Genomic DNA, 57671 nt, shown 5'->3' with positions numbered 1-57671 from the left:
CCTACATTAACAAATGCAGCATTTAACCCAGGAACTGTTTTTCTTATTTTGGCTATAAACACATCACCAACCGAAAAATTGTTCTCATCTTCATCCTTTTGTAATTCAATTAGTTTTCCATCTTTTAATAAGGCAAAATCAACAGTATCGGAACTAGATCGGATGATCAATTCTTTATCCATTTCGTTAATTTTTATCCATACACTTTTAGTGAAAAAGCTATAAGTAAAAAGTAAAATAGCTAAAAGTTTTAAAAACTAACAACTAAAAACTAACAACTAATAACTAAAAACTGCAGTTGTACAGATGGATTAAACAATATTTTTTTGATTATCAAAATATAAATTTAGATAATCATCACAGGATTTTTTACCCGTGGAGTTCTTAAAGAACTCATTTCAAAGAACGTTTAGTTTTTTAACCAAAAAAGTAGTTAACCTAACTACTTTTTCGATTTATTTTTTCTTTTTATGACGATTAGCGCGTCTACGTTTTTTACGCTTATGCGTCGCTACCTTATGTCTTTTGCGTTTTTTACCACTTGGCATAAATAGTGTCTTTTAAATTAATAATTTATTTTGTTTTTACTTTACTTCTACGTTAGTTTTAACTCCTTCAACAAAAACTTTCGCAGGCTTAAACGCAGGAATGTTGTGAGCAGGAATCTTAATTGTAGTATTTTTAGAAATGTTTCTTCCTGTTTTTTCAGCTCTGGTTTTGATAATGAAGCTTCCAAAACCTCTTAAATAAACATTATCACCACTTTCTAGTGAAGTTTTTACTTCTTCCATGAAAGATTCAACAGTTGCTTGAACATCTCCTTTTTCAATTCCTAATTTCTCAGAAATTTTTGCTACTAAATCAGCCTTCGTCATTTTAAATTGTTATTTTATAATTACTATATACTATTTTTAAGGGATGCAAATATAGGAATTAAATATTCAATATTTCAAACCTAATTCATTAAAATTTAAGATTATAAAGGTTTATTTTAGCGCTTTGTCTAAAAAGCACTCATGCAATTTTCAAAAACTTTAATTAACTGGTATTCAATTAATAAGAGAAGTCTTCCTTGGCGGGAAACTAAAGATCCATATTTTATTTGGCTTTCAGAAATCATTTTACAGCAAACACAGGTTAAACAAGGTTTACCTTATTATGAAGCTTTTTTAAGAGAATTCCCTTCTGTATTCCAATTAGCCAACGCCAATGAAAGTGACGTGTTAAAGTTGTGGCAGGGACTTGGTTATTATTCCAGAGCAAGACATCTGCATGCTACGGCTAAGTATGTTGTCAATGAATTGAATGGTGAATTCCCAAAATCCTTTAAAGAGCTCATAAAATTAAAAGGAATTGGCGATTATACAGCTAGTGCTATAGCCTCCATTTGTTTTAACGAACCTGCTGCTGTGGTTGATGGCAATGTATACCGCGTTTTATCTCGTTATTTTGGAATTGACACACCCATTAATTCAACCAAAGGAATTAAGGAATTTAAATTATTGGCTCAGGAACTAATTGATAAAAAAAAGCCTGCCGATTTTAATCAATCTATTATGGAGTTTGGTGCCATACAATGTAAACCTCAAAATCCTGATTGTTCAGTTTGTCCACTAAACATTTCCTGTGTGGCCTTAAAGCAAAATAGAATAGATCAATTACCAGTTAAGATTAAAGCAGTAAAAGCAAAAAAGAAATATTTTAACTTTTTAGTATTTATTTCTGAAGACGGAAAAACAATTTTAGAACAGAGAAAAACAAAGGGCATTTGGCAAAATCTCTATCAGTTTCCGTTGGTAGAAACAAAATCAGAAATGGACTTTAACACTTTTAAAAAGCATATAGATAATCATGAACTTCTTAAAAATAGTTCATTTGATTTGTCTTTTTATAATGAGACTAGTATCGTTCATAAATTATCTCACCAACATTTATATACAAAGTTTTGGATAATTAATGTTAAAAATCTAGAAACAAAAGGGGTTTCAATAAATAACATCAAGGACTATGCGGTTCCTATCTTAATTGGAAACTTTATAGAGTCATTCAGATTTTAGTACAAAATATTAGCTAATCATATTTTTTTATTAATTTTAAAAATGAGTTACAATTAAGTAATTTTGCAATCTATAATTAATTAAGATATGTCAGGAACATTAAATAAAGTAATGCTAATAGGGCATTTGGGAGATGAGGTTAAAATGCATTATTTTGAAGGTGGTGGTTGCGTTGGAAGATTTCCTTTGGCAACCAATGAAACTTATACAAACAGGCAAACAAATGAGCGTGTTACTAATACAGAATGGCATAACATAGTGGTTAGAAATAAAGGTGCCGAAATTTGTGAAAAATATTTAAGTAAAGGCGATAAGGTTTATATTGAAGGACGATTAAAAACCCGTAAGTGGCAAGATGATTCTGGTAACGAACGCTACAGCACTGAAATTCAATGTACAGATTTCACTTTTTTAACCACAAAAAAAGAAAGTGAGCAAAATGCTCAGGCGGCAGCAAGCCCAAAACAGCCTGAATCAAATAAGCAACAATCTGTTAGTGAGCCTACAGTTGAAGAAGAAAATGATGACCTTCCGTTTTAATATTGATGAGTCTGCTACTAGACTTTTGTTTAACTAAAACCAACGTATTTGGACCCCGACCCTTCCAGTTTTTTAAATTTATTTATTGCAATTGATTTTTCAATTGTTTCTGGTTTTGTACTACTGATTTTGCTCCTAGTCTGTTCTGCGCTTATTTCTGGTGCCGAAGTGGCTCTTTTTTCACTTACAAAAAATGATGTAGAAGCTGGCTTAGAAGAAAATTCTAAACGCATGCAAGTGGTTTCTCTGCTGGTTGAACGTCCTAAAAAGTTACTAGCAACCATTTTGGTAGCTAACAATTTCATAAACATTGCAACGGTAATTTTGTTTGCCTATCTGGGTGACTTTATTTTTGGAGACATTGCAAATCCCAAAGTAAAATTTGTTTTAGAAGTAATTGTGATTACCTTCCTTATTTTACTTTTTGGTGAAATTTTGCCTAAAATTTATGCCAGTAGGAATAACGTAAAATTCGCTTCTTTTATGGCGTATCCATTAAAAGTTTTAGATGTAATTCTTTCACCTGTAAGTTCACCAATGCAGAGTGTAACCTTAGCAATTCACAATAAATTAGGTAAACGTAAATCTAATTTAAGTGTAGATCAGCTGTCGCAAGCCTTAGAACTAACCAGTGATGAAGATACAACTAAAGAGGAACATAAGATTCTGCAAGGGATTGTGTCATTTGGAAATACCGATACCAAACAGGTAATGCGTCCGCGAATTGATATTTTTGCTTTAAATATTCAACAGAAATATGCTGAAATCATGCCGGAAATAATTACTAACGGTTATTCTAGAATTCCTGTTTATGAGGAGAATATTGATCAAATAAAAGGTATTCTTTATGTTAAAGATTTATTACCTCACATCAATAAAAAACAGTTTAATTGGGTTAGCTTAATAAAAGAACCTTTTTTTGTTCCTGAAAATAAAAAGTTAGATGATTTAATGGCGGAGTTCCAAGAGAAGAAAGTACATTTGGCTGTCGTTGTTGATGAATATGGTGGGACTTCTGGTTTAATTTCTTTGGAAGATATTATTGAGGAAATTGTAGGAGATATTAGTGATGAGTTTGATGACGAAGATTTACAATATTCAAAACTTGATAACAATAATTACGTATTTGAAGGAAAAACAGCTTTAAAAGATATTTATAAGATTACCAAAATTGAAGATGAATATCTTTTTGAAGAAAACAAAGGTGAAGCCGAAACTATTGCTGGGTTTGTATTGGAAATTTCTGGCAGCTTTCCTAAGCTTAATAGTAAAATAAATTTCAGAAATTACGTTTTTACTATTGAAGCTTTAGATAGAAAACGTATTAAACTTGTAAAATTCACAATTGCTTAATGAGCCGATATTTATTTCTTTTTTTAATTCTTATATGTGTTGCGTGTGGTGAAGATTACAAGCCAAAACCTAAAGCATTTTTAAGGTTAGAGTACCCTGAGGCTAAATATGTTACTTCTAATATTGAGGTTCCTTTTACTTTTGAAGCTAATTTGTTGGCTAAAAAAATTTCATTGAAAAAAATAGAGGCGCCAACTGAAAGTTATGGTGTTAATTTAGAATACCCATCACTCAAAGGTACCATATTTTTAACATACAAGGCAGTGGAAGCTAATGAAGAGAATTTGGAGAACTTTTTAAGAGATGCCCAAAAATTCACATTAGAGCATACAAAGAAAGCAGATGAAATCCCGGTAACACCATATGAAAACAGCTATCAAAAAGTATATGGGGCATTATCTGAGGTGAGAGGAAATGTGGCCTCTCCAGTTCAGTTCTATGTAACAGATAGTGTAAATCATTTTTTAACAGGGTCTTTATACTTTTACGCAAGGCCTAATTATGATTCCATTCTTCCGGCAGCCAACTATTTGCAAAAAGACATTATCCATATTATGGAAACAATTAATTGGAAATAAAAAAGCTTCTAAAAAGGAGAAGCTTTTTTATTATGAAAATGTCATTCAGAACCAAGTTCAGAATCATAGTATTTACGCCTTTTGAATACAACATGCTTTTTTACAATCTGTGGCACACGTCTTTTTATCAGCTTCAGTTTTATTGGAACAACAAGCTTCTTTACAATCAGCAGAGCATTTTTTTGTGGTAGAAAATATATCTACGGTTTTCATGTCACTTACTTTGTAAACATCAGCAACATTGGTAACAGTTTCTTCTAAAGATGTAGGTGTTACTTTAGCTTCATTATATTCTACCATAGCTAGTTTTTTATCAAAATCTACCTTAGCAGATTTTACGCCTTCCATGTTGGCAATTTTCTTTTCAATGGTTTTAGCACAACCAATTTCACAGGTCATTCCGTCTATAGTAAACTCCGCTTTGGCAAAGGTAGCATTAGGATCAATTGTTTTTTTAGCTTCAGAGGAAACTTCTACAGTTTTTACTTCTGCTTCAACCTTATTTTTACAGCTAAAAGCAAATAAAACTAGTATTACTAAAACTAAGGTGTTCTTTAATGTATTCATTAGTATTGTGTTTTAAAATTATAATCAATTTAGATAAAATAGAGTTAATACGAGATAACTTAAGTACAATTTAACAACTATTATTGTGCAAAATTACTAAATAAAGCTGTTTTATTAGGTTAAAAAGTTGAATTTTGTGCCTCAAACAAATCACCAATGAAAGCGTTGCACTCTAAGTGGATTTATTTATTTATACTTTCATTAATTTGGGGTAGTTCTTTCATGCTTATAAAAAAAGGGCTAGTGGGTTTAACTCCCATGCAACTTGGGGCGGTTAGGATTATTTTTACAGGAACATTTCTCTTTATTATTGGGTTTAGGAAAATTAAAGAAATAAAAAGTACCAAAGAATGGAAAGGTATTGTGCTTACGGGGCTTTTAGGTACTTTTTTTCCTTCTTTCCTTTTTGCTTTTGCAGAAACAGAGATTGATAGTGCTGTAGCTTCTATAATAAACTCCTTAGTGCCTATAAACACCATTTTGATAGGTCTTTTAGTTTTTAAAATAAAATCAACTAAACAACAGGTTCTAGGTGTTTTTATTGGTTTAATAGGAACATTAATTCTCATAATGAATGGCGTTTCATTAAACCCTACCCAAAACTACTTTTATGCCGTTTTGGTTGTAATAGCCACTATCATGTATGCTGCAAGCTCCAATATTATAAAGTACTATCTTCAGCATGTTAATGCACTAACAATTGCTGTAGGGAATTTTATGGTTATTATGATTCCCGCCATTATAGTTTTAATTTCAAGTGGTTTTTTTAAGGAAGAAACCCTAGCTAAAGAGCAATTAAAACCAGCGTTATTGTATATGTTACTCTTGTCTTTGTTTGGTACAGCCGTAGCTAAAGTGTTATTTAATAAATTGATACAAGTCTCAACGCCTGTTTTTGGTTCTTCTGTAGCTTATTTAATGCCAATTGTGGCAGTTTTTTGGGGAGTTTTAGATGGGGAACGCTTTAGTTTTTTACAAACTATTTCAACAGTAATTATTCTTATTGGTGTATACTTAGCACAAAAAAGAAAAAGGTAATTATCTCAAATATTTAGAGTTATATTATTAATTCTCAGATTTTTTTCCGAAATTTAAGAAAACACTAAATGTTAAAATCGATGAAAAAAGTATCGCTTCCCATAAGGTTTGGACTGGTTACAAGTGCGGTTTTAATAGCGTATTTTCTAGTTTTATCGTTGTTTAACAAACATATTAATCCTGCTTTTAGTTTTTTTAATGCCTTCATAACAGGTTTTGGTATTTATGAAGCGGTAAGGTTGTATAAGTTACAATTACCTAATTCTTTTTCTTATACAGAAGGATTTAAAACAGGTATTATTACTGGCTTTGTTGCTACATTAGTATTTACACTTTTCTTTTTGTTTTACACTACAGAGATAGATTCAAATTTCTTACCTCATTTAATGCAAACATTACATAGAAAATTTGATATTGATATTGGCATGGTAACCTTTATAGTAGCTGTTATGGGGTTGGCCACATCAGTAGTAGCTACCTTGTCTGTTATGCAGCTTTTTAAGAATAGCAGAAATATTCCTCAAAAACAATAAAACGTTTGTAGTTTAATTATTTAGCAGTATATTTGCACCCGCCTTAGAAGGCTCTGAGGTAATTTATATAATAGAATTAACTAATAAAAACGTTACGCTATGTACGCAATTGTAGAGATAGCAGGGCATCAATTTAAAGTTGAAAAAGACCAAAAAGTTTTTGTTAACCGTTTACAAACTGAAGAAGGAAAGCAAGTAGCTTTTGACAATGTTCTTTTAGTTGCAGACGGAGACAAAGTAACTGTAGGCGCCCCGGCTATAGACGGTGCTCAAGTAGGAGCAAAAGTCGTTAAGCACCTAAAAGGTGATAAAGTAATCGTCTTCAAAAAGAAAAGACGTAAAGGTTACCGTGTGAAAAATGGTCACCGTCAAGCTTTAACAGAAATAGTAATTGATAGTATTGTTGCTTCAGGAGCTAAAAAAGCTGCTCCAGCTAAAGAAGTTAAAAAAGAGACTCCTAAAGCTGAGGCACCAAAAGCGGAAAAGGCTGCGCCTAAGGCTGCTGCTAAAAAAGCAACTGGAAAAGCTGACGATTTAAAGAAAGTTGAAGGTATTGGACCTAAAATTGCTTCAACATTAGTAGAAGCAGGAATTTCAACTTTTGCAGAATTAGCAAAAACTGATGCTGCAAAAATATCTGAAATTATTTCAGGTGTTCGTGGTAATCATGTTACAGATACTTGGCCAGCACAAGCTAAATTAGCTGCTGAAGGTAAGTGGGATGAACTTAAAAAATGGCAAGACGAATTAGACGGTGGTAAAGCTTAATAGCTAACTGCTAACTTTAACAATATAAAATCGAAATAAAATGGCACATAAAAAAGGAGTCGGAAGTTCGAAAAACGGTAGAGAATCAGAATCGAAACGCTTAGGTGTTAAGATTTTTGGTGGTCAAGCTGCAATTGCAGGAAACATTATCGTAAGACAAAGAGGAAACACACACCACCCAGGTGAAAATGTGTATTCTTCAAAAGATCATACATTACATGCTAAAGTAGATGGTATTGTAAAATTCACAAAAAAGAAAGACAATAAATCTTACGTGTCTATAGAGCCTTTTGAAGCTTAAGACTAAGGATTTAATAAAGATTAAAACCCTTTCCAAATTTGGAAAGGGTTTTTTTATGCTTCTATTTTGAGTGTTTTCTAAATATTTTTGAAATGTTAAATTAATTTAAAATATGTGTTTTTTAATAAGTATTTATAACATTATGTTAAAATCTAATTAATAGGGTTGGTTAGATGATTTTGTTATTTCGCTGAAATAATTTATCACTAATTAATCATGAAAAAACAATACGTAATTTTATTTTTAGCCATGGTGTTTTCGTTAATTGGATTCTCTCAAAACGGAAATATTCAAGGTACCATTATTGACGAAAAAGGACTTGCAGTGCCCTTTGCAAGTGTTTTATTAGAATCACTGGATAAAGGAGTAATTTCTGATGCAGACGGAAAGTTTTTGTTTTTAAATATTCCATCTGGTAAGCAAACCATTAAAGTTGTTTATTTAGGGTATTCTGATACTGATGTAGAAGTAGAGGTGACAGAAGGAATAACTACCAATGTAACCGTAACCATTACTGCAAAAGCTTTAGAATTAGATGGTGTTGTAATTAACGGTTATAATAGCGGACAAGCAAAGGCATTGAATGCTCAAAAAAATAAGCAGAACATAACCAATGTAGTTTCAACAGATCAAATTGGTAAATTTCCAGATGCTAACATCGGTGATGCGGTAAAACGTATTCCTGGTATTACCATGCAGGTAGATCAAGGAGAGGCTCGTAATATTATCGTTCGTGGTTTAGCTCCTCAATTAAACTCAGTAACTTTAAATGGAAGCCGTATTCCTTCTGCCGAAGGTGATAACAGAAACATACAAATGGACCTTATTCCGGCAGATATGATTCAGTTAATAGAGGTAAACAAAGCTGTTACACCTGATATGGATGGTGATGCACTTGGTGGTTCTGTTAATTTAGTAACAAGAACGTCGCCTAACGGATTTAGAGTGGCTGCTACCGCTGGTTCTGGAGTAAACTTTATTACTAATAAGCGTATTGTTAATGGTTCTTTCTTAATAGGAGATAGAACTAACAACGGGAAGTTTGGTTATATGTTTTCTGCCTCAATTAATGATACCGATTTTGGTTCAGATAACGTAGAAGCTGAATGGGTAAACGAAGCAGAAAGTCCTTTATCTGGAGATGATATAGAAGTTGATCCTTTTGTTGAAGAATCAGATATTAGAACTTATTTGGTGCAGCGAGTGAGAAGAAGCTTTTCCGCTAATTTTGATTATGCTTTCAATCCAAATAATAAGTTGTACTTAAAAACCATGTACAACTGGAGAGACGATAGAGAAAACCGATACAGATTACGCTACCGCTCCATTGAACCTATTTTTGAAGATGGTACAGAAACTATCACTGGCTTTCAAGGTGAAATTAGAAGAGAAACAAAAGGTGGTATTGACAACGATAGAAACAAAAATGCACGTTTGGAAGACCAGCGTATGCAAAACTATACTTTTGGTGGTGAGCATTTAATAGGAAAAATTAAGTTAGATTGGATGGGGTCTTACGCTAGTGCTTCTGAAGAACGTTTAAACGAGCGATATATTGAGTATGAATTAGAGGAAACGGTTGATAGTGACCCGATACCTTTTAATGCAGATTTTTCTAACACTAGATTTCCTGTAATTGTACCAGCCAATTCTAGCGATGTGCTTTTAAGTAGATATAGTTTAAACGGAATTACTGAAGAAAATCAGTTTACTGAAGAGAAGGACTGGAATTTCTTTACAAATTTACAAATACCATTCTCCCTAGTAAAAGAGAAAGAAGGCTTTATTAAAGTTGGTGGCCGTTTACGTTTTAAAGAAAAAAACAGAGACAATAACTTCTTTGAGTTTTCACCAGAAACAAGCAATTTCGATAATTTAGCATTATTGCCCTTAGTAGATCAAACAGATGCAGATTTCTTAGCAGGAAGTCAATATGTTGCTGGTGCTTATGTAGATCCTGAGTACTTAGGAAGTTTAGATTTACAAAATTCAAACTTATTTGAAAGTGAATCAATTGTTGATGAGTTTTTATCAGGAAATTATCTTGTAAAAGAAGATGTATATGCTGGCTACGCTATGATTAACCAACAAGTATCAGATAAATTGTCTGTTTTAGCGGGTGTTCGTATTGAGAATACAGAAATTGAAACTAATGGAAACTTAGTGGTTTTTGATGAAGATGGTGATTTCGATCCGAACGCTTCTGGAGAAATTAAAGATGATAATTCTTATGTTAATATCCTACCAGGTGTACACTTTAAATATAATGTTGCCAATAATACAGTGTTACGTTTTGCATGGACAAATACTTTGGCAAGACCTAACTATATAGATTTAGTGCCATTTAGAAATGTAGTAAGAGAAGATGAAGAGGTAAGCATTGGTAACCCAGAATTAAGCGCTACAAAATCTATGAATTTTGATTTAATGGCAGAGCATTATTTTAAAAGTGTTGGATTAATATCAGCAGGAGTGTTTCATAAAAACATTCAAGATTTTATTTATACATCACAGTTCACAGATAGCGCTACAGGTTTTGATGCGTTTCAGCCTCAAAATGGTGACGATGCCTCAATTACTGGAGCAGAGGTGTCTTTCCAACGCCAGTTAGACTTCCTTCCTGGTTTTGCTAAAAATTTAAGCGTTTTCTTGAACTATACCTATTTATCATCAAGTGCCGATGGTATAAGAAACGAAGACGGTGACGAACGTACCGATTTAGATTTACCAGGAACTGCACCAAATATGTTTAACGGTTCGCTTTCTTATGGTGGTAAAAAATTAAACTTACGCTTATCATTAAACTTCTCTGATGCATACATTGATGAAATTGGAGGTAATGCGTTTGAAGACAGATATTATGACCAACAATTGTTTTTAGATTTTAATGCATCATATGCATTTAGTGATAATTTACGTTTGTATGTAGATTTGAACAATATTACAGATCAACCTTTAAGATATTTCCAAGGTGTGAAAAGTAGAACCATGCAAATGGAATACTATAGCCAGAGATTATCTGTAGGTTTAAAGTATGATTTATTCAAGAGAAAGAACTAAAAATACATGCAAAAAAATATAGTTTTTATAGTTGGAGTAATGATGGTGTCATGTGGGAAAACGTTGCCGGTTATTGCACCCGATGTAATAACCGAAAAGACATTACATGATACTGATGATCCTGCTATATGGATAAACCCAAACGATGCTTCTAAGAGCATCGTTTTTGGTACTGATAAAGAAACTGATGGTGCCATTTATGCTTTTGATTTAGATGGAAAAATCATTGAAAATAAAACCATTAGAGGGTTAAAGCGCCCAAACAATGTTGATTTGGAATATGGTTTTAAACTGAACGATTCTATCAAAGTTGATGTTATTGCATTTACAGAAAGAGAACGTCAACAAATTCGATTATTTTCTGTGCCAGATATGAAGCCTTTAGACAATGGAGGTTTTAAGGTATTTGAAGATGCTACATTACCTGAGTATAAGCTGCCAATGGGAATTGCAATTTACAAATCACCAAGGACGAAAAAAGTATATGCCATTGTTGGTAGAAAATCGGGACCTAAAAACGGGTATTTGTATCAGTATGAATTTGTTTCTGATAGTTTGGGTGTACACGCCAATTTAGTTAGGAAGTTTGGAGAATTTAGTGAAAAAAAGGAAATTGAAGCTATTGCCGTTGATGATAAAAATGGCATCGTTTATTATTCTGATGAAGGTCATGGTATTCGTAAGTACTATGCAGAACCATCCAAGGGAGATAAGCAGATTTACTGCTTTGGTGGAGAATTTTTTAAAGAGGATATTGAAGGTATTGCCATTGCACATTATCAAAATAATTCCTTTTTAATTGTATCCAACCAGCAAGCAGGAACTTTTAATGTTTTTGATTTAAAAACTAATGCTTTTATAAAAGAGATTAATTTAGGAACAACAGAAACCGATGGTTGTGATCTTACTACCGTTGCTCTAGGGGATAGTTTCCCAAATGGCTTATTTGTTAGTATGAATAATGATAAAACATTTTTTTATCATGATTTAAAAAAATTAGGTTTGCTTGAGTAAGATACATCATAACTTACCTTAGTATTCCTAAACCCCAGTAATAAAGCATATGTAAAATTTTATTATTCAAATTCCAGAGTGAAGAATAGTAGACCAATTGCTCTTAAATAAAACAATAGTTATTTAACTAATAGTTGTTATATTTACGCATTAAAATCTCATTAATTTGTTACTATGGATTACGCAAAAGAGTTTGAAAAATTCGCTACAAAAGATCAAGGTATAAGCAGTACTTATTACAACCAAATAATAAGTAGTATGTATCCCACTAATTTAACGCCAAACATTATTGAAGAACGTCAAATGAATATTGCTATTTTTGATGTATTCTCGCGTTTAATGATGGATAGAATTATTTTTATGGGAACGGCTATCAATGATCAGGTTGCTAATATCATTCAAGCGCAATTATTGTTTTTAGAAAGTACAGACTCTAGTAAAGACATTCAAATATATATTAACTCTCCTGGAGGTAGTGTTTATGCTGGTCTAGGTATTTATGATACCATGCAGTTTATAAAGCCAGATGTAGCTACTATTTGTACTGGTATGGCAGCCTCTATGGGAGCTGTTTTGTTATGTGCCGGAGAAAAAGGTAAACGAAGTGGATTACCTCATTCTAGGGTGATGATTCATCAGCCATTAGGTGGTGCACAAGGACAGGCTAGTGATATTGAAATTACGGCAAGAGAGATTTTAAAGTTAAAGGAAGAGTTATATCAAATTATTAGTAAGCATTCTGGACAGGATTACGACAAAGTTTACGAAGATAGTGATAGAGATTACTGGATGAAAGCTGATAAAGCCAAGGAGTATGGTATGATTGACGAGATTTTAACTAGAGTATAAATAAAAATTCGTAATTTTAATATATTGTTACAGAGGGATTTAATAATTTAAAGCTCTCTAAAATTGAATTAGATTAATGGCAAAGGAAGAATTAGAATGTTCATTTTGTGGTAGAAAAAAGCCAGAAACAAACTTATTAATAGCAGGTTTAGACGCTCATATATGTGACAGATGTATTGAACAGGCACATGGTATTGTACTTGAAGAATCAAAGCAAAATGATAGCAGTGATTTATCGGCGGAGTTAAAACTTCGTAAACCTCAACAAATTAAGGTATTTCTTGATGAGTACATCATTGGGCAAGACATGACCAAAAAGGTCATGTCTGTTGCTGTGTACAACCATTATAAACGTTTATTACAATCCTCTTCAAAAGATGATATTGATATTCAAAAGAGCAATATTATTATGGTTGGACAAACGGGAACAGGTAAAACTTTAATGGCAAAAACTATTGCCAGAATGTTAAATGTTCCGTTGGCAATTGTTGATGCCACTGTTTTAACCGAAGCAGGTTATGTTGGAGAAGATGTTGAAAGTATCTTAACTAGATTGTTACAAGCAGCAGATTATAATCTAGAGAAAGCCGAAAGAGGCATTGTATTCATTGATGAAATTGATAAAATTGCTAGAAAAAGTGATAACCCATCCATTACACGTGACGTTTCTGGAGAGGGTGTGCAGCAAGCGCTTTTAAAACTTTTAGAAGGTACTATTGTTAATGTGCCACCAAAAGGAGGTAGAAAACACCCTGATCAAAAATTTATTGAGGTTAACACCGAAAATATATTATTCATTGCAGGAGGTGCTTTTGATGGTATTGAACGTAATATTACCAAGCGTTTAAATATGCAAGCAGTTGGTTATAGCGCTTCAAAATCTGATGAGATAATTGATCAGGATAATTTATTACAGTATATCATACCTAAGGATTTAAAAGACTTTGGGTTGATTCCTGAAATTATTGGTCGTTTACCTGTATTAACATATATGGATCCTTTAGATTCAAAAACGCTAAGAGCCATTTTAACTGAACCCAAAAATGCTATCATTAAACAATATAAGAAGTTATTTGCGATGGATGATATTGATTTTACCATAACCGATGGAGCATTAGACTTTATAGTAAATAAAGCGATAGAGTACAAGTTAGGAGCAAGAGGGTTGCGTTCGCTTTGTGAAGAAATTTTAACTGATGCGATGTTTGAACTGCCAAGTTCTGATGAAAAGAAATTGAATGTAACTAAAAATTATGCAGAGGATAAATTGACTAAGAACACTTTAAAGAAATTAAAAGCTGTTTCTTAGATTAATTTACATCTAGGTAAAGATATAAAAAAACTAGGCTTTTAAGCCTAGTTTTTTTGTTTTTGGATTATTAATTAATACTGTATTTAAATTTTAATCAGTTTTTTAATTTGGAATAAAAATATACTTATTTAACAAGGCTTCAAAAGTTTTTTTTAATTTTTAGATTATTAGAAGAAATACTCGTTTAAGGACTTTTCGATTTGTATTTAGTCGGGAATATAGTAACTTTAAGAATTTAGCTTTAAAAGGTCATCCATATAATCTCTGGTATTAGAGAGCCTTGGTACCTTGTGTTGGCCACCCAACTTATTATTCTTTTTTAACCAATCTCTAAATAATTGATGACGCGCTATATTTATTTTGGGCTTTTTTAAAGTAATATTGTTGTAACGCTTAGCTTCATAATCAGAGTTTAAAGCCTTTAGAGCATTATCAAATAATTCACTAAAATAATGAATGTCTTTTGGTGGTGTTTTAAATTCAATGAGCCATTCATGTGCCCCCTTTTCTTTACCATCCATAAAAATTGGAGCAGCGGTAAAATCAACAATTTCAGCCTTTGTGCGTTTACATACTTTTTTAAGCGCTTCTTCTGCATTTTCAATGATCAACTCTTCACCAAATACATTAATATGATGTTTAGTTCGCCCTGAAATTTTTATTCGATAGGGATTTAAGGATGTAAAACGAATAGTGTCGCCAATCTTGTAACGCCATAAACCAGCATTAGTAGTAATGATGACTGCGTAATTTTGATGGAGTTTAACATCACTTAAAGGAATGGCTTTCTCATCGGGCGTTCCATAAATATTCATAGGAATAAATTCATAGAAAATACCATAGTCTAGCATTAACAGCAATTCACTAGAATTGTTTTGATCCTGAATTGCAAAAAAACCTTCCGAAGCATTATAAATTTCATAATATCTGAAGTTTTTTTTCGGCAGAATTCTTTTGTACTGATCTATATAGGGTGTGAAACTTACTCCACCATGAAAGTAAACTTCTAGATTTGGCCATACATCAAATAAGTGGACTTTGCCTGTAGTTTCTAAAACATTATTTAACAAAACCAACATCCATGATGGTACACCCGCTAAACTAGTTACATTTTCATTTATGGTTTCATCTACAATCGCCTGCATTTTATACTCCCAATCACTCATTAAGGATACTTTACTACTTGGTGTACTGCTAAACTCTGCCCAAAAAGGCATGTTATCAATTAATATAGCAGACAAATCTCCAAAAACAGTACCGTTTTCCTTATAAAGTTCTTTGCTTCCTCCTAACCTTAAACTTTTTCCTGTAAATAATTGTGAATCTTCATTGTTATTTAAATACATACACAATAAATCCTTACTTGCGGCGTAATGACAATCTTCTAAAGATTCTTCGCTCACAGGAATGAATTTACTTTTAGATCTGGTGGTGCCACTAGATTTAGCAAACCATTTAATAGGGGTTGGCCAAAAAATATTAGGCTCACCATGTCTGGAACGTGAAATATATTCTCGCCAACCATCGTAATTCATAATTGGAATGCGCTCAGCAAAAGTTTCATAATTTTTAATTGAGGCAAAGTCATATTTTTTACCCATTTCAGTGTCTTTTGCAAACCCTACAAGATTATGTAGTAATTCTAATTGTACTTCATTAGGGTATTTTAAAAACAATTCAATTTGATGAAAGCGCTTCTTTAGAAACCAAGATGCAATAGAATTTACTAAAGGAATTGGCATATTTATTCTATCTTTAAGATTTTAAAAATAATACTTTTTTTCCATGTTCTACCAAGGTGCTTTAACAAAAATGGAAACGGAATTTGCAAATCCCATCCAATATTATTTGGTGTTTGAAAACGATTTTATAAATCTGAATCAGCTGTTGAACAAAACCATAACTATGAAGTTTGTTAAATACCAATGTTTAAATTGTGGACAGGATAAACCTATTTATCGTCAAGGGTTTGATAAGCAGTGTTTTTATGAAGTGCCTCAGGCAGCAGATTGGGTGATGCGACCAGAATTGAGTAAAGCTCATTTGGGTATTGAAGACCGTGATTTAGAGTTTGAGAAAAAGACCCAATTACAGCCGCATATTGTGTATTTGGCAAATTCTAGTAATGTAAAGGTTGGGGTGACTAGAAAAAGTCAAGTACCAACACGTTGGATAGATCAAGGCGCTCATGAAGCTATTGAAATTGTAGAAGTGCCTAACAGGTATTTAGCAGGTATTACAGAGGTAGCTTTAAAGGATCATGTTAGTGATAAAACCAACTGGCGTACCATGTTGAAGAATGAAATTAAAGACGAAAATTTGGTAGAATGGAGAGAGCAATTAAGAACTTATATTCCAGAGGAAGCAAAAGACTATTTTATTCAGAGTAATTCTGAAACCAACCTAGAATTTCCTGTGTTTAAATATCCTGAGAAACCAAGGAGCTTAAATATAGTAAAAGAACAATCTTATACTGGTAAACTGGTAGGTTTGAAAGCACAATATTTGATTTTTGAAGACGAAACAGTGTTTAATGTTAGGGGTAATGAAGGGCTGGTGGTTCGCATTTCAATGCACTAACTTTTAACAAGATGCTAACGGTTTAACAATTGTTTATTTAGTATCTTGTAACAAAAAGTTATGAAAATTCCAGTAATGTTTTATGTGGGACTTACCACGTGTCTTTTATTGCTTTTAATATTTGTGGTTTCTATGAATATGGGCTTTACATGGGTGTTTTACACCATGTGCTTAGGGCAAGTTATGGTTGGTATAATGGTTTATAAAGTTTTAAAAGACCAATATACTACTGACAAAACTTTTGAAAATTTTTATGAAGATAGACCTTTTAATTATCATAAATAGACTTTAATAAAAGGCAATTATTTAGTAATACCGCTTGAAACCCAATAAGTAGATATGCTATTAACAAGATTACTTATTGGGATAGAATTTATTTAAATATCTTCAGTATCTCTCAGCTTTTGGATATAGGCTGCTTTTTGAATTTCCTGTCGGCGTTTAACGGAGGGTTTAGTGAAATATTGATTTTCTTTTAGGTTTTGCATGACCTTAACATTTCGGTGTTTTCGTTTGTACCGTTTTAAGGCACGCTCAATATTTTCGCCTTCTTTTACTATTATTTTTAACATATTTTTATTTTTTAGTTACCCTAAATACATTTTTAAAACTTTGTTTTTTGAAGAATGTCGCAATCTACGAATCCCCTTCTCTTTAATTTGTCTGACACGCTCTCTAGAGAATCCAATATTATCACCAATTTCTTCCAGACTCTTAGGGCGTTTTACACTAATACCATAAAAGTGTTTGATTACATGTGCTTCTTTTTCAGACAAAGTTTCTAAAACTCGATTCATTTCAATATTCAAGGACGATTTCATTAATGCAGCATCAGGCTGTGGTGCTTCTTCAGACTTTACTACATCATACAAATTAGAATGTTCACCTTCTTGAAATGGTGCGTCCATAGATAGATGTCCACCACTCACTCTCATAGATTGCTTTACATTATTTACACCTATGTCTAGGCTTTTGGCAATTTCATGGGCACTGGGTTCGCGCTCATGTGTTTGTTCTAAATGTGAATAGGCTTTTCTTATTTTATTAATGGAGCCAATTTTATTTAGTGGTAATCTTATTACACGTGCTTGATCTGCAATGGACTGTAAAATGGATTGTCTTATCCACCAAACAGCATAAGAAATAAACTTAAATCCTCTGGTTTCATCAAAGCGTTTTGCAGCTTTTACTAAACCAGCATTTCCCTCGTTAATCAAATCAGGTAGGGATAATCCTTGATTTTGATACTGTTTAGCAACCGAAACCACAAACCTTAAATTGGCTGTCACAAGTTTATCCAAGGCTTTTTGGTCACCATTTTTAATCCGTTGTGCTAGCTCTACCTCCTCATCTGCCGTAATCAATTCTAGTTTACTAATATCTTGTAGATATTTATCTAGTGATTTAGATGATCTGTTGGTAATTTGTTTTGTGATTTTTAATTGCCTCATAAAAGTTATTTAAATGTTTTAGTATTATACTTCTATGTAACCTATAATAAAAACTGTAAAATCCAAAAAATTAACCTTTTTTGTTAAAAAATGACCTAAAATTGATTAAAATGACACTTTTTAGATGCGTTTTAGCTGTTTTTGGTGATTTTTGGTTCTATTATCAATAGACCATTCACACCAAGCGTATTTAGTAAAGAATTCTACATTTACAATTCTAGTAGTTAACTTTTAACAAGGTAAAATAGTAAGCCGAAAACAAAGCTCCTAAACAGGAACGTACTAGAACTAACTAATTCACAGTATCTTTATCTTTTTTCTTGTTGCCTATTAAGCCTCCAAGTACATTTTTAATAATCTTTTTGGTAGCCTTTGTGCTGTCGGTAGCAGTAGAATCTTGCGGAGTTTTATTCTTAAGAATGTCATTCAAAACAGTTTCAACGGTATTGTTTTGTTGCTTTTTTATAGAATCTGTTTTTGTTTTGTTGCCTCCAATAACATCGCCTATAAGATCTTTTACCTTGTCTTTACCCTGGTTTAATAGCTTTTGCTTTTGAATTTCAATAAGCTGATTTGTTAGGTTTTTAACACCGCTGGTTAAATCGGTTTTTACAATGGGTTTGGTAAAAATGCCAGTAATATTTGCTGTAACAGGAATTGTAATATTGTTTACTTGTACATCATTAATTTGACTAATAAGTCGATTGACTTCACTGCCTAAATATTTTGCAGGCACATTAAATACGGCATTATAATCTAGAGATTTGTCAAAACCGTGGGCACCCCAAACTTCAATCTTTATGTCCTGATATTTAAAATTAAAAGGTTTTACAGCAACTTTTCCGTTAGCAAACTCTAACTTAGTTTTTACATTTTTTAAATCTAATTTTTCAAAATCTATAAAGTTAATTGAACTCCCTAATTTGCTCAAAATTCCATCTTCAATATTAATTTTTGTAGTTAATAATTCAGCTAAAGCATCACCAGAAACAGAACTTAACACTGGTGAGAATTCTTCATCTAAACTGCCTGAAAGATTTAAAGACGTATTTAATTTTCCTTGAAGTAACTTAGCAATGGGCGCTAAATTTTGAAATAACTCTAGGTTTTTAAAAGACTGGGAAATATCAAAATCACTAGCACCTATATTTAAATTGAATATAGGGGTCTTTTCTATTGTTGAAACGTCTCCGTTAATGGCTAGTTTGCCGTCAAAAATTGAAGATGTCATATTTTGGAGTGATGCTTTTTGATCTTTTATAAAGAGTGTTCCTGTAACGTTTTTCAAATTTAAATTATCGTATACTACTGTTTGTGCAGTAGTGCTTATAATACACTCTAAAAAGTCTGGAATTTTAAGTGATTCTTTATCTCCGCTAGTTTTATTATTCTCAGAAACTGTTTTGTCTTCATTCATAAAATCACTTACCTTAAATAAGTTAGAATTTACATTGAAGTTGCCTTTTAAAGTATTGTTACTTAACAAAAACCCAAGTAAATTATTAATGGTTCCAGTGGCACTTATATCGCTTTCACCAGCTTTAGCTTTAAAATTTTTAAGTGAAACGGTTCCAGGATTAAAGGTCATATTTGCTTGAGAAATATGAATTGGGTTTACAATATCTTCAGAAGAAAACACAAAATCAGTAATACTAACAGAGCCACTATTTTTAATGCGTTGATAGGTATTGGTTTCGATAGCATTCATGTCAAAAGACGTATGAATATTTCCTTTTAAAACGCCTGTTAAAGGGTTTTTTAGCTCCAAAGGATACACTTTAGTAATGTTTTCTAAATTTAAAACACCATCAATCTTGGCATTAACTAACATATTTTTGGTTAGATTCTTTAGAGTAGCTGAAGATTTAAATACGTCTTCATCTATCTTGAAATTTAAGGCATTAATGTTAATGTAAGTATCGTTAATATGCCCTGTTTCGTTTTTTAATTCAGTCTCAATAGAAATATTACTTACTCTTTTTGGTAAATCTGGATATTTAAACGAAGCGTTATTAGATGAAATCTTAATATCTAAATTAGGAATAGTTTCTTCAGAATTTAAACCCTTTATGCTACCTTTTACCTTAAACTCTCCTGAAGTTTGAACATCTTCAATGTTTTTTGAATAGGTTTTTGGAATAACAGCAAGGAAATTTTTAAAATCTGATTCTGGGTTTTCAAATGTAATATCAATCTGTTGGCCATTTTCTAATAGCTTTACAAATCCTTGAAATTCAATAGGTAAATCGTTAATGTAGCCTTTATTATCCTTGAAGCTATATTTTGAATTTTCTAAATCCAGATCAATTAATGCATCCAACTTTATAGGATTACTATTTAGGTAGTTTGTACTGTCTAAACTAATACTCAAATTAGCTTTACTTTGTGTATTTAATTCTGAAACTTCTGTTGAAAAGAAGCCATGACCTTCATGATTTAATTCTGTAATATGAATTAAAATATCGGATCCTTCATCAATGTAATAGAAAGCACTATTGTTTATTTTATAATCCTGAATATCAAAGGTAAAGTTGCCTTTACTCTCAGAGTTAGATTGATTTTCTTTCTCTTTGGTAATATCGTAATTGTTGTTCCCAAGTTTGTCGGTTTTCAAATTCAATAATGCCTCATCAATACTAATTGTGTTAATCACAATAGGGTCGTCACTAACTTTTTTAAATAATTCTTTAATAGATATGGTAAATGAAATATCCTTGGCAGTAGCAAAAGTTTCATCTTTAAATGGCTTAAAATTGGTAATTATCAAATCGTTTACACGTACTTGAGCTTGGGGGAAGTTTCTTATAAAGCTCAAACTTACATCACTAAACTCTACTTTAGCATTAAGATTTTGGTTGATAAAGCGTTTCACCATATCTTTAATTTTACCTTGAAAAGCAAAGGGAAGCATTATTAAAAGTGATGTGATTATAAGAATGGCAATTCCGGTTATTTTTAGGGCTTTTTTCACACGTTTAAATTTTAATAAATTTTGAAATTTATTAACACTCGTTTCATACAGAAAATTCTTTTAATAAATATACGGAAGACTAAGCGGTTTGGTTGAAAACCAATGAAAGTTTAATTTAAATTTAACTTGTTTTAAAGTAATTCTATTTCTTCATTGACTTTAAGTTTGAACCTTGTCCTGAAAATATAAACTCCCAAATACAAAAAGGGGGTGTCGCAAGCAGCAACCAAAACTTTAAAAATAAAACCGCTTAATAGAAGTCCCAAAAATTTATCCCAAGCTATGATATTAAACAAACATAAAAGGCCAACAACAGTGAATGTATCAACAAACTGCGAGAACCAAGTAGAAAAGTTGTTTCTTAGCCATAAGTGTTTGCCATGAGTCAATCTTTTCCAGAAATGATAAATTTGAATATCAACAAATTGAGCAAAAAGATAGGCCATCATACTGGCAAAAACCGCTAAAATAGTATTTCCAAAAACAGTGTTAAACATATCATTACTAACAGGAGACCATGGAGTAGCAGGAACTAAACTTGATGAATAAACAATTAAAAGCGAAAAAAAGGAGGCAAAAATGCCAGTAACAACTACTTGATTTGCACGCTTTTTACCATATATTTCACTAATTAAGTCGGTAATCAAAAAGGTAATAGGATAGGGTAAAATGCCAACCGAAATTTCGAATAGCTTACTTCCAAAAATTTCAACATCAACTGGATACCAATAAAAGAATTTTTGAAAAATCAGATTAGAGACTACCAACGATGTAATAAATAATGCACCTAAAAGCATATAAATACGTTGTGCAGCTAGTTTGTCTTTTTGAGTCATGCAAATTGTGAATAAATACCTTTTGTAAATATAAAGGAAACCATTTACTTTTTCTTATTTTGCCTATCTATGATGCAACCTACCACGTTTCATATAGCCCTAGGAAGCAATAAAGGCGATAAGTTTAAAAACCTGCAATTAGCGGTAGATGCCATTCATACTGAAATTGGAAACATCAAACTAATTTCTAAGGTCTACAAATCACCAGCTTTTGGTTTTGAAAGTGATGATTTTTTAAATGCATGCTTGGTGTTAGAAAGTAATTTAAAGCCTCAAAAGGTTTTAAAAGCATTGTTGAAGATTGAAAAATTACTAGGGCGCACTAGGAAAAAAGGTAAGGGCTACGAGGCACGCATTATAGATTTAGATATAGTCTTTGCTGGTGATGAAATAATCAATACAAAAACATTACAAGTGCCACACCCTGAAATGCAACAAAGGCGTTTTGTGCTCTTGCCATTAAATGATATTGCACCTAAATTCAAACATCCCAAGTTATCTAAAGAAGTATCTGTATTATTGAAGGAGTGTGGGGATGATTCCATTTTAGAACCTATCAATATTTGGCTAAAAAACCCAAGAAAAGCCTTTAACTTCTCTAAGTACAATTATATAGCAATTGAGGGAAACATAGGAGCTGGCAAGACCAGTTTAGCAACTATGATTTCTCAAGATTTCAATGCAAAACTTATTTTAGAAAGGTTTGCTGACAACCCGTTTTTGCCAAAGTTTTACAAAGATGCGGCGCGTTACGCTTTTTCACTGGAAATGTCATTTTTAGCAGATAGGTATCAACAAATTTCTGATGATTTATCTCAGCTAGATTTGTTTAAGGATTTTATTGTAAGTGATTATGATATATTTAAATCGCTTATTTTTTCAAAAATTACTTTGCAAGAAGACGAGTTTAAACTCTACAGAAAACTATTTAACTTAATGTATAAAGACATAGCAAAGCCCGATTTGTATGTATACCTTTATCAAAATACACCACGCTTACAAGAGAATATTAAAAAGCGAGGACGCAACTATGAGCAAAATATTCAAGATGACTACCTAGAAAAAATTAACACAGGCTATTTAGAATTTTTAAAAACCCAGTCCAGTTTTAGTGTGAAAATCATCGATATCTCAGATAAGGATTTTGTAAAAAACCGAAGTGATTATTTAAATTTATTAGGAGAAGTTTGTAAGGAATGATTTTTGCAACAGACTTCAATAGATTCTGTGTAAATTTCTATTTAAGTTGTTTTTTATAATGCTTCAATCGTTTGTTTTTCAGAAAAATAACTTAGATTTTTTTTTGATATTGAAATTATCCAACCATAATGGAGCAGGATAGTTTGTAGGCTTTTAAACATTATTTTTGGAAAAAATAATTGCGATTGATATGAAAAATTTAAAATTTAATTACACCCTAGCGCTTGCTGTGACTTTTTTGATTTTCGGAATATTTTTGTCTTGTCAAACTGAAGGTGAAACTTCCGAAGATGTAGAGGAAGTCATTGTAGAGAATCCAAATCCAAATCCAGACCCAGATCCAGATCCAGATCCAGACCCAGAAGTAATAGTTGATGAAGATACAGGTCCTTATACAACATGTAACCCAGATGGTGAAAATGCTACTAGAACATCAAACGATCTTCCAAACCCTGTTAATGTTGGGACTATTGATGATAGGAGTTGTTATGCCAATTACAAAGAAGTTGAAATTGATGGACTTACATGGGGAATATATAATATAACAGCCGGCTCTAATAATCAAGACGCTGCAAACACCTTACAACCAAGAATAGAACGTTCATTACCTGTAGCTGACTCTAATGTTGGATCATCTGTCAAATTTACAGGAGACTTTAGAATATTAGAAGTAGGAGATACAGGCTCTTTTGGTTCTAGTGGAAGTTATATAGCACAGGCTAAGGGCCAACATACTGGTGGTGGTGGTTCTCCAGATCCTGCTATTTGTTTATATAGAGCTCATCCTGTTTACGGTACAGGTAGTAACGCAGACAAGCAAGTTGCTTTCGATATTTATGCAGAGCGTATCTTAGAACGTGGTGGATCGGGCAGCGGTAGAGAAGTTGTTCTACTGAAAAGAGTAAATAAAAATGAAATAACTTCTTTTGTGTTAGAGGTAGGTTTTAAAGTTGACCCAAACGATTCTTCAAAAAAAATACACTATTGTAACGCCATAATTGGTGGTGAAGCATTTAATTGGAATATTCCAGACCCTGAAAGAGGAACACAATCGAAAATTAGATATGGAGCATACCGAGTTAGAGGTGGTAGAGCACAAATTAGATGGGCAAATACTACGCATGATAGAGTTCAAAACTAATTTGAATTTGAATTAGAAGTGTATACTGTTTATTTAGGAGGTACAAGTGAATATGAAAAGTTTTAGGGTAATTGATATAATATGTTGATAATTTGATTTTTAGTGGGTTTCTACTACATATATCGTTAGGTGTTTCGCATAATTATTTTTAAATTAAATTGGAGGTTTTAATAAATCAACGCAGCTATTTTGTTTTAGATGAATCCCTTGACCAGAGAAGATAATTTTTATTAGGAATGAAACGACTTACAGGAATATATTTGGTTAAAAGGTTTTCAAAAGATGTTAAAAAGTAAATAGCTGCCTTTATATAATGTTAAACTTTTTTCAGGTCGAGAGGAGTCAAACAAGATATAAAGACTAGCACATTGATGTTGTGCATTTCTTTTCGTGGGGTTTTTCGTTTATTCTAGTTGTAAAAAGAGCGTTCCACTTTATTGCTAATTGCTGGTATGGTTTGTAAATATTCAAAAATAGCACCAGCCTCTTTGTCTGTTAGCTGTGTATAGGGGGCCATGGGGTACCTCATGGCGTTTTCACCTTTTTTAATTCCGTATTTTACAGTGTTTATAAAGTCTTCTTTTGTCCAAGTTCCAATTCCAGTTTCTTTATCGGGTGTTAAGTTTTGCGTCAACATCACACGGCCCTCTTCATTCAAAGGCTTGTTGCCACCTCCAAAATAGCCTTCGCTTAAAGAAGGATCCATATAGTTATTTGTCTTAAAATCTGCCGAGTGGCAAGAAAAACAATCTAAGTTATGAGCTAAATATTTGCCCAGTTCAATATCATTGTTGGGGTCTGGCATTTCTATTGTTTTATTTGGCATTGAAAATGGCTTAAATGCTACGCGACATAGTAGTTTTGTTAAAAAAGAGGGTTTTGTTGGGGTATCAGGAATAGCACTAGAGACAACCATTGGGTCGTCTGATCTTAAAAATGCAATAATAGCATTAATATCTTCATCAGCCATCTTGGGTAATTTTGCCATGTATGGAGGACTATACTGTCCATTTTTTTTAATACCAGTTCTTAATAGGTACACTATTTCTCCATCTGTCCAATTTCCTATACCGTATTCCTTGTCTTGAGTAATATTTTGTGAATATATTTTGCCGAATTCAGGAGGAGCATCAAGCATTCTTTTACCTGTTAGTTTCCTTGTTTCGCTATTCATGTGGCAATTGGCGCATAACATCATTGTTAATTTCTTTCCTCTTTCAAGGGCTTGAGGTGTGCTTTTAGCATGAAAATCAATTTGTTCAACTTTGTATGATGGAATATCGGTTAAGCCAATGTAGAGTAGAAAAATGGCAATTAGGCCTAATATTGCGGCAATGCCAATACCTAAAATCTTTAAAATTTTTTTCATGTTTTTGGTTTTGTGGGTAAGCAGAACATGGAAAGATAGATAGGATTATAAATGTACATGATTTAAAAATTTTGTGCAAGCCAAAGATGTTGATCAATTTCTATGAGTAAAAAATAGTAGTTTAAATATTGATAAACGAATAAATGAATTGATTCTTTATTAAGGAACAGAGTTTTAAAAGGGTGTGTTTTTAATGAGGGTTACTGAGTTTTTTTCAGTTATTTTTGTATTCACATCTACTTTAAAAGATACGACTTCAAAAATTTGATTGGGGTAATAATAGGGTTTGATAATTTTTTGTGGTGTTTTGAAATCTAAAATATGGCTTTCTTTTAAATGGCATTTTGATATAATGTGGTTACAATCCGCCCTCTATTGTTTCTCATAATATGTTCAGTTAAAAATGTTTCTTTTTTAACTTTTAAATTAAAAGGCGGCAGTAAAATATTAACTCCACTGTTTTTTTTAGTTCTGTTGCCTTGTCCAGAAATGATATCTACATTGGGAATGAAATTACCCATAGGGATGTGCTCTGTTAGGATAATATATTTGTAATTAATTAGTTTTTTAATAATTTTTTCAATTTCAGAGTTGGATAAGTGCTGTAAAACTTGTCTTAAAATAATGCAATCTGCAAAGGGCAGTTCGTCTTTGGAGATATCTAGACAATGAAACTCTAAATGAGCCTCTTTAAATAGTCTTTTGTTTCGTTCAACAAGAGGTTTAACAATATCTATGGCAATGTATTTTTTAGTGTGTGGAGCTAAATGTTTTCCGATATTAAAATCGCCACAGCCTAAATCACAAACTAATAGTGGGGTTTCAAATGATTTTAAAAATGTAATTACAGTTTCTAGATAAGGATTTATAATATCTGGGTTATGCGAACCCACACCAGAGTAAAAATCAAATTCATTGCCACCCCAAAGATGCTTTTCATAGATTTGATTCATAACATCTTTTGTAGGCCAAGGTATTTTTCTTTTTTTAACCACTTGATTTTAGTTTGGGTTTAGCTTGCTAAAAAGATCCCAAACCACCACGCCACAACTCACTGAAATATTTAAAGAATGTTTGGTGCCGTATTGAGGGATTTCAATTACTGCATCACTGGCAGAAACTACATTTTGAGAGACACCTTTTACTTCATTGCCAAAAACAAGGGCATAGGTTGTTTGTGGTTTTGGTTTAAAATCGTTGAGCATAATAGCACTTTCAGCTTGTTCAATAGAACAAATATTTATATTGTCATTTTTTAGTTTTTCAACAACTTCAAGTGTGTCTTTAGCATATTCCCAATCAACAGATTCTGTACTTCCTAAGGCTGTTTTATGAATGTCTTTATGAGGGGGTGTTGCTGTGATACCGCAGAGGTAAATTTTTTTAACTAAAAAGGCATCACTCGTTCTAAACACCGAACCAATGTTGTTTAAACTCCTAATATTATCTAAAATTATAATAATTGGTGTCTTTTCAACGGTTTTAAAATCTTCAATACTAAGTCTGTCTAGTTCACTGTTTTTTAGTTTCCGCATGTTTCTATTGTTAAAATCTCGTTGTAATTGTAGATAACTTATGGTTTTTCAGCTTCAAAAAACATGAAATTAATAGTACATTGCATGCTTACATCCCGATAGTTATCGGGACAAAAGTAAGACTTAAAAACTATTTGACCATTGGCTAAAAAAGCAAAAAAAGAAACCCCCTTAATGAAACAGTACAATGCTATAAAAGCAAAGTATCCTGATGCATTATTATTGTTTCGTGTAGGTGATTTTTATGAGACTTTTGGTCAAGATGCGGTTAAAGCAGCAGGTATTTTAGGTATTATTTTAACCAAACGGGGAGCTGGGAGTGAAAGTGAAACAGAATTGGCTGGTTTTCCGCACCATTCATTAAATACTTATTTGCCTAAACTGGTAAAGGCTGGTGAGCGTGTAGCTATTTGCGACCAGCTTGAAGATCCTAAACTCACCAAAAAAATTGTGAAACGTGGTGTTACTGAATTGGTAACTCCAGGCGTAGCATTAAATGATGAAGTTTTGGTGTCTAAATCAAATAATTTCTTGTGTTCGGTTTATTTTGATGAAAAATATATTGGAGTGTCTTTTTTAGATATTTCAACAGGTGAGTTTTTAACCTCGCAAGGTAATGCTGAATACATTGATAAACTACTTCAAAACTTTAATCCTAGTGAAGTTCTGGTTTCAAAACAAAAAAGAAGTCTTTTTAAAGAAACTTTTGGTGAAGATTTTCATACGTTTTATATAGAAGATTGGGTGTATCAAACCGATTATGCTTATGAGACTTTAACGAAGCATTTCAATACTAAAACTCTAAAAGGTTTTGGTATTGAAGATTTATACGAAGGTATTATAGCATCAGGGTCTATCTTACATTATTTGGGTGAAACACAGCATCATAAATTACAGCATATTACTTCTATTTCCAGAATAGCTGAAGATGATTATGTCTGGATGGATAAGTTTACCATTAGAAATTTAGAGCTATATCATTCTACCAATAACAATGCGGTTACGTTGTTAAATATTATTGATAAAACTATTTCGCCTATGGGCGGACGTATGCTTAAGCGTTGGTTGGCATTGCCTTTAAAGAGTTTAGATAAGATTAAGCAACGTCACGAAGTTGTTGATTTTTTAACTAAACATGATGAGGTTCATCATAAGATTCAAGGATATATAAAGCATATTGGCGATTTGGAGCGATTAATATCGAAGATAGCTACTGCCAAGGTGAATCCGCGTGAGGTCATTCAGCTTAAAAATTCCCTAGAAGCCATAGTGCCTATAAAAAGTATTGCTTCCAATTCTAAAAATGAATCGTTACGAGTTATTGGAGACAACCTTCAAAGTTGTGAGGTACTCCGTGAAAAAATAAAAGAGACACTTAATGAAGAAGCACCGGTTAATATTTTAAAAGGTAATACCATTGCTCCTGGTTTTTCTTCAGAATTGGATGAATTAAGAGGTTTATCTAAATCAGGAAAGGATTATCTTGATAATATGTTGGAACGCGAAAGTGAACGTACTGGAATACCTTCTTTAAAAATAGCTTCCAACAACGTATTTGGGTATTATATTGAAGTGCGAAATACCCATAAAGATAAGGTGCCTCAGGATTGGATACGAAAGCAGACTTTAGTAAGCGCCGAGCGTTATATTACTGAAGAGTTAAAGGAATACGAAGCTAAAATTTTAGGGGCAGAAGATAGAATTCAAGTTATAGAACAAAAATTGTTTTCACAATTGGTAACATGGATGAACCAATATATAAATGTGGTTCAACAAAATGCTCATTTAATTGGGCAACTAGATTGTTTGTGTGGGTTCGGTCAGTTGGCCAAAGATAATAATTATATCTACCCCATGATTGATGAATCTTTTGATTTAGATATTAAAGATGGTCGCCATCCAGTTATTGAAAAGCAATTGCCTTTAGGAGAAGCATATATTGCAAATGATGTTTTTTTAAATAGGGTTGACCAACAAATCATTATGATTACAGGCCCTAATATGTCTGGTAAATCGGCTATTTTGCGTCAAACCGCTTTAATTGTGTTGTTGGCTCAAATTGGAAGTTTTGTACCGGCACAATCGGCAAGAATTGGTTTAGTTGATAAGATTTTTACTCGAGTTGGAGCCAGTGATAATATATCAATGGGCGAATCTACTTTTATGGTAGAGATGAATGAAACGGCTTCTATTTTAAATAATATTTCTGATAGAAGTTTAGTACTCTTGGATGAAATTGGACGAGGTACAAGTACTTATGATGGTATTTCCATTGCTTGGGCCATCAGTGAGTATTTGCATGAACACCCTGCAAAGCCTAAAACCCTATTTGCAACGCATTATCATGAACTTAATGAAATGTCTGAAACCTTTGAACGTATTAAAAATTTCAACGTATCTGTAAAAGAACTCAAAGACAATGTGTTGTTTTTAAGAAAGCTTATTGAAGGGGGGAGTGCGCATAGTTTTGGTATTCATGTGGCTAAAATGGCGGGAATGCCACAGCAGGTGTTGCATAGAGCTAACAAGATTTTAAAGAAATTAGAGCAATCTCACTCTAGTGAAGAACTTACCGATAAGGTGAAATCTATTCAAAATGATATGCAACTTAGCTTCTTCAATCTTGATGACCCGTTACTTGAAAACATAAAAGACGAAATTATACATACAGACATTGATACGCTTACACCTGTAGAAGCACTCATGAAGCTTAATGAAATAAAACGGATGTTGGTTAAGAAAAAACAGGCGTAAAATAAATTTTATTTATTTTGGTAAAAGGCTTTGCAATTACTGGAAATATTTTAAATTTGCATCCGCAATCGAGAGATTGTATGTTCATAAACAAAGACTGCGAAAGTAGCTCAGGGGTAGAGCATCACCTTGCCAAGGTGAGGGTCGCGGGTTCAAATCCCGTCTTTCGCTCTGATACTTTCTTAAGTTCAAAATATCAAGCGATGCTGAAGTGGTGGAATTGGTAGACACGTTGGACTTAAAATCCAATGGCCATTATGGCCGTGCGGGTTCAAGTCCCGCCTTCAGTACAAAGCCTTACTAATTTTAGTAAGGCTTTTTTGTTTCCATTAATCAGGTATTTGTATTTCGAAGCAAATTAATTTTTTTGAGATGAATTTCTTATTATCAATTCTACATCCAAAACTTTACTTTCTTTATTAGTAGTTTCGTTTTTAATTTGCTCAATAAGCATATTAGCTGCTATTTTTCCCATTTCAAAATCAGGTTGATTAATGGTGGTTAAGCCCGGTTCTATTACAGATGAAATAGGGTCATTGTTAAATCCAGCTACAGCAATATCTTCGGGTATTTTAACTCCCATGAATTTTAAATATTGCATGGCGCCTATAGCTGCGGTGTCGTTAGAGGAATAAACACCATCTATATTTTCCATTGATATAATTTTTTTGGCAAAGGCTACACCGTCTTCCTCTGCTAGTTTAGACTCAAAACAATAACTTTCTTTAAATTCTAATCCATTGTTAATTATGGCATCAACATACCCTTGTTTTCTGTTTTTGTACAAATCTATAATCTGAGGACCTGCAAAATGGACTATATTTTTGCACCCAGATTGTATTAAATGTTCTGTTACTGTGTAACTTGCTTTGTAATCATTAACACTTATACTAGAACAGTTTTCAAAACTACAGGGTCTGTCATAAAATACAATAGGACCACCATAATCTAAATAAGGTTTTAAATAATCAAAAGAAGTTGTTTGCATTGAAATTGAAATTAGAACGCCGTCTACTCTATTGGATAGTAGCGTATTCATTATTTTTTTTTCTCTTTCAAAACTCTCAAAAGACTGGCAAATAATTACATTGTAGCCACTATTTTGAGCAGTGTCTTCAATTCCAGAAATAACACTTGAAAAGAAACTTCTGGAGATTCTGGGAACTATAACACCAATGGTATTTGTTTTATTTGTACGTAAGTTAGATGCTAATATATTGCGCTGATAACCAAGTTCTTCGGCTTTATCAAGAATCTTTTGTTTGGTTTTTAACGAAACACGAGAACTGTCATTTAATGCTCTTGATACTGTTGAACTATCAATTTTGAGAGCCTTGGAAATATCATGTATCGTTATCTTTTGCTTTTTCAAATTTTGAAGTGGAAGTGAAATGTACCACAATAACAAATATAAAAATAAATCCCAATAATCCAATCGATTGGATTATTGGGATTTATTTATTACTTTTACGGTTGTTAAATTTAAACATTGATATGGTGAAAAATAGTGAAGTGCGTTATGCAGCTTCTCCTAGAGAAGTAAAAAGGATGGATACTCAAGAATTAAGAGATGAGTTTTTAATTGAAAATGTCATGACAGTTGATGGTATAAATTGGGTTTATTCGCATTATGATAGATTCATGACCGCTGGGGTTGTTCCTGTAAACGATGTAAAGCTGGAAACGGTAGACCAATTAAAATCAGAATACTTTTTAGAACGAAGAGAGCTAGGTATCATAAACATTGGAGGAAAAGGTTCTGTTACTGTTGATGGAACAACATACAGTTTAGATAATAAAGAGGCTCTGTATATTGGAAAAGAAAATAAAGAAGTTGTTTTCTCTAGTGAATCTCAAAGTAATCCTGCCAAGTTTTACTTAAACTCAACACCAGCACACAAAGCCTATCCTACAAAAAAAATAGGAACTAATGATGTAGAAGTTGTTGAACTAGGTGCACCAGAAACAGCTAATGCCAGAACGCTTAGAAAGTATATTGTAAATAGTGTTGTTGATGTTTGCCAATTGCAAATGGGAATGACTTCTTTAAAAACAGGTAGTGTTTGGAATACTATGCCAGCGCATGTTCATGACAGACGCATGGAAGTGTATTTTTATATTGATGTTCCAGAGGGACAATCTGTATGTCATTTTATGGGGCAAACAGACGAAACCAGACATATATGGATGCAGAATGAACAGGCAGTAATTTCGCCACCTTGGTCTATACACTCAGGGTCAGGAACTAGTAACTATACGTTTATATGGGGAATGGCAGGAGAGAATTTAGATTATGGTGATATGGATGTGGCTAATATTCCAGATTTAAGATAATATAGTTTTTAAGATGAAAGTTCTAAAATTATTGATACTGTTCTTATGTTTATCTTGCAGTCAAGAAAAAAACCAGATAGTCATTGAAATAACTAATAGCCTTGACATAGAAAGGAAATATGAAACTGTAGAGCTTTCTAAAGGCTTTTTAGAGTTAGAGAATCTTGAAGGTTTGGGGGTTAAGGATTTAGAGACTAATAAACTTTTAACATCTCAGTTAGTTGATAATGATGGTGATGGTGTAAATGACGTTTTGTTGTTTCAGCCAAATGTGCCGGCTGGAGCCACAAATAATTATCAGGTTACCAAGGTCGCTGTAGATACAGCTGAGGTAGTTTGCTATTCAAGATTTGTTCCTGAACGAACCGATGATTATGCTTGGGAAAACAATAAAGTAGCTTTTAGAACTTATGGGCCTAATGCACAATATAGATTTGAAAACAAACTTAAAGAAGGTACCTTATCCAGTGGAATAGACGCTTGGTTGAAACGAGTTGAATACTCCATAATTGATAAGTGGTATAAGAAATACACTGAAAAGACAGGTACTTATCATAAGGATACTGGCGAAGGATTGGATAATTTTCATGTAGGAAGTAGTAGAGGGGTTGGAGGCATTGCTTATAAAAAGGATAGTACGTTTTATATTTCAAAAAACTTTTTAAACTATAAAACTATAACTACTGGGCCGCTTAGAACCAGCTTTACTCTAGATTATGGTACTTGGGAAGCAGGAGATACGTTGATTAAAGAGTCTAAAAAAATAACCCTAGATTACGGTAACAACCTATCAAAGTTTGAAATTTCTATTGAAGGTGTTGATAGTATTTCAGCTGGTTTAACATTACATGAAAAAGATGGAGTGGTTACTTCTAATAAAGAAGAAACTTGGTTAAACTATTGGCAACCTCATGACGATGCAGAATTAGGGACAGCCATAGTTACTACCCCTGCCTATTTTTTGGGTACAGAAAAATACGAAACGGAACAAAAGGATTTGAGTAACGCTTTCATGCACTTAAAAGTGATAAGCAATAAAGTAGTTTATTACGCTGGTTTTACTTGGAGCAAAAGTAACCAGTTTAAGAATCAAAATGGTTGGGAACAGTATTTACATGATTTTGCTAAAAAATTAAATACCCCTTTGGAAGTTAAGTTGGTTAAATAACCAATAATAATTTGAGTTTTAGATATTAAAAAAGCAGCCTTTTGGCTGCTTTTCTATCTTCTTAAAAAGTTTAGAACAATTAGTGTCCTGTAGCTTCTTTTATTTTATCTTTTGCAGCTTCAGCAGCATTGTCCACAGCTTCACCAGTGGCCTCAGCAGCTTCTTCAACAACTTCTTGGGCAGCATCAACGGCATCGTTTGCAGCTTCTTCTATGGCGTCAGCAGCGTCGTTTGCAGTTTCCTCAACAGCTTCAGCAGCATCATTGACAGTTTCTTCAATAGCATCTTGAGTTTCTTCTGCCTTTTTAGTGTCTCTACAAGAGTTTAGAGATAAACTCATAGCTAATAAAATAGCAGTACTAAAAATTAGTTTTTTCATAATTTTTGTTTTAGTGTTAATTAAAGGGTTTTAAATATTTGATTACTAATGTAATAGGTTTTATCCAATATTTAAATGATTCTGTTAAATTATTTATAATTCAAAATCTATTTATATACGTAAATAATCGAGGATTTGGATGACGGCTCCTCTATTTTCCTCAATATATTCTCTGTTTTTTGACCCACTTTTTACACGAAAGTCACTGTCGTCGATTAGTTTATTTAGAATTAAAGTGAAATCTTTTTGATTTGAAACCGAAAACATACCGCCCTTATTAATCATAGCTTGCGCTTCAGGAAATTTATTATGATGATTTCCAATAATTATTGGAACCCCAAATACAGCAGGTTCTAAAGTATTATGTAACCCTGTATTGCCTAGAGCTCCTCCAACATAGGCAATACTGGCATAACTGTAAATTTTAGAAAGGATACCTATGGTATCAACAATAAAAACTTGGGCTTCTTTTAAATTGTTATTTTCTTTTTTAGAAAATAAAACGGTTTTAGTGTTTAGTTTTTCTTTAAGGTTATTTATCTGATTTGGCTTAATGTTATGTGGTGCAACAATAAACTTTACTTCATTTGAGATATTTGAGTTTATGAAGTCTGTTAAAAAGGCTTCTCCTACTGGCCATGTACTTCCTGCAACAATACATAGTTTGTCATCTTTGAATTCTTCAATAAAATCTAACATATTGTCTTGTTCCAGCTGACTTAAAACCCTATCAAAGCGAGTGTCTCCAGAAACAGTTACATTTTTGTAATTTATAGAATTGAGGAGTGCCTTAGATGCTTCATTCTGAGTAAAAATATGATCAAAAGCAAATAGAGCTTTCCTTATCTTTTTGCCATAAAACTTAAAATAAGATTGATTTTTTCTAAAACTAGCAGAAATTAAGATGGCTTTTAGTTGTTTTTTTTTAAGAGTGTTTAAAAAATTGGGCCAAATATCATATTTAACAAAAATGGTGAGTTCAGGATTTACAATGTCTATAAATTGTTTTGCGTTTTTTGGTGTGTCAATTGGTAAATAAACAACTAAATCTGCAATAGGTGAGTTGTTTCGTATTTCAAAACCAGAAGGAGAGAAAAAACTAAGTACAATTTTATGATTTACATAATGTTTTCTCAATTCTTTAAAAACAGGAAGCCCTTGTTCGTATTCTCCCAAAGAAGCACAATGAAACCATAACGTTTTGTCTTTACTGGTTATACTATTTTTTAAAAGGGTAAAGGTTTTAGCTCTTCCGCTTACACCTAATTTAATTTTATGATTAAAAGGCGCTACACATTTTAAACCAGAACTAATAAAATTAATGCCAATGTTGTACAGAAAACTCAATATTGTTTATTTGCTGCTAAAATACATTTCTTTAAGTAAATTCATTGGTTTAGCATTACGTTTTTTGTAATTTCGTGGCTTCTAAACTCGGTGTTTTGAGTTATAATTTTTTCAGATGAAGAAAATTCAAATGGTTGACCTTAAAGGTCAGTATAACAGCATAAAAGATGTTGTAAACCCTTCTATTCAAGAGGTAATTGATTCTGCTTTTTTTATTAATGGACCCAAGGTTCATGAGTTTCAAAAAAATTTAGAAAACTATTTAGGTGTTAAACATGTTATACCTTGTGCCAATGGTACCGATGCATTACAAATAGCAATGATGGGACTAGGTTTAAAGCCTGGAGATGAGGTTATAACCGCAGATTTTACTTTTGCTGCTACTGTTGAGGTAATTGCTTTGTTGAACCTAACACCTGTTTTGGTTGATGTAAATCCTGATGATTTCAATATAAATATTGAAGCCATTAAAAAAGCAATAACACCAAAAACAAAAGCCATTGTTCCAGTGCATTTGTTTGGTCAGTGTGCTAATATGGAAGCCATTATGGAAATTGCCAAAACTCATGATTTATATGTGATTGAAGATAATGCACAGGCTATAGGTGCTAACTATACTTATACCAACGGAGATAAAGTTAAGGCAGGTACTATAGGTGATGTTGGTGCCACATCTTTTTTTCCATCAAAAAACCTTGGATGTTATGGAGATGGCGGTGCCATTTTTACTAATAATGATGAATTAGCACATACCATTAGAGGAATTGTTAACCATGGGATGTATGAGCGTTATCACCACGATGTAGTTGGGGTTAATTCACGTTTAGATAGTATTCAAGCAGCAGTTTTAGATGCTAAATTACCTTATTTAGATGATTACAATAAAGCTAGGCAGCATGCTGCAAAAAAATATAATGAAGCGTTTAAAGACATTGATTCCATAACTGTTCCTCAAATTTCTAATAATTGTGACAGTATTTGTAGCAATTGCGATTGTCATGTATTTCATCAGTATACGCTTAGAGTAACTGATGTTGATAGAGATGCTCTTGTGAAACATTTAAATGAAAAGGGGATTCCGTGTGGTGTTTATTATCCAATTCCTCTTCATAAGCAAAAGGCGTATTTAGATGAACGCTATAATGAAGACGATTTTAAAGTAACCAATCAATTAGTGAAAGAAGTTATTTCATTACCAATGCACACAGAATTGGATGAAGAACAGATAGCATATATTACATCAACAGTTATAAAATTTATAAATGGATAAAATATTAGTAACCGGTGGATTGGGATTTATAGGATCTCACACCGTTGTAGAATTGCAAGAGGCAGGTTATGAGGTTGTTATTATTGATGATTTATCAAACTCTTCAGAAAATGTACTTGATGGTATTACCACTATAACGGGTAAAACACCAATTTTTGAAAAAATTGATCTAAAGGAAAAAGATACTGTAGAGGCCTTTTTCAAAAAACACAGTGATGTAAAAGGCGTGATTCACTTTGCAGCTAGTAAGGCGGTTGGTGAGAGTGTTCAGAAACCTTTATTATATTATGAGAATAACATTGGTACACTAGTTTATCTCTTAAAGGAGTTAAAAAACCTACCAGAAGCAAGTTTTATATTTAGTTCTTCTTGTACGGTATACGGACAAGCCGATGAGTTGCCTATAACTGAAAGCGCACCAGTAAAAAAAGCTGAGTCTCCTTATGGGAATACCAAACAAATTGGTGAAGAAATTATAAGAGACACATGCAAGGTGGTGCCAACTTTGAAAGCTATTGCATTGCGTTATTTTAATCCCATTGGAGCGCATCCTTCAACAGAGATTGGAGAGCTACCTATAGGGGTTCCGCAAAATTTAGTGCCATTTATAACGCAAACCGCCATTGGTATTAGAGAGCAGTTGTCTGTTTTTGGAGATGATTATCCAACACCAGATGGTACCTGTATTAGAGATTATATACATGTAGTAGATTTGGCAAAAGCTCATGTTGTAGCCTTAGAAAGATTGTTAAAAAACAAAAACAAAGCTACTTACGAGACTTTCAATTTAGGCACTGGAAAAGGAAGTTCTGTTTTAGAAGTTATTAACTCATTTGAGCGTGTTTCTGGCAAAAAGTTAAATTATAAAATTGTAGGCCGAAGAGAGGGTGATATAACCGCTGCATATGCCGATACCACAAATGCTAATCAAGTATTAGGTTGGAAAACCCAAATATCTCTGGATGAAGCAATGCTTTCTGCTTGGAAGTGGGAGCAAAAAGTGAGAGGTTAGTTACAAATAATATAAACAATAAAAGCTGATTAAATATTTAATCAGCTTTTATTGTTTTATATCTGCAGGTTTCTTTTTAAACAGCGCAATAAAAACTAGAATAATCATTCCAGTGCTAACAAATACATCTGCTACATTAAAAATGCCAGTCCTTAATGTGTCTGTTAATTTGATATGCCAGAAATCAGTAACGCTACCGTACATAAAGCGGTCATATACATTGGCTATACCACCACCTATAATGCTAGCAAAAGCAAAAAGTGACCAATTACTTAAACTTTTGTCTTTAAACACATATCTAAGCACAAGTCCTAAAACAACTACAGGTAGAATTAATAATAGAATCACTCTTAGTGTTTCATTCAAATCACTGCCCATACCTAAAAAAGCGCCCTCATTTTCAACATTATGCAACGTGAAATAATGTCCGAAAATTTCGGAAACACTCCCTGCTTTTACATTGGCTCTAACCCAAACTTTAGAAATTTGATCTAAAGCTATAGAGCCAATAACTATTAATATGATGAATGCCGACCGACGAGAAATCTTCATTTATTAAAATTTATAAAGTAGCCGAGGCAACTTCAGATTCTCTATTAATTTTTTTAACTAAACCTTGTAATACTTTACCCGGACCAACTTCTGTAAATAAAGTAGCGCCGTCAGCAATCATTTGCTGAACAGATTGGGTCCAACGAACAGGTGCTGTTAATTGTGATATCAAGTTGGTTTTAATCGAAGTTTCATCTGTAACTGCATTAGCGGTTACATTTTGATAAATAGGACAGTTTGGTTTGGTAAACAAGGTGTTTTCTATAGCTGCAGCCAATTCCTCACGAGCGGGCTCCATCAATGGAGAATGGAATGCTCCTCCTACAGGTAATACCAAAGCTCTGCGGGCGCCAGCTTCCTTTAAAGTTTCACAAGCTTTATTGATAGCATCAATGTCACCAGAAATAACTAATTGACCAGGGCAATTATAGTTAGCTGCAACTACCACACCTTCGGTAGAAGCACAAACCTTTTCTACAATGTCATCATCTAAACCTAAAACAGCTGCCATGGTACTTGGTTGTAATTCACAAGCTTTTTGCATAGCCATGGCACGTTGGGATACCAATTTTAATCCGTCTTCAAAATTTAGAGTGCCATTGGCTACCAGAGCAGAAAACTCGCCAAGTGAATGACCAGCAACCATATCTGGTTTAAAAGAGTCGCCTAATGTTTTTGCTAAAATCACCGAGTGGAGAAAGATAGCAGGTTGGGTAACCTTGGTTTGCTTTAAATCATCAGCAGAACCTTCAAACATGATATCTGTAATATTAAAACCTAGTATATTGTTGGCTTGTTCAAATAATTCTTGTGCTTCAGCAGATTGCTCATAAAGATCCAGTCCCATTCCAGAGAATTGTGCACCTTGACCAGGAAATATATATGCGTTCATATTAGTTCGTTTTTTTAGTGTGGCAAAAGTACATGAATTTTTAGTTACTTACCAGATTAATGATTTTTTTGGCGTTGCCATTATAACTTATTTCTAAAGTTGCCTTATCATTAGATACATCTGAAAGATGTTTTATTTTTATATTGAAACTACCATTAGCATCCACCAAAGTAAATTTATGGTTTGATTCTATTTTGAAAGCAGGTGCATTTACTCCTGTAATATTAACTGAAGTGATAAAGCTACCTGTATTGCCACCTTCATTTTTAATATCAATAGAGGTTGATGATCCTCTGGTTATGGTAACTATTTCGGGTGCTTTTAAATGTGAACTGGTTAAAGAGAATCCAGATGGAGTATCTTCGTTATACACCTCCATATTTAATTGTCTGCCACCACCTCTGGTGGGTGAGCCTGCAGCAATGTAAATACCTTTCCCAGAAAGTATAGCCTGCGTACCATGCCTTGGATGGTTCATGTTGGCTTTATTAGACCATTTTTTAGTTTTCGGGTTAAAGGCTTCTACAATTTTATAAGCCGGCCCTTTTTCTTCGCCTTCACCGCCCATTACCAATAATTCATTGTTAAAAACTGAAACACCAGGAGCTGCTCGCGGCGTAGGTATATCATTTTTTAATGTAGACCATGTTTTGGTATTAAAATCATAAACATCAACAATACTTACAAGGGGTCCAAAAACGCCTCCCTTCCCACCAGAATGCCTTCCAGCAACAGCGTATAGTTTATTGTCAATAACAGCTGCACTAAAATGGTCTCTTGCCTGAGAGGCATTTTCTAAAACAGTCCATGTATTATTTATTGGGTCATATTCATCAAACCAATTTACGTAACCACCATCATGGCCTATTGTATTACCTCCAACTAAGTAAAATTTGTCATTGTAAACTACTAAACCAGCACCACCACGTCTTCTGTCCTCAGGGATTTCAGGTCCTTTAATCCAAACGTCGTTAGCTGGATGATATAGCCAAACATTTTCTTCGGGAAGTTCTTTGGGGAAATTATTAGTTTTAAAGGATCCAATTACCCAAATAAAACCTTTGAAGAACGTAGCCTGAAAGTGGTTAAATTCTTTAGGAGCTCTACTCTTTGCGGTTGTCCAAGTATTGCTTTTAAAATCGTAAAGATCTAATTTATGGGCAGATTCTCGGCCTCCAAACATGATAAATTTGTCTCCAGCTTGAACAAAAGAACATTCATGGCGAGCAGTGTAGTTTTCATCTTCATTTTTATCAATCCATTGGTCTTTAACCTGAGAACTTGACTTGCATGACACAAGGATTAAACAAAATATAATCGTAGAGCTTAGAATTCTCATATTTTTAGATTCTAATGTAAGTTAAAAAAGAAAACTCATAATCGTGATTTTCGTCTTTTTGGTGAAATTCATTAGCTGTTTCTTTCCAAATTTTAGAATCTATTTCAGGGAAAAAGGCATCAGCGTCAAACGTTTCGTGCACTCTGGTGATTTCAATTTTATCTGCAATAGCCATGGCTTGTTTGTAAATTTCACCACCACCAATAACAAAAGGTTGTGAATCATTTTTTGAAACTTCAATGGCTTTTTCTAAACTGTTCACTATTATTATACCGTCAGGAGCTTTATAGTCTGTTTGCCTTGTAATGACAACATGTGTTCTATTGGGCAAAGGCTTTGGAAAGCTCTCAAATGTTTTTCGGCCCATAATTATATGGTGACCATTTGTTAAAGCTTTAAACCTTTTTAGATCATTACTTAAATGCCAAATGAGTTTGTTGTCTTTTCCAATGGCATTGTTTTCAGCAGCAGCAACAATAATAGTGAGTTCAGAAGTTTTATCTTTTAAGGAAAGTTCTTCATTATAAATTTCACTCTCAGCAATATGAGGTGCTTCTTTTATTAGTTCTTTCTTTATTTTTTCAATCCTAGTTTTTTGTTCAGCAACTAGCTTGTTTAGTTGTTTTTGTTCCCAGGTTTTACCCATGAATTTATGGGTTACAAATACATTAAAGGTATGATAAAGTAGCAAAAAGAGCCAGATGATAACAGCAAATACAAACCATTCTTTTTCAAATGGTGTAAAATCCTTGCCAATACCCAAAACTGTATTAGCCGCTATTAATAAAATAGATCCTATAAGAAATAATACAAAATGAATGTATAAACGTTTTTTCTGTTTAATACGTCTTTGGGCATTTTCAATTAATTCTAGTTGCTCTTTGTCTATTTGAGCCACATTTTTTTTCTTTCCGAACATACTTCTAAAATAAGGACTGTAAAGTTACTATTTTATATGAGACCTTTTAGTTTGAATTGTTACATAAAACGGTGTTTTTCGCAAACGATGTAGTGTTAAATTATCTGAAAATCAGCGTTAAAGCATTATTTTTATTGTTGATAATACGTTATTTTTTTCACATAATTTTTTCAATACCGCAAATTATTGATATTAAATATTACTAAATTAATAATTCTTTTGGTTTAAGAGCTTTTAATATAGACTAGTAGGGGATTGTTTCATAAATTTGCACCATAAAACAACACGCAAAAAAATTTAAATTATGGCTATTAAAAAACAATACTTAAAAAGTAAACCAGTATGTAAGGTTACTTTTTCTATAGAGGCAGAAGACGCAAAAAAAGTTTCTGTAGTTGGAAGTTTTAATGATTGGAATGCAAAAAAGGCACCTCTAAAAAAATTAAAGAGTGGTGTATTTAAAGGAACTATAGATTTAGACAAAGATAGCTCTTATGAGTTTAAGTATTTGGTAGATGGAGAATATGTAAACGATGTTGCTGCTGATGCATATGCTTGGAATGATTTTGCAGGAGCAGAAAACAGTATTGTAACTGTTTAAGTTAAAAACAACATATTTTAATAAAAAGCGCTTTCTTTTTAGGGGGCGCTTTGTGTTTTTTAGGCTTTTATCTTTCTAAACTTAATAAGATAGGTAGAGAAAAAGAAACTACGACCTCCTCTTCTTTGTAGATACCAGATTTTATAAATTTTGGTATTAGTTTAATTACCCTAATAGTTTCTTTTTTTACTCTGCTATCAGTTACATTAGTTTTTATATTTTTTATTTCTCCATTTTTACCAACTTTAAAATCCAAATAAATTTTAACTAAACCATTTGGTAGTTTAGAATCATATAGGATATCTAAATCAAAATGATTAGAAAAGAGTTCAGAAATTTTATTGCTGATACATTGTCGGGTTTCTTCATTTGTTAGATTTTCACTGCAACCATCATAAAGAGGGAGTCTGTCTAGGAAATTTAAGGGGGCTTCAATTGACTTAAAACCATAAATGGGATGTATTCTTTTTTTTAGTCTGTTTATTTTAAAACCAAAAATATTATCAAGTTCTATTGAAACTTTATTATTGAATTTATCTAATGGAGGTTTAATTTCGGGAAGTTTTTTTAATATGTACATTAAAGAAAGCGCTTTTTCTTCCTCATAGACAACTGATAAGAAAGATTTGTTTTTTACAAGTTTTCCTTTCTTATCAATAAATAAATTTGAATAAAATAGTATAGTATCTTTCTTAGAAGATTCTATTATGGTTTCAATATCTTCTTCTTTAATATTTTTAGTTATAAAATCTTGAAACTTTTTTTCGAAACAGCGTTCTAGATGTTTTTCAATGTCACAACCTTCAAATAATATGAAGTCTCTTTTATATTCTACCATCTCTTCATTTTGAGAATAACTTCTTGAGAATGGAAGTGCTAAAATGAAAAAGGTAAGAAGTTTTAAAAACATAAAATGACTTTTACACGGCCACAACCCCTTTTATATGTGGGTGCGGATTGTAATCTAATAATGTAAAATCTTCAAAAGTAAAGTCGAAAATATCTTTGATATCTGGGTTCAAGATCATTTTTGGTAATGGTCTTGGCTCTCTAGAAAGTTGTAATTCCAACTGTTCAAAATGATTACTATAAATATGGGCATCGCCAAAGGTATGTATAAATTCACCTGGTTGGTAACCGCAAACTTGCGCCATCATCATGGTGAACAAGGCATAGGATGCTATGTTAAAAGGAACACCCAAAAAGATATCAGCACTGCGTTGATATAACTGGCAAGATAACTTTCCATCGGCTACATAAAACTGAAAAAAGGCATGACACGGTGGTAATGCTGCTTTACCATTGGCTACATTTTCACCAAAACTTTTTGATGTATCAGGTAATACCGAAGGGTTCCAAGCAGAAATTAACATTCTTCGGCTGTTAGGATTGTTCTTAAGTGTATCAATAACCTCTTTAATTTGATCTATTTCATCACTGTTCCAATTACGCCATTGGTGTCCATAAACTGGACCTAGATCACCGTTTTCATCGGCCCATTCATTCCAGATTCTAACGCCATTTTCATTTAAATATTTAATGTTGGTATCACCTTTTAAAAACCAAAGGAGTTCATAGATAATAGATTTTAAATGGAGTTTCTTGGTAGTAACCATAGGAAAACCTTCGCTTAGGTCAAAACGCATTTGGTAACCAAAAACGCTTTTCGTTCCTGTTCCTGTTCTGTCTCCTTTTTCGTTTCCGTTTTCTAAAACATGTTTTACTAAGTCGTGATATTGCTTCATATCTATTTCCTATAAAAGAAGGTATTTGTTTTAATTAAACAATAGTGCAAATTTTTACGAATGTGTTTCGCAATTTAGTAAAAAAGAGATGTACTATTTTTAGTAATTAAGATGTAGATATAAAAAGTTATTAACGGTTTTTAACCGTGCCTATAGATAGTATATCAAGTAAAAAAAAACTTTTTGATTGTTGTATCAAAAATATCTTTTAGGTAAGTTTTTTGAAGAGGTTCCTTTAAAAAAAGTGATTATTACCCTATTATCATGCCAGCAATAGTTGCTGAAACCAAAGAAGCTATTGTGCCGCCTAATAAAGCTTTCATGCCAAATTTTGATAGAAGCTTACGTTGCCCGGGTGCTAAAGATCCAATACCACCAATCTGAATACCTATGGAAGCGAAATTTGCAAACCCACAGAGCATATATGTGGCCATTACTATAGACTTTTGGTAGTTAAGATGTAAAGTGTTATTTATGTTTTTTAATTCAACAAGCTGGATGTATCCAATAAACTCACTGGCTGCAAGTTTGATTCCTATTAATTGCCCCATCATCATGGTGTCTTCTTTCGCTACTCCAATTAACCACATTAGTGGCGCAAATACAGTTCCTAAAATGGATTCAAGTTTTAAACTATCATAAGGACTATTATTAGCTACCCAATCGTTAATGCCTCCTATGGTTCCAAGTTTAAACAAGCCGTAGTTTATCATAGCAATAAAAGCTACAAAAACCAATAACATTGCGGCCACGTTTACAGCTAATTTTAAACCTTCGGTAGTTCCGTTTGCAATAGCGTCTAAAATATTTGAGCCTATTTTGTCTGCAGAAACTTTCACATCTTTATTAATGGCTTCTGTTTGAGGATATAATATCTTTGAAATTACAATAGCACCTGGGGCTGCCATTACAGAGGCAGCAAGTAAATGACTGGCAAAGTATTCTCTTAAAACAGGGTCATCGCCTCCTAAAAATTGTATATAAACAGCTAAAACACCTCCGGCAACAGTTGCCATGCCTCCAATCATTACCAAAAGCATTTCAGATTTATTCATTTTTTCTAAATAGGCTTTTATCATTAAAGGAGATTCGGTTTGACCTAAGAAAATATTACCAGCAACACTTAAACTTTCTGCTCCTGATATTTGCAACAGTTTGGTGAGTAACCAAGCTAGGGCTTTTACCACTTTTTGAATAATTCCTAAATAAAACAGCACCGAAGTAAGTGCTGAAAAGAATATGATTGTTGGAAGTATAGTAACAGCGAAATTTAGCAAAGGGTTTTCAATTTCCCCAGTTGAAAATGCACTAAACAAAAATTTTGTTCCAGCCTCAGTAAATGTTAAAACCTTGTTGAAGGCTTTACCCAAGTAATTGAAAATTGATTTAACAAAAGGGACTTTCAAAATTAAAATGGCAAGTATCAATTGGGAAGACAAACCAATACCAACGGTTTTCCAGTTTATTGCTCTTTTGTTACTACTAAAAATAAAGGCGATAAAGATTAAAGAAATCATACCCAGCACACCACGCCATAAACTGTTGAGCGAAAATCCTTGACTAGGGATTATAGTTCCATTTGTAGTTTTGACTTCTAAAGCATGATTAACTAAAGTAGTATTAGAAGTATTGTTAATTTCTGTCTCTTGAACTGTGGCGGTAACTTTATGAGGTGTTACTTTTTCTGTTTCTTGTGCTGATATTGAAGTTGAAAAAACTAAAAAAACCACAAGAATAGTCAGAAAAAGTTGTTTCATCATTGGTACTTATTTTCGTTTAGAAATTTCGTCTCTAATATGAGCTGCCTTTTCGTAATCTTCGTTTGTAACAGCTTCGTCCAATAATATTTCTAGTTCTTCTAACGTTTTGCTGGCGTAATTTTCTCGGGGAGATGGTTCTAATTCGCTAGCCATCAAATCATCTACTAAAACGCTATCTTCTGTAGATTCGCTTTCGTCATCCTTTGTTGGATTAACTTTTAAATAAATCCCGGCTTTATCTAAAATATTTTTATAAGTAAAAATAGGAGCCTCAAAGCGCAACGCCAAGGCAATAGCATCACTGGTTCTAGCATCAATGATTTCTTCAATTTTATCACGCTCACATATCAAACTTGAAAAAAACACACCATCAACCAATTTATGGATGATAACCTGTTTTACTACAATATCAAACCGGTCTGCAAAATTTTTAAATAAATCATGTGTTAATGGTCTGGGTGGACGAATCTCCTTTTCTAAAGCAATAGCGATGGATTGAGCTTCAAAAGCACCAATAACAATAGGAAGTTTTCGTTCGCCATCTACTTCGTTTAGTATGAGTGCATAAGCACCATTTTGGGTTTGACTGTAAGATATTCCCTTTATATTTAATCGAACTAAACTCATATTTTATAAAAGCACAAAGAACTGTTTAAATTTGGAATTTACCAACTGCTAAACACACATTTAGATGAAATCTACCAAATTATTCCATGTAATTAGAGGATACAAGTTATGAAAAAAATTACTGTTGAGCCTTAAACGCTTTTAATTTTTCTATGAGTGCAGGTACTACTGTAAAGGCGTCTCCAACCACACCGTAATCTGCCGCTTTAAAGAATGGCGCTTCGGCATCGGTATTAATAACTACTTTTACTTTTGAAGCGTTTACACCAGCTAAATGTTGAATAGCTCCAGATATACCAATAGCAATATAAAGGTTGGATGCAACAGGTTTTCCAGTTTGCCCAACATGTTCACTATGTGGTCTCCAGCCCAAATCTGAAACTGGTTTAGAACAAGCAGTGGCGGCACCCAAAACATTGGCTAATTCTTCAATCAAGCCCCAGTTTTCTGGACCTTTTAGACCACGTCCACCCGATACAACAATGTCAGCATCGGCAATGGTTACCTTATCAGTAGTTCTGTCAACTGATTCAACTTTTAGATTAGACGGTTCAATTACAGGCAAAAAGTCTTCGGAAGAAGCACTGCCATTACTTTCAACTAAACCAAAAGCATTACTAGATACCCCAACAATTTTAATATCGGTATTAATTTGAGTGATTTCAAACGCTTTGTTTGTAAAGGCATTTCTTTTTACTGTAAATGGAGATGTATTACTAGGTAATTCAATGACGTTAGAGGCATAACCTGCTTCTAGGCCAACAGCTAAAAGTGGTGCCAAATACTTACTATCTGCACTGGAACTCACTATAACTATTTTAGTATTCTCTTTTTCTGCAGCTTGTTTGATAATATCAGCATAAATTTTAGCATTAAACAATCCTAATTCTGAATTTGAAACACTTAAGACCTTATCAACACCATAATTTCCCAACGGTGAAGTGTCATCTGCATTTATAGAAACTGCTGTAACCGTTGTTCCTAATTGATTGGCTACTGCTTTGGCGTATGAGGCTACTTCAAAAGCCCCTTTTTTAAATTTTCCCTGATCTGATTCTGTATATACTAAAACGGACATAATATTTTCTTTTTTGTCATCCTGAACTTATTCCAATGCACATTGGATTTCAAGATTTCATTATTTTTTTACTGAAAGGATTCCGAAATCAATTCGGAAAAGTTGATACTAAATTACTTTTGCTTCATTGTGAAGTAAATTAATTAACTCATCTAAATTGTCTTCAGATACTAGCTTTACTGCTCCTTTAGGCGCTGGTTTTTCAAACTTAACTGAAGATGTCTCTGGATTACTTTCTAGAGGGGCAATAACTGTTAAGGGTTTTTGACGTGCCATCATAATCCCACGCATATTAGGGATGCGTAGTTCACTTTCTTCAACTAATCCTTTTTGTCCACCAATAACCAGAGGTAGCTCTAAAGAAACTGTTTCTTTCCCGCCATCAATTTCTCTGGTAGCTATAGCAGTATTACCATCAACCTCTAAGCCAATACAGTTGTTTATAAAATTGGCATTGGTTAAACCAGCTATCATACCCGGTACCATGCCACCATTATAGTCTATAGACTCTCTACCTGCAATAACTAAATCAAAACCGCCATCGGTAATTACTTTTGCTAATTGTTTAGCAACCGTAAAACCATCTGTAGCTTGCGTATTAACACGAATAGCAGCATCAGCGCCAATAGCTAAAGCTTTTCTAAGTGTAGGTTCTGTCTCAGATCCACCAACATTTGCAACGGTAACTTTAGCTCCCTGCTTTTCTTTAAACCACATGGCACGCGTTAGACCAAATTCATCATTAGGGTTTATAACAAATTGTACACCATTGGTATCAAATTTGGTGTCGTTCTCTGTGAAATTTATCTTAGAAGTTGTGTCTGGAACATGGCTAATACAGACTAAAATATTCATAAATATACGTTTAAAATAGACAATTTTTTATGGCTACGAAGGTAATTATTTTATTTATAAAAAATACTATGCGCGCATAGTATTTTTTATAAATATTACAAAAAAACAGAAAATAGTGTGTATTTCTTCATTAATTCTAAAGATCACTACAAATAAACTAAAGAATCAATTAAATAATAGAACTTATTTTAAATAGTAATTTTTCATCATAATTAAATGATTTCTGTTAAATTATCAATTTTCACTGCGCTGCTATTTTACTACAAAGTTTTATAGTTAATTATAATCAATAATTCTTATTTTTGCATCTCGAATAAAACAAGATTAATGAAGACAATTCAATTTAGAGAGGCTATTTGCGAAGCTATGAGTGAAGAAATGCGTAGAGATGAAAGCGTATATTTAATGGGCGAGGAAGTAGCAGAATACAATGGAGCTTATAAAGCTTCAAAAGGAATGTTGGATGAATTTGGTCCTAAGCGTGTTATAGACACCCCAATTGCTGAACTTGGTTTTGCAGGTATTGCCATTGGGTCTACCATGACTGGTAATAGACCTATTGTAGAATACATGACCTTTAACTTCTCTCTAGTTGGTATTGACCAGATTATTAATAACGCCGCTAAAATTAGGCAAATGTCTGGCGGTCAGTTTAAATGTCCAATCGTGTTTCGTGGGCCAACAGCTTCTGCGGGTCAGTTAGGAGCTACCCACTCTCAGGCTTTTGAAAACTGGTTTGCTAATACGCCTGGTTTAAAAGTTGTAGTGCCTTCAAATCCTGCTGATGCTAAAGGGTTGTTGAAATCTGCGATTCGAGATGATGACCCAGTCATTTTTATGGAAAGTGAACAAATGTATGGTGATAAGGGCGAAGTCCCTGAAGGAGAGTACTTAATTCCTATAGGTGTTGCTGATATAAAAAGAAAAGGTGACGATGTAACCATTGTATCATTTGGAAAAATTATTAAGGAAGCTTACAAGGCAGCAGATGAATTAGCTAAAGAAGATATTTCCTGTGAAATCATTGATTTACGTACTGTTCGTCCAATGGATAGAAAAGCTATAATAGAGTCTGTAAAGAAGACTAATAGATTGGTAGTGCTAGAAGAAGCTTGGCCTTTTGGAAGTGTGGCAACAGAGATTACATATTTGGTTCAGTCTGAAGCATTTGATTATCTAGACGCACCTGTAATTAAATTAAACACAGCTGATACGCCCGCACCATATTCTCCGGTATTACTGAAAGAATGGTTGCCAAATAGTGAAGATGTTATCAAAGCTGTGAAGAAAGTATTGTATCAATAAAAGAATTTTTTTTACGTTATATAAACTTCATTAGTAAGTAATTGCTGATGAAGTTTTTTTGTATTATGAAGTTGAGATTACTTAGCATATTCTACTTTATTTGCTTTAGTGCGTTTTCCCAAACTAAAGTGAGTGGTCATGTTTTTGATGAATACAACCAACCCATTTCTTTTGCTAATGTTATATTTCAAGGCTCTACAGAAGGAACAACTACTAATGAAAATGGTAAATTTTATTTAGAGTCTGAGGATACTTGGGGTGTGCTAACTATTTCTTTTATTGGTTATGAAACCTTAAAAATTTCATTGGATAAAAAAGTAAACTACAATTTAAAATTTATACTTAAAGAAGAAGCTGCTCAATTAGATGCTGTGGTTTTATTAACTGGAAAGCAATCTAAAAAAAACAATCCTGCCATTGATATCCTTAGAAAAATTTGGGAAAATAAACGAGAAAATGGTCTTAGACGTTTTAAACAATATGAATACGATAAATACGAAAAAGTAGAGTTTGATATTAATACCATAGATAGTGCTTTGATAAAAAGTAAATTATTTAGAGGTATGGAGTTTGTTTTTAATGAAGTAGATACCTCTCGCGTTACTGGCAAAACTTATCTGCCCATGTTTATAAATGAAGCGGCGTCAAGAGTTTATGGTGACAATGTCATTAACAAAGAAAAGGAAGTTTTAAAAGGTAATAAGAACTCTGGGTTTAATGATAATCAAGTAATTATTGATTTTGTTGATGACCTATACTCCGATTATAATGTGTATGATAACTATCTTAAGTTTTTTGATAAGAGTTTTGTAAGCCCATTATCAAGAACGGGTATCAATACTTATAACTATGTGTTGTCTGATAGTGCTTATATTGATAATAAGTTATGCTTTAATATTATTTACTACCCAAGGCGTAAAAACGAACTCACTTTTAAAGGTGATTTTTGGGTAGCAGATACCACCTACGCAGTTAAGGAGATTAACTTACAAGCCTCAAAGAGTGCGAATATAAACTGGGTAAAAGAAATTTATATTGAGCAGGAGTTTGAAGTATTGAATGATTCTATTTTCTTAGTAAAGCGAGATTATATGATGTCTGATTTTGCTTTAAGTAAAAAGGAAAAATCAAGAGGCGTTTATGGAAAGCGCACCACTCTTTACGATAACTATAAATTTAATGCTCAAAAGGATAAAAAATTCTATGATGCTGAAGTCTATAATTATGACAAAGATGTTTATGACAGAGATGATGCCTTTTGGGAAAAGAACCGTTTAGAGGCTTTAAATAAAGACGAAAAAGGGGTCTATAAAATGCTAGATACCTTAAAGACTGTTAAAAAGTTTAAGCAGATGTATAATCTGGGCAGTATTTTATCTTCTGGATACATAGAGTTTAATACATTACCTCTAGATTATGGCCCCATTTTTTCAACTTTTGGTTTTAATGAAGTTGAGGGGCTAAGGTTGCGTACTGGAGGGCGAACTTATTTTGGTAGAAATGATTTATGGCGTTTAGAAGGGTTTTTAGCATACGGATTTAGAGATGATAAATTCAAATATGGCATTTCAGGAAAGTGGTTGCTAGACAAAAAGAGCCGATTGATTATTTCTGGAGGAAATCGTCGTGATGTTGAGCAAATGGGTGCTAGTTTAACAAATTCAACCGATGTTCTGGGACGAAGTCTAGCTTCTTCAGCTGTAGTAACCGCAGGTGCTAATGATAAATTAACAACAATCAATCTTACAAGTTTTGCAATTGAAGCAGAGCCTTTTAAAAACCTAATTTTAAGATTGGGTGCTAATTATAGAACTTTAGAGTCGGCCTCACCAACCTTTACTTTAGATTACAATACGCCAAATGGTATAGCATCTGAGATTAAACAATTTGAAACCACGGCGTCACTATACTTTTTTCCAGGTAGAAAAATGACTGGTTTTGGAGTAGAGCGTTATGATGCTAACGACGATTATGCGCGTGTTTTTGCGCAGGTTAGTCGGGGAGATAGAAGTATGTTTAATAGTGATTTTGATTACACCAAAGTACAATGCTCCTATGTGCAACCTTGGCAGTTGGGTGGCTTTGGTAGGTTAACCACCTCTATTGAAGCAGGTAAGACTTTTGGAGAAGTACCTCTTGGTTTGTTGAGTGTTATTCCCGGTAACCAATCGTACTTTTCTATTTACAATACCTTCTCGCAACTAGATTTTTATGAATTTGTATCAGATACGTATACTTCATTTCATATAGAGCATAACTTTAACGGACGCTTATTTTCTAGAATTCCATTCCTAAGGAAATTTAATTTAAGAGAAATTGTGAGTGTTCGTGGCGTTTGGGGAGAAATATCTGATGAAAATGTGGCCTTAAGCACAACCAATAACCCTTTTAATATCCCTTTGGTAGCTCCTAGCGATAAAATTTACTATGAATACGGGCTTGGGATTGGTAATATATTTAAAGTTTTTAGAATTGATTTTAACTTCCGAGGAAACTATAAAGATGAAGCGTTATATCCAAACGCCAGAAAATTTGGAGTAACGGGAAGTTTTGGGTTTAATTTTTAATGGATTTGTTTCAATTGAAATAAATTTATCTCTCATTTTAATTTATTAGTCTGTTTTATTTTACTGAAAAAATCAATTTCACATAAAATATATTTATGTTTTTAATAAAAAATATAAATAAAAATATATCATTTCTTTGTTTTAATTTTGTCTTACATAAAAAAAATAAGACATGGAAGCAGAATTATTAAATGGTAGTTTTAAGAAGAATAGTGTAAGTCAAAAGCTTAATGAAACTAATAACAAAGTAAAAATAGCTGTTGCCCAAGGAGATGGCATTGGGCCTGAAATAATGGATGCAACACTTAAAGTCCTTGAGGCGGCAGGCGCTAATATAGAGCCCAATTTCATTGAGTTAGGAGAGCAAGTATACTTATCTGGAAATACTTCAGGTATTTCAACTAAAGCTTGGGAAACTATTGGTGATACAAAAATAATATTAAAGGCACCTGTAACTACACCGCAAGGTAAAGGTTATAAAAGTCTTAATGTAACTTTACGAAAATCATTAGGGTTATTTGCAAATGTGCGTCCTGTTAATGCTTTACACCCTTTTGTGAAAACTAACTTTCCTGATATGGATGTAGTGATTATTCGTGAAAATGAGGAAGATTTGTATGCAGGCATCGAGCACCAACAAACAGATGATGTGGTTCAATGCCTAAAACTAATTACAAGACCAGGTTGTGAGCGTATTGTGCGTTATGCTTTTGAATATGCCAAAGCTTTTGGTAGAAAGAAAGTAACGTGTATGATTAAGGACAATATTATGAAATTAACAGATGGTTTATTCCATAAAGTGTTCTTAGAAATTGCAGCTCAATATCCCGATATTATTAATGAATCTCAAATTATAGATATTGGTGCGGCCCACTTAGCGGCCCATCCAGAACGTTATGATGTGATTGTAACATCAAACCTATACGGAGATATCATATCAGACATTGCTGCTGAAATTGGTGGTTCGGTTGGTATGGCAGGATCTGCAAATATTGGGAAGAATATTGCTATGTTTGAGGCTATACACGGTTCGGCTCCTGATATTGCGGGAGAAAATGTAGCCAACCCTTCAGGGTTATTAAATGCAGCTATTAATATGTTAGCCTACATAGGGCAGACTGAGGTAGCAGATATAGTAAAAAATGCTTGGTTATCCACATTAGAAGCTGGCTATCATACTGCCGATATTTATGACAATAAATTCAGTATTAAAAAAGTATCTACCTCAGAATTTGCAGATGCTGTTATAGATAGGTTAGGAGAAAAACCAAGCAAGTTACCCAAAAGTACAATGGCTAGTGGTACAGGAAAAATCAGTATTCCTGATTATAAGCGCAAAGAGGCTGATAAACAATTGTTGGGGGTTGATGTATTTATAGATTGGAAAGGAACAAATCCTGAAGAAATAGGAGAGATACTTTCTAATATTAGTGCTTTCAAACTCAAGTTAAAAATGATTACTAACAGGGGCGTAAAAGTATATCCAAAAGGCTTGAAGGAAACCTATTGTACAGACCATTGGCGTTGTAGATTTGTTGCTATGGATGCAGATATAGAAGGAGGAATACCAATATATAAGCCGGTAGAATTTGAGCAGATTATTGCGCTGCTTTCAAAACTACATAGTGAGGGTATGGATGTTATAAAAACTGAAAATCTTTATGAGTTTAATGGTAAAAGAGCGTTCTCACTAGGGCAAGGTGAATAACAAAATGATTTTAATAAATGAATTAAAAACATTGTAAAGAGCTTAATTTAATCATAAATAATATTTATATATAACATAAAAAATATAAATAAAAATATATAAAATTCAAATATTATATTTGTAGAAAGAAAAGGAAAAAAATTGTTTAGAAAAAATTTATTCACATAATTGATTAGTTTAGAGTTAGTTCAAAAGTGCGATTTTTTAAAAATCGAATTGAAATCCATGATTTAATCATGGATTTTAATTTTTAACTCTATTCCCAATTCAACTACTTTCGGTTATTATTTTTAAATTTCTCAAACTCTGAGGCTCTTTCTAATTTAGGAAAAGTATTATTGAATACATCTGAGTCTGGAAATTCAAAATTGGGGTCTAAGCTTACGGTTTCAACCTTTTTATATTTAACGAAAGTTTGTGTTACTATATATTCATTTCTCCTCCAAATTTGAGCCTGAAGTTTATCTATTGCTTTCGTTCCATCTGTAAATACCCATTCAATTGTAACGGGCATTACTAAGCCACCTATGTTTTTAATGGTAACTTTGTAAATATTTTTACCGGAAAGTTGTTTTCTCACTTCAGATTCATCTAATCTAGATAAAAAGCCTCCATAAGTAGCATCTGGTGTGTTTGTTATATTAATGGTTTCCTCACCAGAAAGAATGTTGTTTACTTCGTCTAATTCGGCTTTGATTTTATAATCAGCACGTTGTTGCCAATAGTCTTTTCCGGTAGCTCCAATTGCTGTTTGGTAATTATTTGGAGGAATAATTAAATTATCAAAGGGTTTAAATTAACCTTTCCAGGGTTGTGTTTGCGCTTTTATGTTAAGAGAAAACACCAGAGAAATGAAGCATAAAACGTTTAATTACACAATAATTGAGGTAGTCAGATTCAATAAATGCTCACAATATAGCAAATATTGATAGGGCTTTTTAACAAATTACTTTAGAAGTTAAATCAACTTTATGCTTTTGTAAAAATATTAAAATGTGAGAATTTATTGTTGTTAAAAGCTAATAGGTTCAGTAACTTTGCAGCCTAAAACAGAAAACTATGGCTAAGAAAAAAGAACTTACTTTTGATGTTCTTATTGAAATTCCAAAAGGAAGTAGAAACAAGTATGAATATGATTTCACATTAAACAAAATTCGTTTTGATCGCACTTTGTTTTCATCAATGATGTATCCGGGAGACTACGGATTTATCCCTGAAACCTTAGCTTTAGACCAAGATCCATTAGATGTTTTGGTTTTATCTACAGAGCCTTCTTATCCTATGGTAGTAATGGAGGTTAGACCAGTAGGAGTGTTTCATATGACTGATGAAAAAGGACCAGATGAAAAAATTATTTGTGTTCCGGTGTCAGATCCAGTATGGAGTCACAGAAGTGATATTTCAGATTTAAATCCGCATAGGTTAAAAGAGATAGAGCACTTTTTTCAGGTATATAAAGATTTAGAAAAGAAAAAGGTTGATGTTGGCGGATGGGGAAACTCAGAAGAAGCTATCCGGATTTATCATGAATGTGTAAAACGATATGAAGATAGTGAGCACAAGAAAAAACGTACTTTTGTCATTTAGTAAAAATAAATCATTATAGATAATTGAATAAACCATCTTAAGTTTTTAAGATGGTTTTTTTTTGTTCAAAATCTAAAAGTTAGGTTTTATAATGGTGCTTATTTTGAATTCATCAATAGTAAAAAGCTAACATATATCATTGTATTGTAAATATTATAAATTAAAGCTTGATTAAATATGAAATCTTTAATTTGTATAGGTTTTTTTTATCACTTTAATTTTGCTATTTTTAGCGCCTTGAAAAATAATTAATATAAACTAACTGATTAAAATATGGAATTTATAGTTGATTTTTTACCGTTGTTCGGTGTTGTAGCTTTGGCATTCGTATTTATTAAAAGTGCTTGGGTCTCAAAGCAGGATCAAGGTACGGATACCATGAAAAGAATCGCCAAAAATATTGCCGATGGTGCCATGTCATTTCTTAAAGCAGAATACAAAATTTTAGCTGTTTTTGTAGTGGCTGTAGCTATCCTATTATACTTCAAAGGTAACAGTGAAGAAGGTTCTAATGGTATGGTGGCTGTATCCTTCATTGTAGGAGCCATTTGTTCTGCTTTAGCAGGATTTATTGGGATGAAAGTAGCCACTAAAGCTAACGTTAGAACCACTAGTGCAGCAAGAAACTCTTTGGGTAAAGCTTTAGAGGTGGCATTTGCTGGTGGAGCCGTAATGGGATTAGGTGTTGTTGGACTAGGTGTTTTAGGTTTGAGTGGCTTATTTATGATTTATAGTGAAATGGGTTGGGGAATAAATGAGGTGCTTAATGTGCTTTCTGGATTCTCATTAGGAGCATCATCTATTGCATTATTTGCTCGTGTTGGTGGGGGTATCTATACCAAGGCTGCAGATGTTGGTGCCGACTTAGTAGGAAAGGTTGAAGCTGGTATTCCAGAAGATCACCCTTTAAACCCTGCAACTATTGCAGATAATGTAGGAGACAATGTAGGAGATGTTGCTGGTATGGGTGCTGATTTATTTGAATCATATGTGGGCTCTATTATTGGTACTATGGTACTTGGGGCTTTAATCACTACTGGTAATTTTGATGGTCTAGGCGCTGTATACTTACCTTTAGTATTAGCTGCAGTTGGTATCATCATGTCTATTATAGGTACTTTCTTTGTAAAGGTTAAAGATGGGGGGTCTCCACACAAAGCTTTAAACCTTGGAGAATTTGGTTCAGCAGGTCTAATGGTGATAGCTTCTTATTTCATTATTGATATTATGTTAGCTGATACATCAAGTTTACCTTATGGTTCTACAGGAGTGTTTATTGCAGTAATTGCTGGTTTAATTGCTGGTTTAGCTGTTGGAAAAATAACAGAGTATTACACAGGAACTGGAACAAAGCCGGTAAACGCTATTGTTAGGCAATCTGAAACGGGGGCAGCTACAAATATTATTGCAGGTTTAGGAACTGGAATGATGTCTACCATGATTCCAATTTTATTAATTGCTGCCGCTATCTTAGTATCACATCACTATGCAGGATTATATGGAATTGCTATTGCTGCTGTAGGTATGTTAGCTAATACCGGAATTCAATTAGCGGTTGATGCTTATGGACCCATTTCTGATAATGCTGGAGGTATTGCTGAAATGGCAGAATTACCAAGCGAAGTTAGAGAGCGCACTGATAAGTTAGATGCGGTTGGAAATACTACTGCTGCTATTGGAAAAGGATTTGCTATAGCTTCGGCTGCCTTAACAGCACTTGCTTTATTTGCTGCTTTTATGGAAACTGCTGGTGTAGTTGCTATTGATGTTTCACAGCCAAAAATCATGGCTGGTTTGTTAGTTGGTGGTATGTTGCCGTTTGTGTTTTCTGCCTTATCAATGAATGCAGTTGGTAGAGCAGCTATGGCTATGATTGAAGAGGTACGTCGTCAGTTTAGAGATATACCTCAATTAAAAGCGGCTTTAGATGTTATGAGAAAATATAACTCTGATATGACTAAAGCATCGGATGCCGATAGAAAGATTTTTGATGCTGCTAATGGGGTAGCAGAATATGATAAGTGTGTTGAAATTTCAACACAGGCGTCCATTAAAGAAATGGTATTGCCTGGGCTGTTAGCTATTGCTGTTCCAGTTGCTGTTGGATTTATTGGAGGTGCTGAAATGTTAGGAGGTTTACTTGCAGGTGTAACTACTTGTGGTGTGTTAATGGCTATTTTTCAATCTAATGCTGGTGGAGCTTGGGATAACGCTAAAAAGACTATTGAAGAAGAAGGTAGAAAAGGAACCGATGCTCATAAGGCTGCGGTAGTTGGAGATACTGTTGGAGATCCTTTTAAAGATACTTCAGGGCCATCATTAAACATTTTATTAAAGTTAATGAGTGTGGTTGCTTTGGTAATTGCACCAAGTTTAGTATCAGATGAAGCAGTTCAGGCTTACAATGATGTTAATAGTAATAATGATGTTGAAATGGTTGAGGTTTCAAAAGAAATAAAAGTGAATATGAGTAATAACAATGATGGCACAGTTAAAGCGGTTGTTACTGTTGTAACTACAGAAAACGGGGAAGCGTCAACTACGTATGAAACTTTTGAAGGAACAGAAGCTGAAGTAAAGGCAAATATTGATGCTGTAAAGAAGAGTTAACTGATTAAACTAAATAAGACTAACTAAAACTAAAAACCACGCTATTCTCGGCGTGGTTTTTTTATGTGTTGTCTCGTCCTGAAAAAAGTTGACCATAACATTTAGAACTATGGGAAACAAAAGGCAGTTAAGAAAAAAGCAAGAGTCCCCAAGAAATTACAGTGAGAACTTCAAACGTTTGGTTGTATCTGAATACGAGCAAGGTTTTT

At 33.1% G+C, this 57671-nt stretch carries 52 protein-coding genes and 2 tRNA genes (1 of these 54 running past the window's edge); 29 read left to right on the top strand and 25 right to left on the bottom strand.

What is annotated here, in order from left to right; genetic code table 11:
• Nucleotides 1-182, bottom strand: partial view of an Rne/Rng family ribonuclease gene (locus E1J38_RS09835; RefSeq protein WP_133356381.1) — the start only. It extends 1363 nt beyond the left edge of the window; 182 of the gene's 1545 nt are visible here — the first part of the coding sequence; the start codon lies at nucleotides 180-182; its stop codon lies off the left edge, out of view.
• A 402-nt stretch (nucleotides 183-584) separates the two neighbouring features.
• Nucleotides 585-875: an HU family DNA-binding protein gene (locus tag E1J38_RS09830; protein ID WP_116039361.1), complete on the bottom strand. Its 291-nt coding sequence runs from the start codon at nucleotides 873-875 to the stop codon at nucleotides 585-587.
• A gap of 141 nt (nucleotides 876-1016) precedes the next feature.
• Between E1J38_RS09830 and mutY the strand changes: the two genes are divergently transcribed.
• The 4 genes from mutY to gldD all read left to right on the top strand — a co-directional run bounded on the left by mutY (nucleotide 1017) and on the right by gldD (nucleotide 4528).
• Nucleotides 1017-2057 (top strand): A/G-specific adenine glycosylase, encoded by a 1041-nt coding sequence (mutY, locus tag E1J38_RS09825; protein WP_133356380.1) that lies wholly within the window; start codon nucleotides 1017-1019, stop codon nucleotides 2055-2057.
• 87 nt (nucleotides 2058-2144) lie between these two features.
• A complete protein-coding gene (locus E1J38_RS09820; RefSeq protein WP_133356379.1) occupies nucleotides 2145-2597 on the top strand; it encodes a single-stranded DNA-binding protein in 453 nt (150 codons plus the stop codon).
• Between the two features lie 48 nt (nucleotides 2598-2645).
• On the top strand, nucleotides 2646-3950 hold the full coding sequence (locus E1J38_RS09815) for a gliding motility-associated protein GldE (protein WP_133356378.1): 1305 nt from the start codon (nucleotides 2646-2648) through the stop codon (nucleotides 3948-3950).
• Nucleotides 3950-4528 (top strand): gliding motility lipoprotein GldD, encoded by a 579-nt coding sequence (gldD, locus tag E1J38_RS09810; RefSeq protein WP_133356377.1) that lies wholly within the window; start codon nucleotides 3950-3952, stop codon nucleotides 4526-4528. Before E1J38_RS09815 ends, gldD begins: the two co-directional genes overlap by 1 nt.
• A gap of 72 nt (nucleotides 4529-4600) precedes the next feature.
• On the opposite strand, the gene E1J38_RS09805 is transcribed toward gldD, so the two are convergent.
• Complete coding sequence (locus E1J38_RS09805; protein ID WP_133356376.1) at nucleotides 4601-5095, bottom strand: heavy-metal-associated domain-containing protein; 495 nt, start codon at nucleotides 5093-5095, stop codon at nucleotides 4601-4603.
• Between the two features lie 156 nt (nucleotides 5096-5251).
• Between E1J38_RS09805 and E1J38_RS09800 the strand changes: the two genes are divergently transcribed.
• The 8 genes from E1J38_RS09800 (at nucleotide 5252) to clpX (ending at nucleotide 13967) form a co-directional block, all read left to right on the top strand.
• The gene (locus tag E1J38_RS09800; protein WP_133356375.1) at nucleotides 5252-6133 is read left to right on the top strand and encodes a DMT family transporter; all 882 of its coding nucleotides are present in this window, start codon (nucleotides 5252-5254) and stop codon (nucleotides 6131-6133) included.
• Between the two features lie 80 nt (nucleotides 6134-6213).
• A complete protein-coding gene (locus E1J38_RS09795; protein WP_133356374.1) occupies nucleotides 6214-6666 on the top strand; it encodes a DUF4199 domain-containing protein in 453 nt (150 codons plus the stop codon).
• 99 nt (nucleotides 6667-6765) lie between these two features.
• Nucleotides 6766-7434 carry a 50S ribosomal protein L21 gene (rplU, locus tag E1J38_RS09790; RefSeq protein ID WP_133356373.1) on the top strand — a complete coding sequence of 223 codons (669 nt, stop codon included), beginning with the start codon at nucleotides 6766-6768 and terminating at the stop codon, nucleotides 7432-7434.
• Between the two features lie 40 nt (nucleotides 7435-7474).
• On the top strand, nucleotides 7475-7735 hold the full coding sequence (gene rpmA / locus E1J38_RS09785; RefSeq protein ID WP_076698461.1) for a 50S ribosomal protein L27: 261 nt from the start codon (nucleotides 7475-7477) through the stop codon (nucleotides 7733-7735).
• A 216-nt stretch (nucleotides 7736-7951) separates the two neighbouring features.
• Nucleotides 7952-10795, top strand: a complete 2844-nt coding sequence (locus E1J38_RS09780) for a TonB-dependent receptor (RefSeq protein WP_133356372.1) — start codon at nucleotides 7952-7954, stop codon at nucleotides 10793-10795.
• Nucleotides 10796-10801: 6 nt separating this feature from the next.
• Nucleotides 10802-11809, top strand: coding sequence for a phytase (locus tag E1J38_RS09775; protein ID WP_133356371.1), 1008 nt, complete (start codon nucleotides 10802-10804; stop codon nucleotides 11807-11809).
• Between the two features lie 174 nt (nucleotides 11810-11983).
• Nucleotides 11984-12658 carry an ATP-dependent Clp endopeptidase proteolytic subunit ClpP gene (clpP, locus tag E1J38_RS09770; RefSeq protein ID WP_133356370.1) on the top strand — a complete coding sequence of 225 codons (675 nt, stop codon included), beginning with the start codon at nucleotides 11984-11986 and terminating at the stop codon, nucleotides 12656-12658.
• 76 nt (nucleotides 12659-12734) lie between these two features.
• Complete coding sequence (clpX, locus tag E1J38_RS09765; protein WP_133356369.1) at nucleotides 12735-13967, top strand: ATP-dependent Clp protease ATP-binding subunit ClpX; 1233 nt, start codon at nucleotides 12735-12737, stop codon at nucleotides 13965-13967.
• Between the two features lie 230 nt (nucleotides 13968-14197).
• On the opposite strand, the gene E1J38_RS09760 is transcribed toward clpX, so the two are convergent.
• Nucleotides 14198-15712, bottom strand: a complete 1515-nt coding sequence (locus E1J38_RS09760; protein ID WP_133356368.1) for a GH3 auxin-responsive promoter family protein — start codon at nucleotides 15710-15712, stop codon at nucleotides 14198-14200.
• Nucleotides 15713-15755: 43 nt separating this feature from the next.
• Between E1J38_RS09760 and E1J38_RS09755 the strand changes: the two genes are divergently transcribed.
• Together E1J38_RS09755 and E1J38_RS09750 are read left to right on the top strand one after the other, a co-directional pair.
• Entirely contained in the window at nucleotides 15756-16550 is a 795-nt protein-coding gene (locus E1J38_RS09755; RefSeq protein ID WP_133356367.1) for a DUF2797 domain-containing protein, read from the top strand.
• A 60-nt stretch (nucleotides 16551-16610) separates the two neighbouring features.
• Nucleotides 16611-16835 (top strand): hypothetical protein, encoded by a 225-nt coding sequence (locus E1J38_RS09750; protein WP_133356366.1) that lies wholly within the window; start codon nucleotides 16611-16613, stop codon nucleotides 16833-16835.
• A gap of 92 nt (nucleotides 16836-16927) precedes the next feature.
• Here the strand turns inward: E1J38_RS09750 and rpsU are convergent, their stop codons facing one another.
• The 4 genes from rpsU to E1J38_RS09730 all read right to left on the bottom strand — a co-directional run bounded on the left by rpsU (nucleotide 16928) and on the right by E1J38_RS09730 (nucleotide 21808).
• Nucleotides 16928-17122, bottom strand: coding sequence for a 30S ribosomal protein S21 (gene rpsU, locus E1J38_RS09745; protein ID WP_133356365.1), 195 nt, complete (start codon nucleotides 17120-17122; stop codon nucleotides 16928-16930).
• 15 nt (nucleotides 17123-17137) lie between these two features.
• Nucleotides 17138-18001, bottom strand: coding sequence for a sigma-70 family RNA polymerase sigma factor (locus tag E1J38_RS09740; protein ID WP_133356364.1), 864 nt, complete (start codon nucleotides 17999-18001; stop codon nucleotides 17138-17140).
• Nucleotides 18002-18293: 292 nt separating this feature from the next.
• Complete coding sequence (locus E1J38_RS09735; RefSeq protein ID WP_133356363.1) at nucleotides 18294-20972, bottom strand: AsmA family protein; 2679 nt, start codon at nucleotides 20970-20972, stop codon at nucleotides 18294-18296.
• 131 nt (nucleotides 20973-21103) lie between these two features.
• Nucleotides 21104-21808, bottom strand: coding sequence for a queuosine precursor transporter (locus E1J38_RS09730; protein ID WP_133356362.1), 705 nt, complete (start codon nucleotides 21806-21808; stop codon nucleotides 21104-21106).
• Between the two features lie 69 nt (nucleotides 21809-21877).
• On the opposite strand from E1J38_RS09730, the gene folK reads away from it, so the two are divergent.
• Together folK and E1J38_RS09720 are read left to right on the top strand one after the other, a co-directional pair.
• A complete protein-coding gene (gene folK / locus E1J38_RS09725) occupies nucleotides 21878-23008 on the top strand; it encodes a 2-amino-4-hydroxy-6-hydroxymethyldihydropteridine diphosphokinase (protein ID WP_133356361.1) in 1131 nt (376 codons plus the stop codon).
• A 190-nt stretch (nucleotides 23009-23198) separates the two neighbouring features.
• Nucleotides 23199-24149, top strand: a complete 951-nt coding sequence (locus E1J38_RS09720) for a hypothetical protein (protein WP_133356360.1) — start codon at nucleotides 23199-23201, stop codon at nucleotides 24147-24149.
• Between the two features lie 409 nt (nucleotides 24150-24558).
• On the opposite strand, the gene E1J38_RS09715 is transcribed toward E1J38_RS09720, so the two are convergent.
• From E1J38_RS09715 to E1J38_RS09705, 3 genes are all read right to left on the bottom strand, one after another.
• Nucleotides 24559-25518, bottom strand: a complete 960-nt coding sequence (locus tag E1J38_RS09715; RefSeq protein WP_133356359.1) for a c-type cytochrome — start codon at nucleotides 25516-25518, stop codon at nucleotides 24559-24561.
• Between the two features lie 332 nt (nucleotides 25519-25850).
• Nucleotides 25851-26513, bottom strand: coding sequence for a class I SAM-dependent methyltransferase (locus E1J38_RS09710; protein ID WP_255449855.1), 663 nt, complete (start codon nucleotides 26511-26513; stop codon nucleotides 25851-25853).
• Between the two features lie 6 nt (nucleotides 26514-26519).
• Nucleotides 26520-27053, bottom strand: coding sequence for an RNA methyltransferase (locus E1J38_RS09705; RefSeq protein WP_133356358.1), 534 nt, complete (start codon nucleotides 27051-27053; stop codon nucleotides 26520-26522).
• 141 nt (nucleotides 27054-27194) lie between these two features.
• Here E1J38_RS09705 and mutS point away from each other — a divergent pair, with 141 nt between their 5' ends.
• The 3 genes from mutS (at nucleotide 27195) to E1J38_RS09690 (ending at nucleotide 30097) form a co-directional block, all read left to right on the top strand.
• On the top strand, nucleotides 27195-29807 hold the full coding sequence (gene mutS / locus E1J38_RS09700; RefSeq protein WP_133356357.1) for a DNA mismatch repair protein MutS: 2613 nt from the start codon (nucleotides 27195-27197) through the stop codon (nucleotides 29805-29807).
• A gap of 99 nt (nucleotides 29808-29906) precedes the next feature.
• Nucleotides 29907-29978 (top strand) — tRNA-Gly (locus E1J38_RS09695).
• 34 nt (nucleotides 29979-30012) lie between these two features.
• Nucleotides 30013-30097: transfer RNA gene (locus E1J38_RS09690), tRNA-Leu, on the top strand.
• A 68-nt stretch (nucleotides 30098-30165) separates the two neighbouring features.
• Here E1J38_RS09690 and E1J38_RS09685 read toward each other — a convergent pair.
• Nucleotides 30166-31179: a LacI family DNA-binding transcriptional regulator gene (locus E1J38_RS09685; RefSeq protein ID WP_133356356.1), complete on the bottom strand. Its 1014-nt coding sequence runs from the start codon at nucleotides 31177-31179 to the stop codon at nucleotides 30166-30168.
• A gap of 122 nt (nucleotides 31180-31301) precedes the next feature.
• Here E1J38_RS09685 and kduI point away from each other — a divergent pair, with 122 nt between their 5' ends.
• Both kduI and E1J38_RS09675 read left to right on the top strand, forming a co-directional pair.
• Nucleotides 31302-32141 (top strand): 5-dehydro-4-deoxy-D-glucuronate isomerase, encoded by an 840-nt coding sequence (kduI, locus tag E1J38_RS09680; protein ID WP_133356355.1) that lies wholly within the window; start codon nucleotides 31302-31304, stop codon nucleotides 32139-32141.
• Nucleotides 32142-32154: 13 nt separating this feature from the next.
• Nucleotides 32155-33309: a BT3233 family polysaccharide utilization protein gene (locus E1J38_RS09675; RefSeq protein ID WP_133356354.1), complete on the top strand. Its 1155-nt coding sequence runs from the start codon at nucleotides 32155-32157 to the stop codon at nucleotides 33307-33309.
• Between the two features lie 79 nt (nucleotides 33310-33388).
• Here E1J38_RS09675 and E1J38_RS09670 read toward each other — a convergent pair whose 3' ends face one another.
• On the bottom strand, nucleotides 33389-33688 hold the full coding sequence (locus E1J38_RS09670; RefSeq protein ID WP_133356353.1) for a hypothetical protein: 300 nt from the start codon (nucleotides 33686-33688) through the stop codon (nucleotides 33389-33391).
• A gap of 111 nt (nucleotides 33689-33799) precedes the next feature.
• Nucleotides 33800-35035 (bottom strand): 3-deoxy-D-manno-octulosonic acid transferase, encoded by a 1236-nt coding sequence (locus E1J38_RS09665; RefSeq protein ID WP_133356352.1) that lies wholly within the window; start codon nucleotides 35033-35035, stop codon nucleotides 33800-33802.
• 115 nt (nucleotides 35036-35150) lie between these two features.
• Between E1J38_RS09665 and E1J38_RS09660 the strand changes: the two genes are divergently transcribed.
• Entirely contained in the window at nucleotides 35151-36305 is a 1155-nt protein-coding gene (locus tag E1J38_RS09660; RefSeq protein WP_133356351.1) for a DegT/DnrJ/EryC1/StrS family aminotransferase, read from the top strand.
• Complete coding sequence (gene galE, locus E1J38_RS09655) at nucleotides 36298-37317, top strand: UDP-glucose 4-epimerase GalE (protein WP_133356350.1); 1020 nt, start codon at nucleotides 36298-36300, stop codon at nucleotides 37315-37317. The genes E1J38_RS09660 and galE overlap by 8 nt, the downstream gene beginning before the upstream one ends.
• A 48-nt stretch (nucleotides 37318-37365) precedes the next feature.
• Here galE and lspA read toward each other — a convergent pair whose 3' ends face one another.
• Genes lspA through E1J38_RS09635 form a run of 4 tightly spaced genes read right to left on the bottom strand, consistent with a single transcriptional unit; the run spans nucleotide 37366 to nucleotide 41019 of the window.
• On the bottom strand, nucleotides 37366-37869 hold the full coding sequence (gene lspA, locus E1J38_RS09650) for a signal peptidase II (RefSeq protein ID WP_133356349.1): 504 nt from the start codon (nucleotides 37867-37869) through the stop codon (nucleotides 37366-37368).
• Between the two features lie 10 nt (nucleotides 37870-37879).
• Nucleotides 37880-38761 carry an ACP S-malonyltransferase gene (gene fabD, locus E1J38_RS09645; protein WP_133356348.1) on the bottom strand — a complete coding sequence of 294 codons (882 nt, stop codon included), beginning with the start codon at nucleotides 38759-38761 and terminating at the stop codon, nucleotides 37880-37882.
• A 40-nt stretch (nucleotides 38762-38801) separates the two neighbouring features.
• Nucleotides 38802-40100, bottom strand: a complete 1299-nt coding sequence (locus tag E1J38_RS09640) for a Kelch repeat-containing protein (protein WP_133356347.1) — start codon at nucleotides 40098-40100, stop codon at nucleotides 38802-38804.
• Between the two features lie 4 nt (nucleotides 40101-40104).
• Nucleotides 40105-41019: a dihydrofolate reductase gene (locus E1J38_RS09635; protein WP_133356346.1), complete on the bottom strand. Its 915-nt coding sequence runs from the start codon at nucleotides 41017-41019 to the stop codon at nucleotides 40105-40107.
• Between the two features lie 304 nt (nucleotides 41020-41323).
• On the opposite strand from E1J38_RS09635, the gene E1J38_RS09630 reads away from it, so the two are divergent.
• A complete protein-coding gene (locus E1J38_RS09630; protein WP_133356345.1) occupies nucleotides 41324-41620 on the top strand; it encodes an isoamylase early set domain-containing protein in 297 nt (98 codons plus the stop codon).
• Nucleotides 41621-41687: 67 nt separating this feature from the next.
• On the opposite strand, the gene E1J38_RS09625 is transcribed toward E1J38_RS09630, so the two are convergent.
• The 6 genes from E1J38_RS09625 to E1J38_RS09600 form a co-directional block, all read right to left on the bottom strand.
• Nucleotides 41688-42530 (bottom strand): hypothetical protein, encoded by an 843-nt coding sequence (locus E1J38_RS09625; RefSeq protein WP_133356344.1) that lies wholly within the window; start codon nucleotides 42528-42530, stop codon nucleotides 41688-41690.
• A gap of 10 nt (nucleotides 42531-42540) precedes the next feature.
• Nucleotides 42541-43365, bottom strand: a complete 825-nt coding sequence (locus E1J38_RS09620) for a thymidylate synthase (protein ID WP_133356343.1) — start codon at nucleotides 43363-43365, stop codon at nucleotides 42541-42543.
• A gap of 251 nt (nucleotides 43366-43616) precedes the next feature.
• Nucleotides 43617-45122 carry a NupC/NupG family nucleoside CNT transporter gene (locus tag E1J38_RS09615; RefSeq protein WP_133356549.1) on the bottom strand — a complete coding sequence of 502 codons (1506 nt, stop codon included), beginning with the start codon at nucleotides 45120-45122 and terminating at the stop codon, nucleotides 43617-43619.
• A gap of 9 nt (nucleotides 45123-45131) precedes the next feature.
• Nucleotides 45132-45752 carry a bifunctional nuclease family protein gene (locus E1J38_RS09610; protein ID WP_133356342.1) on the bottom strand — a complete coding sequence of 207 codons (621 nt, stop codon included), beginning with the start codon at nucleotides 45750-45752 and terminating at the stop codon, nucleotides 45132-45134.
• A gap of 118 nt (nucleotides 45753-45870) precedes the next feature.
• Nucleotides 45871-46830: an electron transfer flavoprotein subunit alpha/FixB family protein gene (locus E1J38_RS09605; protein WP_133356341.1), complete on the bottom strand. Its 960-nt coding sequence runs from the start codon at nucleotides 46828-46830 to the stop codon at nucleotides 45871-45873.
• Nucleotides 46831-46938: 108 nt separating this feature from the next.
• On the bottom strand, nucleotides 46939-47685 hold the full coding sequence (locus tag E1J38_RS09600) for an electron transfer flavoprotein subunit beta/FixA family protein (protein WP_133356340.1): 747 nt from the start codon (nucleotides 47683-47685) through the stop codon (nucleotides 46939-46941).
• Nucleotides 47686-48012: 327 nt separating this feature from the next.
• On the opposite strand from E1J38_RS09600, the gene E1J38_RS09595 reads away from it, so the two are divergent.
• The 3 genes from E1J38_RS09595 (at nucleotide 48013) to E1J38_RS09585 (ending at nucleotide 53265) form a co-directional block, all read left to right on the top strand.
• Nucleotides 48013-48990, top strand: coding sequence for a pyruvate dehydrogenase complex E1 component subunit beta (locus E1J38_RS09595; protein ID WP_133356339.1), 978 nt, complete (start codon nucleotides 48013-48015; stop codon nucleotides 48988-48990).
• Nucleotides 48991-49055: 65 nt separating this feature from the next.
• Nucleotides 49056-51557 (top strand): DUF5686 and carboxypeptidase-like regulatory domain-containing protein, encoded by a 2502-nt coding sequence (locus E1J38_RS09590; RefSeq protein WP_133356338.1) that lies wholly within the window; start codon nucleotides 49056-49058, stop codon nucleotides 51555-51557.
• 172 nt (nucleotides 51558-51729) lie between these two features.
• The gene (locus E1J38_RS09585) at nucleotides 51730-53265 is read left to right on the top strand and encodes an NADP-dependent isocitrate dehydrogenase (RefSeq protein WP_133356337.1); all 1536 of its coding nucleotides are present in this window, start codon (nucleotides 51730-51732) and stop codon (nucleotides 53263-53265) included.
• A 271-nt stretch (nucleotides 53266-53536) separates the two neighbouring features.
• Here E1J38_RS09585 and E1J38_RS09580 read toward each other — a convergent pair whose 3' ends face one another.
• Complete coding sequence (locus E1J38_RS09580; protein ID WP_133356336.1) at nucleotides 53537-53845, bottom strand: hypothetical protein; 309 nt, start codon at nucleotides 53843-53845, stop codon at nucleotides 53537-53539.
• 479 nt (nucleotides 53846-54324) lie between these two features.
• Here E1J38_RS09580 and E1J38_RS09575 point away from each other — a divergent pair, with 479 nt between their 5' ends.
• Both E1J38_RS09575 and E1J38_RS09570 read left to right on the top strand, forming a co-directional pair.
• Entirely contained in the window at nucleotides 54325-54852 is a 528-nt protein-coding gene (locus tag E1J38_RS09575) for an inorganic diphosphatase (RefSeq protein WP_133356335.1), read from the top strand.
• 273 nt (nucleotides 54853-55125) lie between these two features.
• On the top strand, nucleotides 55126-57462 hold the full coding sequence (locus tag E1J38_RS09570; RefSeq protein ID WP_133356334.1) for a sodium-translocating pyrophosphatase: 2337 nt from the start codon (nucleotides 55126-55128) through the stop codon (nucleotides 57460-57462).
• The last annotated feature ends 209 nt before the right edge of the window (nucleotides 57463-57671 follow it).

It is taken from the genome of Seonamhaeicola sediminis (assembly GCF_004358095.2).
GTDB lineage: Bacteria > Bacteroidota > Bacteroidia > Flavobacteriales > Flavobacteriaceae > Seonamhaeicola > Seonamhaeicola sediminis.
The sequence above is the reverse complement of the archived record's forward strand: the minus strand, read 5'-3'. Positions and strand labels throughout refer to the sequence as shown.

Bases quoted from the DNA above. Each gene is read 5' to 3' on its own strand.
- E1J38_RS09830 (WP_116039361.1), bottom strand. From the start codon at position 875: ATGACGAAGGCTGATTTAGTAGCAAAAATTTCTGAGAAATTAGGAATT.
- mutY (WP_133356380.1), top strand. From the start codon at position 1,017: ATGCAATTTTCAAAAACTTTAATTAACTGGTATTCAATTAATAAGAGA.
- E1J38_RS09820 (WP_133356379.1), top strand. From the start codon at position 2,145: ATGTCAGGAACATTAAATAAAGTAATGCTAATAGGGCATTTGGGAGAT.
- gldD (WP_133356377.1), top strand. From the start codon at position 3,950: ATGAGCCGATATTTATTTCTTTTTTTAATTCTTATATGTGTTGCGTGT.
- E1J38_RS09805 (WP_133356376.1), bottom strand. From the start codon at position 5,095: ATGAATACATTAAAGAACACCTTAGTTTTAGTAATACTAGTTTTATTT.
- E1J38_RS09800 (WP_133356375.1), top strand. From the start codon at position 5,252: ATGAAAGCGTTGCACTCTAAGTGGATTTATTTATTTATACTTTCATTA.
- E1J38_RS09795 (WP_133356374.1), top strand. From the start codon at position 6,214: ATGAAAAAAGTATCGCTTCCCATAAGGTTTGGACTGGTTACAAGTGCG.
- rplU (WP_133356373.1), top strand. From the start codon at position 6,766: ATGTACGCAATTGTAGAGATAGCAGGGCATCAATTTAAAGTTGAAAAA.
- rpmA (WP_076698461.1), top strand. From the start codon at position 7,475: ATGGCACATAAAAAAGGAGTCGGAAGTTCGAAAAACGGTAGAGAATCA.
- E1J38_RS09780 (WP_133356372.1), top strand. From the start codon at position 7,952: ATGAAAAAACAATACGTAATTTTATTTTTAGCCATGGTGTTTTCGTTA.
- E1J38_RS09775 (WP_133356371.1), top strand. From the start codon at position 10,802: ATGCAAAAAAATATAGTTTTTATAGTTGGAGTAATGATGGTGTCATGT.
- clpP (WP_133356370.1), top strand. From the start codon at position 11,984: ATGGATTACGCAAAAGAGTTTGAAAAATTCGCTACAAAAGATCAAGGT.
- clpX (WP_133356369.1), top strand. From the start codon at position 12,735: ATGGCAAAGGAAGAATTAGAATGTTCATTTTGTGGTAGAAAAAAGCCA.
- E1J38_RS09760 (WP_133356368.1), bottom strand. From the start codon at position 15,712: ATGCCAATTCCTTTAGTAAATTCTATTGCATCTTGGTTTCTAAAGAAG.
- E1J38_RS09755 (WP_133356367.1), top strand. From the start codon at position 15,756: ATGTTCTACCAAGGTGCTTTAACAAAAATGGAAACGGAATTTGCAAAT.
- E1J38_RS09750 (WP_133356366.1), top strand. From the start codon at position 16,611: ATGAAAATTCCAGTAATGTTTTATGTGGGACTTACCACGTGTCTTTTA.
- rpsU (WP_133356365.1), bottom strand. From the start codon at position 17,122: ATGTTAAAAATAATAGTAAAAGAAGGCGAAAATATTGAGCGTGCCTTA.
- E1J38_RS09740 (WP_133356364.1), bottom strand. From the start codon at position 18,001: ATGAGGCAATTAAAAATCACAAAACAAATTACCAACAGATCATCTAAA.
- E1J38_RS09730 (WP_133356362.1), bottom strand. From the start codon at position 21,808: ATGACTCAAAAAGACAAACTAGCTGCACAACGTATTTATATGCTTTTA.
- folK (WP_133356361.1), top strand. From the start codon at position 21,878: ATGATGCAACCTACCACGTTTCATATAGCCCTAGGAAGCAATAAAGGC.
- E1J38_RS09720 (WP_133356360.1), top strand. From the start codon at position 23,199: ATGAAAAATTTAAAATTTAATTACACCCTAGCGCTTGCTGTGACTTTT.
- E1J38_RS09715 (WP_133356359.1), bottom strand. From the start codon at position 25,518: ATGAAAAAAATTTTAAAGATTTTAGGTATTGGCATTGCCGCAATATTA.
- E1J38_RS09705 (WP_133356358.1), bottom strand. From the start codon at position 27,053: ATGCGGAAACTAAAAAACAGTGAACTAGACAGACTTAGTATTGAAGAT.
- kduI (WP_133356355.1), top strand. From the start codon at position 31,302: ATGGTGAAAAATAGTGAAGTGCGTTATGCAGCTTCTCCTAGAGAAGTA.
- E1J38_RS09675 (WP_133356354.1), top strand. From the start codon at position 32,155: ATGAAAGTTCTAAAATTATTGATACTGTTCTTATGTTTATCTTGCAGT.
- E1J38_RS09670 (WP_133356353.1), bottom strand. From the start codon at position 33,688: ATGAAAAAACTAATTTTTAGTACTGCTATTTTATTAGCTATGAGTTTA.
- E1J38_RS09660 (WP_133356351.1), top strand. From the start codon at position 35,151: ATGAAGAAAATTCAAATGGTTGACCTTAAAGGTCAGTATAACAGCATA.
- galE (WP_133356350.1), top strand. From the start codon at position 36,298: ATGGATAAAATATTAGTAACCGGTGGATTGGGATTTATAGGATCTCAC.
- lspA (WP_133356349.1), bottom strand. From the start codon at position 37,869: ATGAAGATTTCTCGTCGGTCGGCATTCATCATATTAATAGTTATTGGC.
- fabD (WP_133356348.1), bottom strand. From the start codon at position 38,761: ATGAACGCATATATATTTCCTGGTCAAGGTGCACAATTCTCTGGAATG.
- E1J38_RS09640 (WP_133356347.1), bottom strand. From the start codon at position 40,100: ATGAGAATTCTAAGCTCTACGATTATATTTTGTTTAATCCTTGTGTCA.
- E1J38_RS09635 (WP_133356346.1), bottom strand. From the start codon at position 41,019: ATGTTCGGAAAGAAAAAAAATGTGGCTCAAATAGACAAAGAGCAACTA.
- E1J38_RS09630 (WP_133356345.1), top strand. From the start codon at position 41,324: ATGGCTATTAAAAAACAATACTTAAAAAGTAAACCAGTATGTAAGGTT.
- E1J38_RS09625 (WP_133356344.1), bottom strand. From the start codon at position 42,530: ATGTTTTTAAAACTTCTTACCTTTTTCATTTTAGCACTTCCATTCTCA.
- E1J38_RS09620 (WP_133356343.1), bottom strand. From the start codon at position 43,365: ATGAAGCAATATCACGACTTAGTAAAACATGTTTTAGAAAACGGAAAC.
- E1J38_RS09615 (WP_133356549.1), bottom strand. From the start codon at position 45,122: ATGAAACAACTTTTTCTGACTATTCTTGTGGTTTTTTTAGTTTTTTCA.
- E1J38_RS09610 (WP_133356342.1), bottom strand. From the start codon at position 45,752: ATGAGTTTAGTTCGATTAAATATAAAGGGAATATCTTACAGTCAAACC.
- E1J38_RS09605 (WP_133356341.1), bottom strand. From the start codon at position 46,830: ATGTCCGTTTTAGTATATACAGAATCAGATCAGGGAAAATTTAAAAAA.
- E1J38_RS09600 (WP_133356340.1), bottom strand. From the start codon at position 47,685: ATGAATATTTTAGTCTGTATTAGCCATGTTCCAGACACAACTTCTAAG.
- E1J38_RS09595 (WP_133356339.1), top strand. From the start codon at position 48,013: ATGAAGACAATTCAATTTAGAGAGGCTATTTGCGAAGCTATGAGTGAA.
- E1J38_RS09590 (WP_133356338.1), top strand. From the start codon at position 49,056: ATGAAGTTGAGATTACTTAGCATATTCTACTTTATTTGCTTTAGTGCG.
- E1J38_RS09585 (WP_133356337.1), top strand. From the start codon at position 51,730: ATGGAAGCAGAATTATTAAATGGTAGTTTTAAGAAGAATAGTGTAAGT.
- E1J38_RS09575 (WP_133356335.1), top strand. From the start codon at position 54,325: ATGGCTAAGAAAAAAGAACTTACTTTTGATGTTCTTATTGAAATTCCA.
- E1J38_RS09570 (WP_133356334.1), top strand. From the start codon at position 55,126: ATGGAATTTATAGTTGATTTTTTACCGTTGTTCGGTGTTGTAGCTTTG.